The sequence below is a fragment of the Nocardiopsis flavescens genome (assembly GCF_900141985.1).
Taxonomy (GTDB): Bacteria; Actinomycetota; Actinomycetes; order Streptosporangiales; family Streptosporangiaceae; genus Nocardiopsis; species Nocardiopsis flavescens.
Genome location: NZ_FQZK01000001.1, coordinates 275,241 through 330,919, shown reverse-complemented (window position 1 = coordinate 330,919; position 55,679 = coordinate 275,241). Strand labels below are relative to the sequence as shown.

The window sequence follows — 55,679 nt, the reverse complement described above, 5'->3', positions numbered from 1 at the left end:
AAGACGGCGTTGCCCAGGGCGGCGGCCACGCCGACCGCGGACACCTCGCCCAGGCCGACCCCGCCGCCGGGCACGTGCTCGAACCCCTCCTGGTGGAAGTACACCTCGGTCTCGGGCACGTCCCCCATGCCCGGGAGGCGGTAGTCCTCCAGGTCGTCGCTGAGCACCGCCCCGGTGCGCGGGTCGTGGCGGCGCTCCTCGAACAGGGCGTAGCCCACGCCCTGCACCACGGCGCCCTCGCACTGGTTGCGGGCCGTGCGCTCGGAGTAGATCCGCCCGGCGGCGATCCCGGCCCAGCAGCGGGTGGGCCGCACCCGGCCCAGCAGGGTGTCGACCTCCACCTCCATGAGGTGCACGGCGCCGCTCATGCCGCGGCCCACGCCCAGGTCGTCGGGGGTGTCGGGGAACGGCGGCCCCCACCGGTCGCGGACGCGGCCCCCCACCACGCTCAGCCCCTCGGAGGTGGAGAGCACCTCCTTGAGCACGTGCTCGTCCACGGGCCCCCGCTCGGGCACCCGGGGGTCGCGCCCGCGCAGCGCGGCGCGCATCCGGTCCGCGGCGTCCGCGGCGGCCGGGCCCATCGACGGGGTGGTGCGGCTGCCGTAGGAGCCGGTGCCGAACACCGCGCCGGAGTCGCCGATCTCCACGCGCACCCCGCCGGGCAGGCCCAGCCGGTCCGCCACGGTCCCGGAGAGCACCGTGCGGATGCCGGTGCCCAGGTCCTGGGTGGCCGTGCGCACCACCAGCTCCCCGCCCTCGACCACCAGCTCCACCCGGGCCCGGGGGCCGAACAGGTACAGCCAGTTGGAGGCCGCGGCGCCCACCCCGCGCCGGAAGCGGCCGGTGCGCGGTCCGCGGGGGCGCCCCCGCCACAGGGCGGTGCGGGCGGCCCGCTCGTACAGCGCGCGGCGCTTGGGGTTGCCGTCCCAGCGCAGGCGCAGGGCGAGGGGGTCCTCGCCGAGACGGCAGGCCATCTCGTCCACGGCCTGCTCCAGCGCCCAGGCCATCGGCGGCCCGCCGGGCGCCCGCATGGGCATGCCGGGCGGCCGGTGCGTGACCACGTCGTAGTCGCGGACCCGGCGGGGCGCGCGCCCGTACATGAGCAGGGCCATGGTCGCGGTGGTGGAGCCCACCGAGACGCCGCCGTCGCCGTAGGAGTCCACGCTCATCGCCGCCAGGTCCCCGTCGCCGTCGGCCAGCAGCGCGACGCGGGTCCGGGTGCCGGGGCGGTGCCCGGCGTCGGTGAGCTCCTCGGCCCGGGTGAAGGACACCCGGACCGGGGCCCCGGCCAGCCGGGACAGGTCGACGGCGGCGCGGATGTCGGTGGAGATCCCGTTCTTGGCACCGAAGGCGCCGCCGACGTGCTCGGCCACGACGCGCACCCGGTCGCGGTCCAGCTCCCAGCGCTCGGCGACCCGGTCGGCGAGCCCGGAGACCGACTGGGTGGAGGCGAACAGGTCCAGGCCCCCGCCGTGCCAGTGCGCGACGCACACGTGGGGTTCCAGGGGGCTGTGCAGCTGGGCGGCGGTGGTGTACTCCTGCGCCACCAGCAGCGGGTTCCCGGACGCGGCGGCGGCGCGCAGGCGGCGCACGGCGGTGGGGCCGCGCCAGGTCACCGTGCCGGGCCCGCGCACGTTGCCGTCCCAGCGGGCCGGGGGAGAGGGGGCCTCGCCGTAGGAGGGGGCGCCGGCGCGCTCGTCCGTGGTGGCGTGGACCAGGGGCGCGCCGGGGGCGCGGGCGGTGGCGACCTCGGCCACGGCGGGGCGCAGGTCGTAGTCGACGGCCACGGCCTCGGCCGCCGCCCGGGCCCGCCCGGGGGTGGGCGCGGCGACGGCGGCGATCGGCTGGCCGACGTAGCGGACGGTGCGGTCCGCGGGGAGCAGGTCGACCAGCGGGGTGTCCGCGTCGGCGGCCCGCACGGAGCGGATCCGCGCGTGGGGGTGCACCGAGCGCACGACCACGCCCTCCCAGGTCCCGGGCGGGGCCTGGTCGGCGCTGTAGCGGGCGCGGCCGGTGACCTTGTCGACGGCGTCCACCCGGGGCGGGTCCCGGTCGGGCAGGGTGTCGAACTCCCCGGCGCAGGCGGCGGCGACGGCGGAGAAGATGCCCTCGTAGGCCCCGCAGCGGCACAGGTGCCCGGCCAGGGCGTCGGCGATCTCCTCCCGTCCGGGCGGGGTGTCGCCGTGCTCGGCCCGCCAGCCGTCGACGAACACCGAGGCCTCGACGACGAACCCGGGCGTGCAGTAGCCGCACTGGAGCCCGTCGTGGGCGGCGAAGGCGCGCTGGACGGGGTGTTCGCCGCCCAGGCCCTCCACGGTCGTGACGCTGCGTCCGGCGAGCCGGTCGGCGGGCAGCAGGCAGGAGGCGGCGGGGGAGCCGTCGACCAGGACGGTGCAGGCGCCGCACACGCCGGTGCCGCAGGCGACCTTGGTCCCGGTCAGGCCCAGGCCGTCGCGGAGGTGGGCGGCGGCGCTGGTGGCGGGGGAGTCGGGTACGGGTACGGGGGAGCCGTTGACGTGGGCTTCCATGGGCTGGTGCGCTCTTCCCGAAGGCAATGTTGTCAGTGACAACGTAGGGGCGGCTCCGGGGGCTGTCAACGGATTCCCGGTGCCATGCAAGGGATGTCCTGTTTTGATCTACATCATCAAGGTGGCGGATTCGGACATTCCACACCGTAAAGCGTCACGGAGCCTCCGCGTCCGCGCCCACGCCTTCCTCCGCCCCTTCGGTACCGGTGCCGTCTCCGACGCCGTCCTCCCCCTCGCCGGGCTCCGGCTCCGGGCAGGCCCCGGGGTCGGCCTCGCAGCCGCCCGGGTCGACGGCGGCGCAGTCCGGGTGGTGCGGGTCGGCGTGGCAGTCGGGCTCCGTGCCGCCCCCGGCGGGCCCGGTCTCCTGTGCGGGCGGGGTCCACCCCCCGGTCTCCCCGCCGGTGTCCGGCCCGGCCGGCGGCGCCTCCGGCGCAGAGGGGTCCTCCACCACCGCCTCGGAGGAGGGGGCGGTGCCGGCGGGCTCCACGGGCGGGGGCGTGCTCTGCGCGTAGGCCCACAGCAGCAGGCCGCCCAGGACGGCGAGCACCGCCAGCGCCCCGGCCGTCGCCCATCCGGCCCCGGGGCGCCCGCGGGACCGGCCGGACCGGCGGACGGGCGCGGGGGGAGCGCCCCCGCCGGTGCCGGGGGCGGGAGGCCCTTCGGGGCGTGGCGGGGTCCGCGGGACGCCGCGGGTGCGGCCGGGGCCCCCGCCGGGCGCGCCGGTTCCGGTGCTCCGGCGGGCGGGGGCGCCCGCTCCGTCCGGATCCACCGCGGCCAGGGTGCCGGTGGCCGGACCGCTGTCGGGCAGCGGGTGCCGGGGCGGGGCGGGCTCCGGCGGTACGGCGCGGATGCGCGCGGTGTCGGAGACGACCGCGGTGGCGGTCCGCTCCAGCAGCAGGGTGGCGGCGACCGCTCCGGGGAGCGGCCCGCCGCCGATGAGCGCGCCCAGCACCTCCAGGGCCGGCGGCCGCCGTTCGGGGTCCTTGTCCAGGCAGCGCTCCAGGACGGGGCGCAGGCGCGCGGGGACCCCGTCCAGGTCGGGCGGGGAGCCGAGCACGCGGTCGACGGTGGCCAGGGTCGTCCCGCCGGGGAAGGCGCGGTGGCCGGTGGCGGCGTAGACCATCACCGACGCCCAGGAGAACACGTCGGCGGCCGGGCCGCAGGGGCGTCCGCGGATCTGCTCGGGGGACATGTAGGCGGGCGTCCCGGCGACGGTGGTGGTCTGGCGGGTGGCGTCGACGACGCGGGCGATCCCGAAGTCGATGACGCGCGGCCCGTCGGGGCCCAGGATGACGTTGCCGGGCTTGAGGTCGCGGTGCACGACCCCGGCCCCGTGGACCGCGGCCAGGGCGGTGACCGTGGCGATGGCCAGCCGGTCGAGGTCGGGGCCGGTGCGCGGGCCGCCCTCCTCGACGGCGGAGCGCAGGGTGGGGCCGGGGACGTACTCGCTCGCGATGTAGGGCGGCTCGGCGTCCATGTCGGCGTCCAGGACGGCCGCCGTGCAGAAGGGGGAGACGCGGCGGGCGGCGTCCAGCTCCCGGGCGAAGCGCTCCCGCTGGCGGGAGTCTCCCTCCCAGGTGCCGCCCAGGACCTTGACCGCCGCCTCGGTGCCGTCGGCGGCCCGCGCGAGGTAGACGGTGCCCTGCCCGCCGCTGTCGATGCGGGCCAGGACGGTGTAGGGGCCGATGCTGGCCGGGTCGGTGGAAAGGAGCGGTGTGGTCATGGGGCGCGCCCTGTCGCAGGGGGGCCGCCCGCTGCGGCCTCCATCACCCACTGTGACGTGGTCCGCGGGGGGCGCGGGCCTTGCCCGGAGGTGATAGTCGCCTTCCTTTTTCCGGACGCGGGGGGAGACCGGCCCGCAAACCTCGCGAACCGGTCTCCTGGCATCCCGGCCGGATCAGAGGCCGAGGGCGTGCATGGAGAAGTCGAAGACGAAGACGGCGGTGAGGACCCACATGAGCCATCCGACGTCGCGGACGCGCCCCTGCGCGGTGCGCAGGACGGTGTGCGCGATGATCCCGATCCCGATCCCGCTCGCGATGTCGAACGCGAAGGGCATCATCGCGATGGTGAGGAAGGCGGGGACCGCCACGCCCGGGTCGGTCCAGTCGATGTCGGCGATGTGGGTCATCATCAGCGCCCCCACCAGGACCATGGCGACCGAGGCCGCCTGGGCGGGCACGATGGAGAAGACCGGGGCGAAGACGATCGCGGTCAGGAACAGGGCCCCGGTGACGACGCTGGACAGCCCGGTCCGGGCGCCCTCGCCGACCCCGGCGGTGGACTCGACGAAGACGAGGGTGGCCGAGGAGCTGGTCAGGCCCCCGACGACGGCGCCGGTGCCGTCGGTGACGAGGATCTGGTTGACGCGGGGCATGGCGCCGCGCTCGTCGGTGATGCCGGCCTTGGCGCCGATGGCCAGGATGGTGCCCACGGCGTCGAAGAACCCGGCCAGGACGAGGGTGAAGAGGATGACGCCGGCGGTGGTGGGGCCGGCGGTGGTCCAGGCGCCCAGGAGGTCGACCTGGAAGAGGAGGCCGAAGTCGGGGGCGGCGATCGGCGAGGCCGGCAGCTCGGGTGCGCTGCCGCCCCACTGCGCGGCGTCGAGCCCGAAGGCGTAGTGGACGGCGACGGCCAGGGCGGTGGCGCCGACGATGCCGTAGAAGATGGCGCCGGGGACGCCGCGGACCAGCAGGATCGAGGCGAGGGTGAGGCCGATGACGAAGATCAGCACGGGCCAGCCCAGCAGGTGTCCGCCGTCGGCCTCGGCCCCCATCTGCAGGAGGCTGCCGCCCTCGCCCCGGCTGACGAACCCGGCGTTCTTGAGGCCGATGAGGGTGACGAACAGGCCGATGCCGACGCCGATGGCGACCTTCAGGTCGCGGGGCAGGGCGTTCATGACGGCGGTGCGGACGCCGGTGAGGACCATGGCGATGATGACGACGCCCTGCCAGACCACCAGGCCCATGGCCTCGGGCCAGGTCATGGCGGGCGCGGCCTGGTAGGCGACGACCGCCATCACCCCGAGGGCGGCGGCGCAGGCGATGGGGGCGCGTCCGACCACGCCCATCATGACGGTGACCAGCCCGGCGGACAGGGCGGTCATGGTGGTGAGCTGGGCGGGGTCGAGGTGGTCGCCGTTGATGTCGGTGGCGCCGCCCAGGATGACGGGGTTGAGGACGATGATGTAGGCCATCGCCATGAAGGTGGTGAGTCCGCCGCGGAGTTCGCGGCCGGGGGTGGAGCCCCGGTGGGTGATGGAGAAGTAGCGGTCGAGCCAGGATCGACCTTCGCGGGGGGTGGACTGCGGGCGCTGGGCGCTGTCGCGTGGGGTCATGTCCCCTCCTGGAGGGAAACGGGGCGGCCGTGGGTCGCCTGTCGTGTTCGGAGTGTCACTCTGGGTGACTCTCCGTGGGCGTGCGGGGCCGTCGGCGGTCCCGCGGCCCGGGGCGGTGGCGCGCGCGTGCGCGGATGGGCGCGTGCGCCGGGGCCGCTCACCGGGTGGGTGAGGGAGGGGGGCGGTGCGGCGGGGTCGCCGCCGCACCGCCTGCGGGCTTACAGGGGGATGCCGACGATGTCCTCGGGGCGCACGGGCGCGTGGGTGAGCGCCCGGCCGGTGGCGGCGCGGACGGCGGCCACGACGGCGGGCGTGGAGGACAGCGTGGGCGGCTCCCCGGCGCCGCGCACGCCGTAGGGCGCGTGCGGGTCGGGGTGTTCGAGGACCTCGATCCGCATGGGCGGGGTGTCGAGGATGGTGGGGATGAGGTAGTCGGTGAAGGACGGGTTGCGGATCTGCCCCTCGCCGACCTGGACCTCCTCCATCAGGGCCAGGCCCAGGCCCTGGGTGGAGCCGCCCTGGATCTGGCCGATGAGCTGGAGCGGGTGCATGATCTTGCCGACGTCCTGGACCGCGTCCAGGGCGATGACCTTGACCAGGCCCAGGTCCACGTCCACGTCCACGACGGCGCGGTGGACGCACATCCCGAACTGGGTGTGGGAGGAGCCCTGCCCCAGGGTGGGGTCGAGCATCTCGGTGGGGCGGTGGTGGTACTCGCGGGTCTGCTCCACGACGGTGCCGTCGGCGAGCAGGTCGGCGAGGGAGACCAGGGCGCCCAGGGTGCGCGCGACGACCTTGCCCCCGGTGAGGGACAGCTCCTCGTCGCCCACGGAGTCGGGGACGTGGCCGCGCTCGCGGGCCAGGGCGAAGACCTCCCCGCGCACCGCCAGGCAGGCGGCGCGCACGGCGCCGCCGGTCATGTAGGTCTGGCGGGAGGCGGAGGAGGACCCGGCCGAGCCGACGCTGGTGTCGGCGGGGGCGATGACGACCTTCTCCACGCCCAGCTCGGTGCGGGCGATCTGGCCCTTGACGGTGACCAGGCCCTGGCCGACCTCTGCGGCGGCGGTGTGGACGAGGGCGACGGGCTCGCCGCCCGCCGACTCCAGGCGCACGCGCGCGGTCGAGTAGTCGTCGAAGCCCTCCGAGAAGCAGAGGTTCTTCAGGCCCACCCCGTAGCCGACGCCGCGGACGACGCCCTCGCCGTGGGTGGTCCCGGCGACGCCGCCGGGCAGGGTGCGCAGGTCCGCCGGGTCGGGCAGGGCCGCGCGCTCGGGGGGCATGGGCAGGTCGCGGGCGCGGGCGAGCATGTCGGCCATGGGCAGGGGCATGTCGACCTCCTGCCCGGTGATGACGCGTGACCCCTGGCTCATGGCGTTCCTGATGCGCAGCTCGACGGGGTGCATGTCCAGCTCCTGCGCCAGCCGGTCCATCTGGGACTCGTAGGCGAAGCAGGCCTGGACCGCGCCGAAGCCGCGCATGGCGCCGCAGGGCGGGTTGTTGGTGTAGACGCCGTAGGCGTCGACGCGGGCGTGGGGGATCTCGTAGGGGCCCAGGCCCAGGGAGGAGGCGACGCCGACCACGGCCGGGGTGGCCGAGGCATAGGCGCCGCCGTCGACGATGACCTCGGCGGTGGCGTAGAGCAGGGTGCCGTCGGCCAGGGCGCCGTGCTCGTAGCGCATCCTGGCGGGGTGGCGGTGGACGTGCCCGTAGAAGGACTCCTCGCGGTTGTAGACGAACTTGACGGGCTTGCGGGTGTGCAGGGCGAGCATGCAGGCGTGGATCTGCATGGACAGGTCCTCGCGGGCGCCGAAGGCGCCGCCGACGCCGGCCAGGGTGACGCGGACCTTCTCCTGGGGCAGGCCCAGGGCCGGGGCGATCTGGCGCTGGTCGACGTGGATCCACTGGGTGGCGACGTAGAGGTCGACGCCGCCGTCCTCGGCCGGGACGGCCATGCCGGACTCGGGGCCGAGGAAGGCCTGGTCCTGCATGCCGACCTCGTACTCGTCGGCGACGATCACGTCGGCGCGGGCGCGCAGGGCCTCCAGGGCCGCGTCGGCGTCGGGCCCGGTGAAGTCGCCGGTGCGGATGGGCTGGTGGCGCAGGCGGTTGCCGCGCTGGTTGTACTCGGGGTGGTCGGGGATCGACCCGGCCTCGTGGACCAGGGGGCAGTGCGGGTCCATGGCGGCCCGGCGCGGGTCGGTGACCGGCTCCAGGACCCGGTAGTCGACCCGGATGCGCTCCATGGCGCGGCGGGCGGTCTCGGGGTGGTCGGCGGCCACGACGGCGACGGGCTCGCCCTTGTAGCGGACCTTGCCGTAGGCGAGGACGGGCTGGTCCTCGAACTCCAGGCCGTATCGCTTGGCGCCGGGCACGTCCTCGTGGGTGAGGACGGCCTCGACGCCGGGAACCTTGAGGGCCCCGGTGATGTCGACGGAGAGGATCTCCGCGTGCGGGTGGGGGCTGCGCAGGGTGGCGCCCCAGAGCATGCCCTCCATCCACATGTCGGAGGAGTAGGCGAATTCGCCGGTGACCTTGAGTGTGCCGTCGGGGCGGAGCGGGCTGGCGCCGATGCCGTCCCTGGTGGTGCTGGTGAGGTCGGTGACGGTGGTCGCTGCCATCAGCGGTTCGCCTCCTGGATCAGTCGCGCGTGGGCGTTGCGGCCGCGGGCCGCGGCGGCCTCGCGGGTGACGGTGGTGAGTTCCCCGCCGCTGACGACGGGGCGGGCGCCGACCCACAGGCCGGCCAGCGGCGGGGTGGGGCCGAAGACGGCGGCGACGACGGGGTCGGCGATGACGTCGTAGCCGGGGCCGTCGACGCGCCACAGGGCGATGTCGGCCTGCTTGCCGACGGTCAGGGAGCCGAGTTCGGCGTCGCGGCCCAGGACGCGGGCGCCGCCCAGGGTGGCCATGTGCAGGGCCTGGCGGGCGCTGAGAGCCTGGGGGCCCCTGCGGGCGCGGGCCATGAGCAGCGCCTGGTGCATCTCCCCGGCCAGCGGGGTGAGCTCGCTGGAGGCGGGGCCGTCCACGCCCAGGCCCACGGGGACCCCGGCGGCCAGGAGTTCGGTGGTGCGGCAGATGCCGGCGCCCAGGCGGGCGTTGGAGGTGGGGCAGTGGGCGACGCCGGTGCCGGTCGCGGCCATCCGGGCGATGGCGTCGTCGGACAGGTGGACGGCGTGGGCGAACCAGACGTCGGGGCCGAGCCAGCCGAGCTTCTCCGCGTACTCGACGGGGGTGCAGCCGAACTCGGCGCGGCACTGCTCCTCCTCGTCGAGGGTCTCGGCGAGGTGGGTGTGCAGGCGCACCCCCCGGTCGCGGGCCAGGCGCGCGGACTCGACCATGAGGTCGCGGCTGACGGAGAAGGGGGAGCAGGGGGCGACCGCGACGCGCGTCATGGACGCGGGGGAGGGGTCGTGGTGGGCGTCGACGGCCTCGGCGGTGCCCGCCAGGGCCCCGTCGAGGGTCTCCACGACGCTGTCCGGGGGCAGGCCGCCCTGGCTGTGGCCGCGGTCCATGGAGCCGCGGGCCAGGTCCAGGCGCAGGCCCACCTCCAGGGCCGCGCCGACCTGGGCGTCGACGATGTCGCCGCGCCCGGCGGGGTGGATGTAGTGGTGGTCCGAGGCGGTGGTGCAGCCGGACAGGGCCAGGTGGGCGAGCCCGGCGGTGGTGGTGTCGGCGACGACCCGGGCGTCGAGGCGGTGCCAGATCTCGTAGGAGCCGACGAGCCATTCGAAGAGGGTGCCGTCGGTGAACAGCCCCTGGGTGGCCCACTGGTACAGGTGGTTGTGGGTGTTGACCAGGCCCGGGGTGGCGAGGTGGCCGCGGCCGTCGACGCGGGTCGCGTCGTCGGGGACCAGGTGGGCGGGGGCGGGGCCGGGGCCGACGGCGGTGATGGCCCCCGCGCGGGCGACGATGTGCCCGTCGGGGTGTTCGGCGCCGTCGACGGTGGCGACGTGGGCGCCCTCGATGACGAGGCTGCGGTGGTCGGTCACGCGTTGCTCCCCGCGTTGTCGGTGTCGGCGAGGCGGTCGGCGGCCAGGCGGACGGCGTCGAGGATCTTCTCGTAGCCGGTGCAGCGGCAGAGGTTGCCGGCCAGGGCCTCGCGGATCTCGGGGTCGGTGGGGGCGGGCAGCCCGGCGCCGACGGTCCGGTCGAGCAGGTCGTCGGTCTGCACGAGCAGGCCCGGGGTGCAGAAGCCGCACTGGACGGCTCCGGCGTCCAGGAAGGCCTGCTGCACGCTGTTCAGGGGGCGGTCGCCGCCCTTGCCCGCGCCCTGGGCCAGGCCCTCGACGGTGCGCACGGAGCGGCCCTCGGCCTGGCCCGCGGCCACCATGCACGAGCACACGGTGACGTCGTCGAGGTAGACGGTGCAGGAGCCGCACTCGCCCTGTTCGCAGGCGTTCTTGCTGCCGGGCAGGCCCAGGCGCTCGCGCAGGACGTAGAGCAGGCTCTCGCCGGCCCAGACGTCGTCGGCGGTGACGTTCTGGCCGTTGACGTTGATGTTCACGCGCATGCGGCTTCCTTGCGGTAGTCGGTGATGGACCAGGTCAGGGTGCGGCGGGCCATGACGGACAGGGCGTGGCGCCGGTAGGCGGCGCTGCCGCGCTGGTCGTCGATGGGGCGGGCCGCCGCGGCGACGAGCTCGCCGAAGCGGCGGACGGCGGCCTCGGGCAGCGGGGCGGGGGAGTCCCAGTCGATCTCCCCGGCGAGGAAGTCCTCGGCGGCCTCGGCGCGCAGCGGGGTGGGGCCGGCCGAGCCGATGCCGGTGCCGACGGTGCGGCCGCGGGTGTCCAGGGCCAGCGCGAAGGAGGTGACGGCGATGACCATGGCGTTGCGGGTGCCGATCTTGGCGAAGTGCTGGGGGCCGGCGGGCGCGGGCAGCACGACCGCGGTGATCAGCTCGTCGTCCCGGCGGGCGGTGGTGCGGAACGACAGGAAGTAGTCGCGGGCCCGGACGGTGCGGGTGCCCCGGACGGAGGCGAGTTCGACGAGGGCGTCGGTGGCCAGCAGCGGCGGGAGGGCGTCCCCGGCGGGGGAGGCGCCCCCGAGGTTGCCTCCGACGGTGCCGCGGTTGCGGATCTGCGGGGAGGCGACGGTCCGGGAGGCCTTGGCCAGGCCGGGCGCCAGGGCGGGCAGTTCGGCGATGATGCGGCTGTAGGGCACGGCGGCGCCCAGGCGCGTGCGGCCCTCGCCGTCGGCCTCCCAGCGGCCGAGTTCGGCGACGCGGGTGAGGTCGAGCAGGAGGTCGGGCCGGCGCTTGTCGAAGTTCAGCTCGACCATGACGTCGGTGCCGCCGGTGATCGGGACGGCTCCGGGGTGCTCGGCCTTGGCCTCAAGCGCCTCCTGCAGGGTGGAGGGGCTCAGGAATCGCATGTGAAGGGATCCTCGTGTGTCGTGTGCCCTGATGGTGATGTGAAGTACACCACTGGGGTGTCGTCGGTTCCAGGCGGCGATGACATGAAGTGGCGGCGGAACGAACGGTTCCCGTTGGTCGTTTCCTACAAGCGGGGTGCGCGGGTGCGTTCGTACGTCCCCACCATCGAAGTCCCGTATCGTCTCGGGCACCACCATCGACACTCGGACTCGGGGGACGTTCATGCGCCTTGGCGACTTGATCGCGGTCGAGCGGCTGCACCTGCGCTTCCTGGCGGGGGCCGAGCACGCCGACCGCGAGGTGGGGTGGGCCTACACCACCGACCTGCTCGAACCGGAGCGGTACCTGCGCGGGGGCGAGCTGGTGCTGACGGGGATGATGTGGCACGAGGGGCCGCAGGACTCGGACCGGTTCGTGGCCTCGGTGCAGGCGGCCGGCGCCGTGGCGGTCGCCGCGGGGACGGCGCTGGGCTCGGTGCCGGACGACCTGGTGCAGGCGTGCGCGCGGCGGGGCGTGCCGCTGGTGGAGGTTCCGGCGGAGACGTCGTTCGGCGCGGTGACCGAGGAGGTGCTGGGGTCGCACACCCGGCGCAGGTTCGCCGGGCTGGCGCGCCACCGGGACCGCCTGCGCCAGGCGGTGGCGGAGGTGGCCGCGGGCGCGGACTTCGCCGAGGTCTTCGCGCGGGCGTCGGCCCAGGTGGGGGTGCGCGCGTGGGTGGTCTCCCCGACGGGCCGGCTGGTCGCCGGGGACGGGGCGGGCCTGGGCCGGGCCGAGCGCGAGTGGCTGGCCGCCCGAACGCTGTCGTGGCCGCTGCTGCCGCACACCACCCGTCTCGCCGGCGCCGGCGAGGCGGTGGTGACGGTGCGGGAGGCGGCCACGTCCCGGTCGCACCCGCTGTCGCGGTGGCTGCTGGTGTGCGCCGGCGACGAGGCGGTGTGGTCGGAGGAGGAGCGCGAGACGGTCGCGGAGCTGGCGTCGGTGGCCGTGCTGGCCCGGGGCCGGCTGGAGGAGAGGTGGAGCACCGAGGCCCGGCACCTGGAGGGGGTGGCCCGGCTGCTGGCCGCGCAGCGGTTCGACGAGGTGTCGGCGCTGCTGCGGGGCACCCCGCAGGGCGGGGGCGAGGACCACGTGGTGGTCAGCGCCGTGATGCTGCCCGCGCCGCGTTCGGGCGAGCTGGCCCGGCACGTGGTGGCGGAGCTGGTGGCGGACCTGCCCGGCGCGGTGGTGACCGGTGACGGGGACGGCGACACGCTGGCGCTGGTCCCGGTGGCCGCCGGCGGAGACCCCCGGGAGGCGGCCGAGCGGGTGCGCACGGTGCTGGTGGCCGGGGCGCGGGTGCTGGAGGGGGGCCTGCTGGACCACCGGCTGGCGCTGGGGTCGTCCTCGGCCGCGCGCGGCGTCCCGGAGCTGCGGGGCGCGGCGGTGGAGGCCCGGCACGCCCGGCGGCTGGCCGAGCTGCGCGGCGGCCGGTGGCGGGTGATCGCGGGGGCGGAGATCGACTCCCACGAGCTGCTGCTGGCCTCGGTCCCGGAGGAGGTGCAGAGCTCCTACCGGGAGCGGCTGCTGGGGCCGCTGGTGGCCTACGACCGGGACCACCGGTCGGAGCTGGTCGAGACGCTGGAGCGGTTCCTGGAGCACTCGGGGTCCTGGCAGCGCTGCGCGGCCTCGATGCACGTCCACGTGAACACGCTGCGGTACCGGATCGGCCGGGTGGAGGAGCTGACCGGACGCGACCTGAGCAGCCTGGAGCACCGGGTGGACCTGTTCCTGGCGCTGAAGCTGCGCGACTGACGCGCTCGGGCCGCCGTGTGTCGGCGGGGCGCGGTAGGGTGCGCGCCCATGGGCACGGATGTTTCTGGGAAGTCGTTGCAGGGCGCGGATCTGGCGGGGGCCGATCTGCGGGAGGAGTGGGCGAGCGCGCAGGGCGCTCCCCGCGAGCTGGCGGGGTGCGACCTGACCGGGGCCGACCTGCGCGGGGTGGACCTGGCCGAGGCGCGGCTGCGGGACTGCCGGCTGGACGGGGCGCGCCTGGACGGCGCGGAGCTGGAGGGGACGCACTTCCTCGGCGGGAGCGCGGCGGGCGCGTCGTTCGGCGGGGCCGAGTGCGCCGAGGCGCGGTTCGAGCGGGTGGACCTGGCCAACACCCGGTGGCAGCGGGCGCTGCTGACCGACGCGGTGTTCTCCGGGTGCCGCATGACGGGGGCGGGGCTGACGTCCCTGCGCGGGGTGGGGTACTCCTTCGACCACTGCAACCTCATGCTGGCCCGCTGCAAGGGCATCGACCTGCGCGGCCGGGTCCTGGAGGGGCTGCGGCTGGACGAGGCCGACCTCTCGGCGGCGGACCTGCGCGAGACGGTGTGGGTGGAGTCGCGGCTGCGCGGCGCCTCGCTGGTGGGGGTGAGGCTCGCGGGGGCCGACCTGCGCGGTGCCGACCTGGGCGAGCCCTCCCTGGAGCAGGCGCAGTACCTGCGCGGGGCCACGATCGGACCCGCGCAGGCGCGGCTGCTGCTGGGCGCGCTGGGGATCACCCTGGCCGACTGAGGCCGCGGGTCCTCACCCGCCCAGGGTCCGGCGCAGCCAGGGCAGGCGCACGGCCGCCGCCCGGCGGGACAGGTCGGCTTCCGGGACGAGCGTGTCGAACCCGTGGTAGGCGCCGGGCCACACGTGCAGCTCCGCCTCGCCGCCCGCCCGCCAGATGCGGGCGGCGTAGTCGACCACCTCGTCGCGGAACGTCTCGGCCGAGCCCACGTCCAGGAACGCCGGGGGCAACCCGGACAGGTCCGCGGCGCGGGCGGGCGCGGCGTAGGGGGAGACGTCGGGGCCGCCCGCGTCCGCGCCCAGCAGGGCGCCCCACCCGGTGGCGTTGGAGGTGCGGTCCCACACGCCCAGGCCCGCCATCTGGTGGGCGGACCCGGAGTCGTTGCGGTCGTCCAGCATGGGGTAGAGGAGCAGCTGCGCGGCGGTCCGGGGCCCGCCGCGGTCGCGGGCCAGCAGGGTGGTGGCGGCGGCGAGCCCGCCGCCGGCGCTGGCGCCGCCCACCACGACGCGGGAGGCGTCCAGGCCGTGCCCGGCCGCGCCGGCGACCAGGTGGGCCAGCCCGGTGTAGCAGTCCTCCACCGGCGCGGGGTGCGGGTGCTCGGGGGCGAGCCGGTAGCCGACGGAGGCCACCGCCAGGCCCAGCTCGCGGGCCAGGGCCAGCAGGCCGGGGACCTCCCGGCCGCGGTGGGTGCCCACGATCATGCCGCCGCCGTGGATCCAGTACAGCAGCCCGGCGGGCGCCCCGGAGCCGACCGGCCGCCACAGCAGCAGCGGCACCCCGGTGCCGTCGCCGCGGGGCGCGCTGAGGGCGTGCTCGGTGAAGGCGCCGCCGCAGGTGAAGTCGCCCCCGATCGGCAGGGCGGCGCGGGCGGCGCGGACCTCCTGGATGCGGTCGGGCGTGATGGACGGGGTGACCCGGTCGCCGAGCCGCTCCAGGGCGGCGGCGAGTTCGGGGTCGAAGGGCGGCGGTGCGGTCACCGGTGTCTCCCGTCGGTTCGGTGGTGGCCCCAGTGTGCGCCCCGCTCCCCGGGGCGGTCCGCGGCGGGGCCGCCCTGGGGAGCGCGGGGCCGGCTCAGGAGCCCAGGGCACGGGCGATGGCGAGCATCTCCCCGGTGCGCGCGGGGTCCCCCTCCTCCAGCGACCAGACCGTGTTCTCCAGGACCCGGACCAGGGTCCAGGAGCGGGCCCGGTCGCGGTCCAGTCCCGCGGCGTCGGTGAGCAGGTCGAAGCGGCGGCGCAGCAGGCGCGCGGCCCCGGGGCCGCGGGGCGCGCGGTTCCACAGGGCGGGCAGCAGCTCGTACCCCGGGTCGCCGGCCAGGGGCTTGGGGTCGATGGCCAGCCAGGGGCCGCGCCCGGCGCCCGGGAGCGGGGCCAGCACGTTCTGGTAGTGCAGGTCCCAGTGGAGCAGGCGGTCCCCGGGCTCGGCGGCCACGTCGGCGGCGACGCCCGCCCAGCGGTCCAGGGCGGCGGCGGTGCCGGCGGGCGGGCCGGCGGCCTCCAGCGCCCGGGCGCGCTCGACCAGGCGCAGGGTCATGGGGCCCAGGCGGCGCAGCCCGGCCGGGCCGGGAACGGCGTTGAGGCAGGCCAGGAGTCCGCCGACGACCTCCGCCGCCCGGTCGATGCCGTGGGTCCCGACGGTGGAGTCCAGGTCGCGGGTGTGGTCCAGGGCCTCCAGGAGCAGGGCGCCCGAGGCGGGGTCGCGGTCGAGCAGGAGGACCGCGCCGCGGCCGTCCCAGGCGCGCAGGGCGTCGGGCTCGCCGCGGGTCTCCTCGTCGACGGGCTGGAGCTTGAGCACGGCCGGGCGGCCGTCGGAGCGGGTGACCGGCAGGACGAGGGCGACGACGCCGTGCATCGCCGCGCCGGCGGGGGTCAGGTTCCAGGCGTCCAGCCGCTCCGCGGCCCGGCGGGGCAGGTCCGCGACCCACGCGGGTCCGCAGGAGCGGGCCAGGGCGGCGGCGACCCGGTCGGGGACGAGGGCGCTCACGGGGCGGCCCCGGGCGGGCGGGGGCGGGCGCCGCGGGCGGGGCCGGGCCGCCGCCCGCGGCGGGAGAGCGCGTCGACCATGCCCGAGAGCGCGGGCTTGGGCCGGTAGGCGGTGTCGAAGGGCAGGGCGGCGTCGGTGCCGGGGAACCACTCGGGGATCCAGGAGTGGGCGTCGGTGACGCCCCAGACGGTGACGTTGACGCAGCCCTCGACCTCCAGGCAGGCGGCCAGGACGTCGTGGTACTCCTGGCGCTGTTCGCGCAGGTCCTCGTCGGTGACGGGCGCGTCGACGCGCACGTCCAGTTCGCTGACGGCCACCTCCAGGCCCAGGTCGGTGTAGCGGCGCATCTGCTCGGCGAGGTCGTCGGGGACGTTGCCGTGCACGAAGTGGGACTGGAAGCCGACGCCGTGCACGGGCACCCCGCGCTCGACCAGGCCGGCGACCAGGTCGTAGAGGGCGTCGGCCTTGGGGCCGGCGCTCTCGATGCCGAACTCGTTGATGTAGAGCGCGGCGTCGGGGTCGGCGGCGTGGGCGCTGTAGAGGGTCCGGGCGATGTAGTCGGGCCCCAGGACCTCGTACCAGAGGTTGCGGCGCATCTGCGGTCCGCCGTCCTCCAGGGGCTCGTTGATGACGTCCCAGGCGCCGATCCGGCCGCGGTAGCGCTCCATAACGGTGGTGACGTGCTCGTGGACGACCGCGCTGAGCTCCTCGGCGTCCCAGTCGCCCTCGGCGAGCCAGGCGGGCTGCTGGTTGTGCCAGAGCATGGTGTGGCCGCGCACGCCGAGGCCGTTGTCGGCGGCGAAGTCGACGACGGCGTCGGGGCCGCTCCAGTCGTACTCGCCCCGCTCGGGCTGGACGTGCTCCCACTTCATGGTGTTCTCGGCGGTCACGGAGGTGTAGTGGTCCTCGACGAGGCCGCGGTAGCGCCGGTCGCGGTCGAGGGGGTCCACGGCCACGGCGACGCCCAGGTCGATGCCGTGGGACCGGGCGAGCGCGGGCAGGCGGTGGCCCTCCTGCTCGGGCTCGGGCAGGACGGCGACCAGGACGCCGGTGACGGTGAGGATCACCGCGCACAGGGCGGCGGCCAGGAGCACCCCCTTGCCGTTGACGGGCCCGGTCCCCCCGCCGCCGGCGGTGCGCTGCGCGGCCACCCCTCACCCCTCTCCCGTGGTGACGGGGAAGGAGGCCAGGCCGCGCAGGGTCGTGGTGGGCCGGTGGGTCGGTGCCCCGGCGGGGCGCAGCCCCGGCGCCCGCTCGGCCAGCGCGCGCAGGGCGATCCGGCCCTCCAGCCGGGCCAGCGGCGCGCCCAGGCAGTAGTGGACGCCGCCGGAGAAGGCGAGGTGGTCGGAGGCGTCGGCGCGCGTGATGTCGAAGCGGTCCGGGTCGGTGAAGCGGTCGGGATCGCGTCCGGCGGACGCGATCGAGCACAGGAGGTAGCCGCCCCGCTGTAGCCCGTGTCCCATGACGGTCGTGTCCCCGTTCACCCAGCGGGAGGTCATCTGCACCGGCGGGTCGTAGCGCAGGACCTCCTCCACCGCGTTCTCCGCCCGGCCGGGGTCGGCGGTGAGCAGGTCCCACTGGTCGCGGTGGCGCAGCAGGGCGGCGGTGCCGTTGCCGATGAGGTTGACGGTGGTCTCGAACCCCGCCACGAGCAGCAGGCGGCACATCGCGGACATCTCGGCCGGGGTGAGGCCGCCCCCGTCGACGGCGGCGGTCAGGTCGGAGACGACGTCGTCGCGCGGGTCGGCGCGGCGCAGCCGCATCAGGCGGTCGAACAGGTCGTCCAGCCGCGCGGAGGCCTCCCGGATGCGCCGCAGGTGGCGTCCGGAGCGGGCGCCGTCCAGCGAGGAGCCGATGGCGGCGCCGATCTCCACGAACGCGGCGCGGTCGTCGTCGGGGACGCCCAGCAGCCGGGTGATGACCGCGATGGGCAGGGGGTGGGCGAAGTCGGCCATGAGGTCGAAGCGGCCCCGGGCCAGGGCGCGGTCGAGCAGGTCGTGGGCGATCTTCTCGATCTCGACCGCGTACCGCTCCAGGTGGCGCGGGCTGAACGCGGGCCGGGCCAGGGCGCGCAGCCGGGTGTGCTCGGGCGGGTTGCGGGTGAGGAAGGAGAGGTCGATGAGGTCGATCTCGGCCGGGACGGAGCCCGGATCCTCCGGACGCACCCCCAGGGCGCGCTCGCGCAGGACCTGCTGGACGAGGGCGTGGGTGGTGGCGGTGCGGAACCCGAAGCGGCCGGTGACGAGGTCGCCCTGGGCGCGCAGGCGGCGGTGGGTGGGGTAGGGGTTCGCCCGCCACGGGTGGTGCAGCAGCCGGGAGACGTGGTCCCCCCGTTGGGCGGCCACCCAGGTCATCGCCTGGAAGGCGCGCAGGCGGGCGTCGGTCCGCAGGGAGCTCAGGACCTGCATGGGCACTCCTCTCGACTGTCTACGACCCTAGGCGGACCGGGGCCGCGGCGCGGGCGGTACGGGGAGTTGGCCGATCCAGGACAGGGGGGAACTTCGGGCGGCGGCGGGGCGTTGCCCGCGCACCGCGGGCCGGGCGGGCGGTGCGGCGCGGCGAACGGGCCGGGGCGCGACGGGTCCGCCGTACCCGCGGGGTTGGCTACGATCGCTGGGGTCTGGTGCACGTGTGGTGTGCGAGGCCCTGTCAGGCTCGGCGAATGCGGAAGGACTGAGGACGTTGGGTCCCCTTGAGAGCACCGATCCCGATCGCATCGGCCGGTACCGGCTGATCGGACGCCTGGGGGCGGGCGGTATGGGCCAGGTGTTCTTCGGCCGCTCCGCGGGCGGGCGCGCCGTGGCGGTCAAGCGGATCCACCCGCACATGGCGACCGACCCGGCCTTTCGCGAGCGGTTCGCGCGGGAGGTGGCCGCGGCCCGCCAGGTGAGCGGCGCGTTCACGGCGCCGGTGATCGACGCGGGCCCCGACGACGAGGTCCCGTGGCTGGTGACCTCCTACGTGCCCTCGCTGCCGCTGGACGAGGCGGTGGCGGCCCACGGGCCGCTGCCGGAGGCGACCGTCCGGGTGCTGGCGGCCGGGCTCGCCGAGGCCCTGGGCGAGATCCACCGGGTGGGGCTGATCCACCGCGACCTCAAGCCGGGCAACGTGCTGCTGGCCGAGGACGGGCCGCGGGTGATCGACTTCGGCATCGCGCGGGCCACGGACGGCACGGCGGCGACGCAGTCGGTGATCGGCACGCCCGGGTTCATGAGCCCGGAGCAGGTGCAGGGGGAGGCGCTCGCCCCGGCCTCGGACCTGTTCGCCTACGGCGCGGTGCTCGCGTACGCGTCCGGGGGGACGGGGCCCTTCGGCGAGGGGTCGATGCCGACCATGGTCATGCGGATCATCAGCCGCGAGCCGGACCTGTCGCGGGTGCCCGAGTCGCTGCGCCACCTCGTCGCGGCGTGCCTGAGCAAGGACGCGCGCGGGCGCCCCACCCCGGGCGAGATCCTGGACTACCTGGGCGACGTGCACGCGGGCGCGACGTGGCTGCCGCCCGCGGTCATGACGGGCGTGCAGGAGCAGGTCGCCAAGGTGAACCGGGCGCTGGCCGCCTCGGCGGAGCAGACCGGCACCCACGCGCGCGGCGAGGGCGGCCAGGACCCGACGCGGGTGTGGGGCGCGGCGGCGGCCGGGGGCGCTGCCGGGGCGGCGGCGGGGGCCGCCGCGGGCGCCTGGGGCGACGACCAGGCCACCCGGACCACTCCGCCCCAGGGCACGGACCAGGGGGCGACCTCGGTGCTGGGCCAGGGGCAGGCGCCGGGGCAGGGCCACGCGCCCACGCAGCGGTTCGACGCGGGACGGCAGGGGCAGCCCGGGTACGACGCCACGCGGCAGTTCGGGGCGGCGCAGGGCCAGGGCCAGGGGTACGACTCCACCCGGGGGATCCCCGCCGCCGGGCAGGGCCGGGACCAGGGCGGGGACGACCCCTACGCCGACCTGTACGGCGGGCGGCGCGGGGAGCCCGCGGCCGACGCCGACGAGCTGCGCCGGCGCGAGTACGACCGGCACCAGGAGCAGCTGCGCGTCCAGCAGGAGCGCCAGGAGCAGGAGCGCCGCCGCCAGGAGGAGTACGCCGCCCAGCAGCGCCGCCGCCACGACGAGCAGGTGGAGCGCCAGCGCCGCCAGGAGGCCGACCGCGCCCACCGCGAGCGGGTGCGCGCCGAGCAGGACGCGGCCCGGCGGGCCCAGGCCGAGGCCCGCGAGGCGGGTCGGCCGAGCCTGTGGAGCTTCGCCAAGCTGCTGCCGCTGCTCGTCCTGCCGTTCATCCAGATCCCGCTGGGGTACGGCGCCGCGCTGGCGTGGGCGTGGTTCACGACCGAGACGGACGTGTGGACCGGTGCGGGCTTCGCGTTCGAGCCGCTGACGATGGACGGGTTCTGGCACGCCACGATGCTGGGCTACTTCCTGCTCAACAACCTGGTCTCGCTGGAGTTCCTGGTGCGGTCGCTGCGCACCTCGTTCGTGACCGGAGCGGTGCTGGCGCTGGGCGTGATCGCGGCGACGAACTTCCTGCTGTACGGCTTCGGCTTCTGGGGCTGAGGCGGACCGGCGTCGGCGCCGCGGCCCCGGCGCGCGCGGCAGGGGCGGGCGCGACCGCCGCGTCGTGGTCACCCCCACCGGCGTCCCCGCCGAGCGCGCCGCCGAGGTGTTCACCCCTCCTGCGCGAGCCGGGCGGGGTCCACGCCGACCACGGCGCGGACCGGCCCGCCCTCCTCGCCGGGTGCCCGGTCCGCGCCGCGCCCGCGCCGGACGCCTCAGGCCGGTAGCGTGCCGCGCTCGCGCAGCAGCGCGTGGGCGCGGCCGATCGCCTGCGGGGTGGTGTCCAGCACCAGCCCGCGGGCGTACAGGCCCTCGATCGCGGACCGGGAGCGCAGCGCCCGCTCGTGGTCGGGGCGCACCCCCGACAGCAGCACGGTGATGCCGCGCCGCTCCAGGCGGCGCACGGCGTCGTCCAGCACCATCGCGCCGGTGGCGTCCACGGTGCTCAGGTGGGACATGCGCAGGACCACCGCCGAGACGTCGGCGACCTCGGTCAGCTCTAGCAGGAACCGGTGGGCGGCGGCGAAGAACAGCGGGCCGTCCAGCCGGTAGGCGACGATGTGCTCGTCGAGCAGGGCGCGCTCCTGGGCCCCGTGGTCGCCGTGCAGGCCCTCGGCGAGTTCCACGCGGTCCAGGCGGGCGCCGCGCGCCACCGCGCGCAGGGCCAGCAGCGCGGTGACGGCCATGCCGACCAGGACCGCCGTGACCAGGTCCAGGGCCACGGTGGCCACCGCGGTCAGCACCAGGACGGCGGCGTCGCCGCGGGTGGAGCGCATCAGGACGCGCACCGAGCCGACCTCGACCATGCGCACGGCGGTGGCCAGCAGGACGCCGCCCAGGGCGGCCAGCGGCACCAGGGAGACCAGCGGCGCGAGGGCCAGGACCACCGCGGCCAGGACCACGGCGTGGGTCATCGCCGCCAGGCGGCTCACCGCGCCGGAGCGCACGTTGACCGCGGTGCGGGCGATGGCGGCAGTGGCGGGCACGCCCCCGAAGAACGGCACGACGAGGTTGGCCACGCCCTGCCCGAACAGCTCGCGGTCGGGGTCGTGGCGCTCGTCCACCCGCATGCCGTCGGCGACGGTGGCCGACAGCAGCGACTCCAGCGCCGCGAGAGCGGCCACGGCGACCGCCGCGCCCAGCAGCGGACCCGCCGCGGCCGGGTCGAGGAAGCCCGCCGACGGGGCGGGCAGGCCCGCGGGCAGCGCGCCGATGGCGGGCGCCGAGAGCGGGGTGAGGTGCACCAGGGCGGTCGCGGCGGCCACCGCCGGCAGGGAGAACGGGACGGCCGGCTTCCAGCGGGCGCCCAGGAGCATGGCCGCCGCCGTGCCCAGCGCGATCGCCGGGGGCGTCCAGTCGGGGTCGGCGGCGAAGTCGCGGACCAGCCGCCAGGCGCCCGCAGCCACGTTGTGGCCCCCGTCCTGGGGCAGGCCCAGCACGAAGGGCAGCTGCTGGAGGGCGATGACCGCGGCGATGCCCAGGGTGAAGCCCTCGATGACGGGGGCGGGCACGTAGCGCATGGCGCGCCCGCCGCGCGCCCAGGCCAGGGCCAGCAGGATCAGCCCGGCCATGAGGCCGACCATCAGGACGCCCGAGGGGCCGTGGGCGGCGACGATGGGGACCAGGACCACGGTCATGGCGCCGGTGGGGCCCGACACCTGGAGGTTGGAGCCGCCGAAGAGGGCGGCCAGGAACCCGGCGACGATCGCGGTGGCGATGCCGGCCTGGGCCCCCAGCCCCGAGGAGATGCCGAAGCCCAGGGCCAGGGGCAGGGCGACGAGGGCGACGGTGACCCCGGCGAGGAGGTCGCGGCCGGGGGCGCGGCGCATCGCGGCCAGGTCGGTGCGCCCGGGGAGCGGGGAGGGGAGGCGGAACGGGGGGCGCGTGCGCCCGGGGCGGCTCATCGCGCGGTGCCCCCCTCGTCGCCTCCGGTCAGCAGGTGGGCGCGCTCGTCGTTGAGGTCGGTGAGGATGCGCCGGGCGGTGCGCAGCAGGTCGGCGACGTCGGGGCCGGCCAGGGCGTATACGACTCCCGAGCCCTCGCGGCGGGAGGTGACGATGCCCGAGCGGCGCAGCACCGCGAGCTGCTGGGAGAGGTTGGAGGGCTCGACCTCGGTGTCGGCGAGCAGGTCCCGCACGGGGCGCGGGCCGTCCTGGAGGAGCTCCAGGACGCGGATGCGCACGGGGTGGCCGAGCATCCGGAAGAACTCGGCCTTGGCCTGGTACAGGGGACGGTGCACGGGCTGTCCTCGGGTGGGGTTCGGGATCGCCTTCAGCTTATGCCCATATGAAGAATTCTTCACATCATCATCCGGAGGCGCCGACCGGGCACGGGGAGCCCCCGGTCGGCGGGGGCCGCCGACCGGGGGAGCGCGGGCCCCGGGTTCAGACGCGGACGGGCAGGCCCTCGATCTCGGTGACCCGGTGGTGGACGGGGCGGCTGGGCTCCAGCGCCGAGCAGGTGGCGGGGCAGGCGTCCCCCTCCTCGCGGGCCACGGAGACGGTGTACAGGCCCCGGTCGTGGCCCAGGGTGACGCGGACGCCCTCGGGGGTGTCCTCCTCGCCCAGGTGGGTGACCTCGTCGGTGCCCACGGCGCCCAGGCGGGCGCGCAGCGCCGCCTCGGCGGCCTGGACGGCGGAGGAGTCGCTGCACCGGCCGCGGAAGTTGCCGGGCACGATGCGGCCGCGCTCGAACGCGGTGACGGTGTCCACCGCCGAGTCCGGGTCCAGGCGGCCGAAGTAGGCCCCCTGGGGCAAGGCGACGAGGTTGGCGGCGAACCGGTCGCCGCCCACGTGCGTGGTCTCCCACACCTCGGCCTCGCTGCCGGCCAGGGCGGCGGCCACCGGGCGGCCCAGGACGGCGCAGCAGGGGTCCTTCTTGGCGTGGGTGCACACCAGGTACAGCGTGTGGTCCACCGGGACGCCGAAGTCCGGCGGCTCGGGGCGCTCGGCGGCGGTGACGTCGATGCCGGCCAGCTCGGCCTGGTCGGTGAAGTCGATGCGGCGCACCCAGGGGGAGGTGCGGCTGACGTGGGCCAGGTAGGCGCGGCGCGGCCCGTCGCCGCCCCGCTGGGCGCCGGGGCGCTTGATCAGCTGGGGCCGCACGTCGTGGCCGGTGATCCGGGCGGCCAGGGCGGAGACGACGTCGCGGTCCAGGCCGGGGCTGGAGAAGGCGGGGTGGCGCCAGGGCCCGGGGTGCTCGATGAGCAGCCATCCGACGGTGCGTCCGGCCGTCCCGGCGATCTGCTCGCCGGTGTAGCGGGCCAGGGCCGAGCAGCCCCGGCTGCCGTCCGGGGCGGTGGGTAGGCGCACGGGTCGGTCCAATCGAGGGCGGGGAAGGCGAACGGGCGCGCGGGGGTCCGGTACGTACCCGGACGCGCTCACGCGACGAAGTTAGGTTAGCCTATCCAAGTCACTGCTGTTGTCATTGTGAACCGTGTCGAGTGCTGTGATCAGAGAGTCGCGTGAGGCGGCCACGTGCGCCTCGGCGTGGCGGGCGGCGCCCTCCGCGTCCCCCCGCGCCAACAGGTCCACCAGAGCCCGGTGCTCCGCCAGCGAGGCGCGCCGGTAGTACGGGCGGTGGCGCGCCCGGGCGAGCCGGAACAGCTGGACCGGGGAGCGCAGCCCCTCCCAGGCCCGCACCAGCCGGGCGTTGGCCGCCATCTCGTAGACCAGGTCGTGGAAGCCCAGGTCCAGGCGGAGCAGTTCGGCGGGGTCGGCGCCCCCGTCCAGCGCCCGCTCCAGGGCGTCGGCCAGGTCCGCCAGCGCGGCCAGCTGCGCCTCCGTGGCCCGGGTGGCGGCGCGGTGGGCGGCCAGCCGCTCCAGCGCGCCGCGCACGGTGTAGACCTCGTCGGCGTCCTCGGGGGTGAGCCCGATGACGCGGGCCCCGCGGTGCCACTCGCTGACCACCAGGCCGTCGCGCTCCAGCAGGGCCAGCCCCTCGCGGACGGACCCGCGGCTGACGTCCAGCAGCGCGGCCAGCTCGACCTCGCGCAGGGGCGAGCCCGGGGGCGGGGTGCCCTGGAGGATGGACTCGCGGATGCGGTCGGCCGCCTCGTGGGCGAGACCGCGCCGCCGGGCCCTGCGCATGCGTCTCCTCGGGTGGCGGGGTGCGGGGTGCTGGGAAAGTGTAGGGCGCACACAGTGGAAAGTCGGACCCGTTCGGGTCTCGGTCCGGTTGCGGGGGGTGGCGGCGTGCCCCCGTTTTGTTGACATTCGGACAAGTTCCGGCCGACTATGGGGCGCGCGGCCGTCGCGGTCCGGATACCGTCCTGATCCGGAACGCGGCGGTCGCGCCGCGCTCAGGACGGGGCCGAGATCCCGCCGTCGCTGCTCAGCAGGCGGCCGTTGATCCACCCCCCGCGCGGCGAGCACAGGAACTCGACCAGGTCGGCGGTGTCCTGCGGGGTCCCGAGGCGGCCCAGCGGGGTGTACCCGGCCGTCTCCTCGCGCACCTCGGGTGTCATCCAGCCGGTGTCGACCGGCCCGGGGTTCACCGCGTTGGCGCTCACGCCCAGGTGCGCCAGCTCGCGGGCCGCGGCGAGGACGATCCGGTCCAGCGCCCCCTTGCTGGCTCCATAGGGCAGGTTGCCCGCGGTGTGGTCGCTGGTCAGCGCGACGATCCTGCCCGCCCCGCGGGGGCCCTCGAACGCGCGGGCGAAGGCGCGCACCAGCAGCCAGGAGGCCCGGGCGTTGACCGCGAAGTGGCGGTCGAAGGACTCCACGCCGGTGTCCAGCAGCGAGGTGGCCACCGACTCGCAGTGGCACAGCACCAGGGCGGTGGGCGGTCCCATCTCGGCCGCGACCCGCTCCACGACCCGGTCGGGGACCGCGGGGTCGGCGAAGTCGGCCTCCAGTGCGAGGTGCGCGGCCCCGTGCCCGGCGAGGCCGTCGGCGACCGCGGCGGCGGCCCCGGGCTCGGCGCCCCAGGGCATGCGCGCGTCGTAGGGCGTCCAGTGGGTGAAGGCGATGTCCCACCCGGCCGCGGCCAGGCGCAGGGCGACGGCGGCGCCGATGCCGCGGGTGCGGCCCACCCCGGTCACCAGGGCCACGGGGCGGGCGGAGCGTTCGGCCTGTAGGCCGTGGTCTCGTGTCATGGGGGCCATGGTGGCGGCGGGCGGGCCCGCCCCGCAAAGGGTTTCCCGCTCAGCCGGTCAGGTCGGGGATCAGCCGCGGCCCGTGGCGGCGCACGTGCTCCAGGAACGTCGCCACGGCCGGCGGCGTGTACCCGCCGCCGGACCCCCGGGCCGGGTGGACCACGCCGATGGGGCGCACCGCGCCGGGGTCGGACAGGGCCAGCTCCACGGTGCCCGGCAGCGGTCCGCGCGGACGCGCGGGCAGCACCGTCACCCCCAGCCCGGCGCCGGCCAGCCCGCGCGCCGTCGCGATGTCGTCGGCCTCGAAGGCGACCTTCGGGGTCAGGGCGGCCCGGTCGGTGATCAGGTCCGTCAGGTGGCGCACCCCGCGCCCCGGCTTGAGGAGCACGAACTCCTCCCCGGCGACCTCGGCCAGGGCGACCGCGCGGCCGGCGGCGGCCAGCCGGTGGTGCTCGGGCACCACCAGGCGCAGCGCCTGGGTGTGCAGCACGGTGGACTCCAGGAGCGGGTCGGCGGGCAGCGGCGAGGTGAGCGCCAGGTCGGCGCCGCCCGCGGCCAGCCGGCGCAGGGAGTCAGCCCAGGGCTCCTGCACCAGGGTGAAGCGCACGTCGGGGCGGGCGCGGCGGAAGTCCCGCAGCAGGGCGGGCACCACCTCCACGCCCAGGGTGGGCAGGAAGGTCAGGCCGACGCGGCCGCGGTCGGCGTCGGTGAGCTCCCCCACACCGCGGGCGAGGTCGGCCAGGGCCCGCTCCACGTGCGGCAGCAGCAGGCGGCCCGCACGCGTCAGCCGCACCCCGCGCCCGGTGCGCTCGACCAGGGTGAGCCCGGTGTCCTCCTGGAGGCGGGCGATCGCCCTGCTCAGCGTGGGCTGGGGCATGCCCAGCACCTCGGCGGCGCGGGTGACGTGCTCGGTCCGCGCCAGGGCGGCCAGCATGTGCAGGCGGGGGGCGAGCAGGCGGGTGACGCGGTCGGCGTCCTCGGATTCCATGCGATCCAGTATGGGTCAGAGCGTGTTCATGCATTGGACGTATGGGTCCGCGGGTTCCTAGCGTGGGCGCATGGAGACGGCGCACCCCTTCGACGACCGGCCGCGGGCCGGGTCGCCCGAGTACCGGCGGACCGTGGTGGCCATGGTGGCCGTGGCGGTGGCGACCTTCGCCCAGCTCTGGTCCGTGCAGCCGGTCCTGCCGGAGATGGCCGCGGACCTGGGGGAGTCGGCCGCGCGCGTGTCCCTGACGGTGTCGGCGGCCACCGGCGCGCTGGCCGGGTTCGCCCTGGTGTGGAGCGGCCTGGGCGACCGGTTCGGCCGCACGCGCGTCATCGGGGCCTCCCTGGCGGTGGCCACCCTGGTCGGGTGCGCCGCGCCCTTCGCCGGTGACCTGTGGCTGCTCGTGGCCCTGCGCGCGGTGCAGGGGGCCGCCCTGGGCGGGGTGCCCGCGGCGGCGGTGGCCCACCTGTCCGAGGTGCTGCACCCGGCCGACGCCGCCCGGGCGATCGGCGTGTACATCGCCGGGAACCCGCTGGGCGGCATGGGCGGGCGCCTGGTCTCGGGGTGGGCGGCCGCCGCGGGCGGCTGGCAGTGGGGGGTGGCGGCGACCACGGCGGTGGGGGCGGCGGCCTGGCTGGTGTTCGTGTGCGCGCTGCCCCGCCGGTCCCGCGGCGCGCCCGCCGCCCGCTCCGGCGGTGGCGGCGGCCGGGCCCGGTGGCGGGCGGCGCTGGCCACTCCGGGCATGGCCGCGCTGTACGCCCAGGCGCTGCTGCTCATGGGGGCCTTCATGACGGTCTACAACCTGCTGGGCTTCCGGCTCACGGGGGAGCCCTTCGGCCTGTCGCAGGCGGTGGCGTCGTCGCTGTTCGTCGCCTACACCGCCGGGATGGCCGGGTCGGCGTGGTCGGGGCGGGCCGGGGCCCGGTGGGGCCCCTACCGGGTGCTGGCGGCCTCGGCCGCGGTGATGGGCGCCGCGGCGGCGGTGCTGGCCGCGCCCTGGCTGCCGGTGGTCGCGGCGGGCCTGGTGGTGTTCACGTTCGTGTTCTTCTGCGCGCACGCCACCGCCTCGGCCTGGGCGGCCCGCCGGGCCGGGAGCGGCCGGGCGCAGGCCTCGTCGGTGTACACGCTGGCCTACTACGTCGGGGCGAGCCTGCTGGGCTGGGTCGGCGGGGTGTTCTACGACCACTGGGGGTGGGGGGCGGCGCTGGCGTTCGCCGCGGCCCTGTGCGCGGCGGCGCCGCTGGCGGGGCTGGGCCTGCGCTCCCGGGGGCGCGCCCCGGCGACCGGTCCCGGGGGCTCCCCGGCCGCGCCGCGGGACGGCGCGGCGGCGCGGGAGGGGGAGAAGCCGCCCAAAGTGGTTTAAGATTCAACCACCTGGTCGCGAGAGAGGTGCCGAATGGACGTACGCCCGGCGGGGATCCACCATGTGACCGCCATCGCCACGGACCCGGCGGCCAACGCCGCCTTCTACCGCAACGTCCTGGGGATGCGCCTGGTCAAGCGCACCGTCAACTTCGACGACCCCACCACCTACCACCTCTACTACGGCGACCGGGCGGGCAGCCCTGGCACCATCATGACGTTCTTCCCCTGGCCCGGGGCCCCGCGCGGGCGCCTGGGCGCCGGGCAGGCCACCGTCACGACCTTCTCGGTGCCCGAGGGGTCCCTGGGCTGGTGGGCCGAGCACCTGAGGTCCCTGGACGTCGACTTCACCCGGCCCGCCGAGCGCGGCGCCGAGGACGTGCTCTCCCTGCGCGACCCCGACGGCCTGGTCATCGAGCTGGCCGCCTCCACCGACCACCACGACACCGACCCCTGGGACGGCGGCGGCATCCCCGCCGACCGCGCCGTGCGCGGCATCCGCGCGGTCACCTTCACCGAGAACCGGCTGGACGACACCGCCGCCCTGCTCGTCGACCGGCTGGGCTTCCGTCTGGAGGAGGAGACCGCCGACCGCGCGCGCTTTCGCACCGCCGCCGCGGGCGAGGCGGTCGGCACCATCGTCGACGTGGTCGCCCGCCCCGCGGCCGAGCGCGGCCACGTGGCCGCCGGGACCGTCCACCACGTCGCCTACCGCGCCCCCGACGGCCCCTCCCAGGCCGCCTGGCGCGAGGACCTCATCGCCCAAGGCGTGGGTGTGACCGAGGTCCGCGACCGCAACTACTTCACCTCCATCTACTTCCGCGAGCCCGGCGGCGTGCTGCTGGAGATCGCCACCGACGGGCCCGGGTTCGACTACGACGAGCCCCTGCTCGAACTGGGCCGCTCCCTGCGGCTCCCGCCGTGGCTGGAGCCCGACCGCGAGGCCATCGCCGCCGCCCTGCCGCCCCTGGAGGGGGACCGGTGAGCGGGGCCGCCGACTTCGTCCACCTCGTCGAGCCGGCCCGCCGGCCCCAGGCGCCCACCCTGCTGCTGCTCCACGGCACCGGCGCCGACGAGCACGACCTGCTCCCGCTGGGCCGCGTCCTGGCACCGGGCGCCGCCCTGCTCTCGCCGCGCGGCAAGGTGGACGAGAACGGGATGAACCGCTGGTTCCGGCGGCTGCGCGAGGGCGTCTTCGACGTCGACGACGTCGTCGCCCGCGCCGCCGAGCTGGCCGAGTGGCTGCCCGCGGCCCTGGAGCACCACGGCCTGGACGCCCCCGTCGTCGCGGCGGGCTTCTCCAACGGCGCCAACATCGCCGCCGCCCTGATGTTCCTGCACCCGGGCCTGCTGGACGGGGCGGTGCTGCTGGGCGCCGGGTACCCGCTCCAGGGGCGCGGACCCGGCGGGGCCGACCTGTCGGGCACGGCGGCGTTCCTGGGCGCGGGGGCGGCCGACCCGGTCAGCACCCCCGACCAGGCCCGGCTGCTGGCCGACCACCTGGCCGGCCGGGGCGCGCGGGTGGAGTTCCTGGAGCACCCCGGCGGCCACGGGGTGCCGCCCCGGGTGGTCGAGGGGGCCCGCGCCTGGTTCGACGGGCGCTACGGCTCCCCCTGAGACGTGGCGGCGCCCCCGGACCCGGGCGTCGCCGACGGGCGGGGTGCGGTGCGTCTGCTGACGCCCGCACCCCGCTACACTTCGTGGCGCATCCCCCTTTTCGCGTGTTTCCTCCTCTTCGTCCCGCCGCTGGGAAAGAACCCATGATCATCCCTCTCCTGCGGGGGCGGTGACCCGTGGACCCCGAGATCCTCGGCCTGCTGCTCCTGGCCGGCGTCGCCGCCGGATGGGTCGACGCCGTCGTCGGCGGCGGAGGTCTGCTCCTGCTGCCCGCCCTGCTGGTCGCCGCGCCCACCACGCCGCTGGCCACCCTGCTGGGCACCAACAAGCTCGGGGCGATCTTCGGCACCGCCTCCGCCGCGGTCGCCTACGCCCGCCGGGTGCCCGTGGACCGCGCCGTGGTGGTGCCCACCGCGGCCCTGGCCCTGCTGGGCGCCGGCGGCGGCGCCGCCCTGGCCACCGCGCTCACCACCGACGTCCTCAAACCCGTCATCATGGTCGTCCTGGCCGGAGTGGCGCTGCTGGTGTACCTGCGCCCGGCCATGGGGGCGGCGGCCGACCCCTCCCGGCGCACCCGCAACCGGATGCTGGCCGCCGTCGCGCTGGCCGGCCTGGGCGTGGGCTTCTACGACGGGCTCATCGGACCGGGCACCGGCGTCTTCCTCATCATCTCCCTCACCGCCGTGCTGGGCATGGACTTCGTCTCCGCCTCGGCCGCCGCCAAGATCGTCAACGTGTGCACCAACCTGGGCGCCCTCGCCGTGTTCTCCCTCGGCGGGCACGTGGACTGGCTGCTGGGCCTGGGGCTGGGGGTGTGCACCGTCATCGGCGCCCAGGTGGGGGCGCGCATGGCGCTGCGCCGCGGCTCGGGGTTCGTCCGGGCGGTGCTCCTGGTGGTCGTCGCCGCCCTGCTGCTGCGCATGGCCTGGGACATCTTCCTGTGACCGCCGCCGGCCGCAGGGCGCGTGCCCCGGCCGGGCGTCCGAGAGGTGAGGAGGAATCCCCCTCTTGAGACGGACGGTGTGCTCATGCCCTCACCCCGGACCCCCCTGACGAACCCCCGCCGGCCCCGCCGCCGGACCGCGGCGGCCCTGGCCGCCGCCGCGCTGGCGCTGACCGCCTGCTCGGCCAACGCCGGACCCGACCAGGCGGGCCTGGAGTACAACGCCGGGCCCTTCTCCTCCACGACCTTCGACACCTGCATCCAGCCGGGCAACCGCGAGTACCACGGCCCCGGCGACGAGGCCTACCTCTACCCCGCCGGACAGCGGACCTTCGAGTTCTCCGGCGCCGAGGCGGCCGAGATGGGCGCCTCCACGGTCGTGTCCGAGGACGACCTCGAACTCACCGTCACCGGGCTGGTGACGTTCAGCCTCAACATCGACTGCGACCAGCTCCGGGAGTTCCACGAGCGGCTGGGCCTGAAGTACACCGCCTACGAGGACGGCGGCTGGGTGGACCTGCTGCGCGACTACATCGGCCAGCCCCTCAACCGGGCCCTGGACGACGCCACCAAGGAGTACGCCTGGCGCGACCTGTACACCAGCGCCGAGGCCAAGGCCGAGTGGGAGCAGAAGGTCGGCGACCTGACCGCGGCCTACATCGACGAGCAGGGCGGCGGCGAGTTCTTCTGCTCGCCCGTCTACACCGGCGGCGAGGACGCCTGCGGGACCCCGCAGCTGACCATCCAGCAGCCCACCCCGCCCGAGGAGGTCCGCAACGCGCTCACCCTGGCCCAGGAGGCGGTGGAGATGACCACCGCCCAGGAGCAGGAGAACGAGCGGGTCGACAAGGAGCTGGAGGCGATCGAGGCGCTGGTCGAGGTGCTCGGCCCCGACGGCTACATCCTCTACCAGGCGCTCAAGGACGGGAAGGTCGACTTCCTGCCGATCCCCTACGGCAGCGGCGTCAACGTCAACCCGAGCCCGCGCGGCGGCAACTGACGCGACCGAATCTGGGACCCGCCTTGGCCGTGCGCGGACCCGCCGGCGGGAACACCCTTCCGATGACCCGGTCGCCGACGGAGGGGGAAGCGATGACCGAGCCGACGGCGGTGGAGGACAAGCGCGGGCCGCTGGCCTCGCCGAAGCTGTGGGTGGCCCTCGTCCTGCTGGTCGGGGTGATCGTGTTCATCGTCCAGAACCGCGAGCCCACCGATATCAACCTGCTGCTCATCACCGTGACCGCCCCGCTGTGGGCGACGCTGACGGCGGCCGTGGTGGCGGGCGGCGCCATCGGCTGGCTGCTGCGCCCCTCGGGGAGCACCCGCACCGGACGGGCCTCCCGCAAGGTCCGCTGACCGCCGCCGAACGCGTGGGCCCCGGGGGGATCCCCCCGGGGCCCACGCGGTTCCTACAGGGCTGGTTCGGCCTGCCCGGTCAGCGCCTCGGCCGCCTCCTCCACGACCCGGTGGGCGGCGTGCAGGTTGGCCGCGCCCCACACGTCGTGGTCGGCCCGGTAGACCCGCCCGGCGCGCACCGCGTCCAGGTCGGCCCACACCCCGTCGGAGAACGTGTCCGGGGCGTCGGGGAACCCGGACCCGGCCAGCACGAAGAGCACGTCGCCGTCGCCGCGGTCCAGGTTCTCGTACGACAGCGGGATGAAGTCGGTGTCGCCCTCGGGCTCCTCCTGCCCCTCGGGGCGGGCCAGCCCCAGGTCGGCGATCACCTGCCCCGGGAAGGACGCCGCCGTCTCCAGGCGGATCTCGGTGCCGCTCTGGAGCCGCACCAGGGACACCTCGGTGCCCGGGTCCACCCCGGCCTCCCCGATCGCCTCCGCGGCCCGGGCCACCGCCGCGTCGTACCCGGCGTCGGCCCGCTCGGCCTCGGCCTCCCGCCCCAGGACCGCGGCCACGTCGTGCAGGTGGGTGCGCCAGGAGCCGGTGCCCTCCCACTCCAGCAGGACGGTGGGCGCGATCGCCGACAGCTCGGCCGCGATCGCGTCCTGCGCCCCCGCGGGGGTGGACACCCCCAGGATGAGGTCGGGCTCGGCCAGGGCCAGCGCCTCCAGGTTGACGTCGTCCTCGGCGGGGGAGTTGGTGACCACGTTCAGCAGGGCGCCGTCGGCGTCCCCGGGCAGGAACGGCTCCAGCCCCTGCCCCGGCGCGCCGGGGGTGCCCATGGTGGCGACCGGGTGGTGGCCGAGCAGGGTCACGGCGGCCAGTGTCGGACGCCACAGGACGGCGATCCGCTCCGGCTCGGCGGGCACCTCCACGCTCCCGCCGACCCCCTCCACCGTCCGTGTCGCGGCCCCCTCGGGGGCCGGGGCGGGCCCGGAGGAGGCGCAACCGGCCACCCCCAGGGCGAGGACCAGCGCCGATGCCGTTAGGGTGACCGTTGCGCCGGGCACGCGCGCCCGGGTCGGACGCCGGTCGTGCCGGGGGCGGCGGGTGAGGAACATGAGGGACCCTTCCGTGCGAAGACGACCTAGGTAAGGCTAACCTGTCCTGGTCGCCCCGCGGTGGCGGGAACGGTCCCCACCGGCCCGGACACCCGGGCGACGCCCACGACCGCCTACACCACGAACGGGGAAGCCGTGGCCCTGCGCGCGCCCGCCCTCGCACCCCCCGGCCCCGCCCGGCGCATCGTCCGGCCCCTCGGCCTGCTCGCCGCGCTGGGCGCCCTGGGGGTGTGCGTCCTGCTCAGCATCACCGTCGGCGCCAAGCCCATCCCCGCCGCCGACGTCTGGGCGGCCCTGGTCCACTACGACGGGACCTACGACCACAACGTCATCCGCACCCTGCGCGTCCCGCGCACGGTCATCGGGGTGTTCGTCGGCGCGGCGCTGGGCCTGGCCGGCGCCCTCATGCAGGCGCTCACCCGCAACCCCCTGGCCGAGCCGGGCATCCTGGGGGTCAACTCCGGCGCCGCCGCCGCGGTCGTCGTCGCGGTGTTCGCGCTCGGCGCCTCCGGGTCGGCGCTCATCTGGCCCGCCTTCCTGGGCGCCGCGCTGGCCTCCGTCGCCGTGTACATGCTGGGCTCGCGCGGGCCCGCCAGCGCCACCCCGGTGCGCCTGGCGCTGGCCGGCACCGCCGTCGCCGCCGTCCTCCAGGGCCTGATCTTCGGCGTGATCGTCCTCAACGACTTCGTGTTCGACCGCATCCGGTTCTGGCAGGTCGGCTCCCTGGTCGGCCGCGACCTGGACATCTTCTGGCAGGTCGCCCCGTTCCTGGTCGGCGGCGTCGTGCTCACCCTCTTCCTGGGCCCCTCGCTCAACGCCGTCGCCCTGGGCGACGACCTGGCGGCCTCCCTGGGCGCGCGCATCCCGACCATCCGCACCCTGACCGCGATCGCGGTGATCCTGCTGTGCGGGTCGGCGACCGCCTCGGCCGGCCCCATCTGGTTCGTGGGGCTGATCATCCCGCACGTGGCCCGCCTGGTCACCGGCCCCGACCAGCGGTGGCTGCTGCCCTACTCCGCGGTGTTCGGCGCGATCCTGCTCACCGCCGCGGACACCGCGGGCCGGGTCGTGGTCCCCGGCGCCGAACTGGAGGTCGGCATCATCACCGCGTTCGTCGGCGCCCCCCTGTTCATCGCCCTGGTCCGCAGCAGAAAGATGGCCGCCCTGTGAGCACCCTGACCCCGCCGCGCCCCCGCACCGGGGGCCGGTCCACCCCGCGCGGCTCCTTCGTGCTGCGCCTGGGCGAGCGCTACTCGCTCCTGGTCCGCCCGCGCACGCTCCTCGTGGCGCTGGTGCTGCTCGTCGTCTCCGCCGCCGCCCTGGTCGTGTCGGTGTCGGTGGGCGACTACGAGATCCCCCTGGCCGCGGTGCCTGCCGCCATCGCCGGGGTCGGCGAGCGCCTCGACGTGTTCTTCGTCCAGGGCGTGCGCCTGCCGCGGGCGCTGACGGCCCTGGGGGTGGGCGCCGCCCTGGGCCTGGCCGGGGCGGTCTTCCAGAGCCTGTCCCGCAACGCCCTGGGCAGCCCCGACATCATCGGGTTCACCAGCGGCGCGGCCACCGGCGCCGTCGCGGTCATCCTGCTGGTGGGCGGCGGCCGGCTCATGGTGTCCCTGGGCGCCGTCGCGGGCGGCCTGCTCACCGCCGGCGTCGTCTACCTCCTCGCCATGAAGAACGGCGTCCACGGGTACCGGCTGGTCCTGGTCGGCATCGGCATCTCCGCGATGCTCACCGCCGTCCGCGACTACCTGCTGACCCGCGCCGACCTCACCGACGCCATGGGCGCCCAGATCTGGATGATCGGCAGCCTCAACGCCCGCGGCTGGCCCGAGGTGGTCGCGGTCGGGGTGTCCCTGGCCCTGCTGGGGCCCGTCCTGCTGTACCTGGGCGCGCGGCTCCGCTTCATGGAGCTGGGCGACGACACCGCCCGCGCCCTGGGCGTGGACACCCAGGCCGTCCAGGTGGGGGCGCTGGCCGCCGCCAGCGCCCTGACCGGCGCCGCGATCGCGGTCTCGGGCCCCATCGGGTTCGTCGCGCTGGCCGCCCCGCAGCTGGCCCGGCGCCTCACCCGCACCGGCGGCACCACCTTCGTCGGCGCGGCGCTCATGGGCGCGGCGCTGCTGGCGGTGGCCGACCTCGTGGCGCTGCGCGCCCTGGCCCCCACCCAGCTCCCCGTCGGCGTCGTCACCGCCGTCATCGGCGGCAGCTACCTCATCTGGCTCCTGTACACCGAGTGGCGGCGCGGCCGGGCCTGAGCCCGCCCGACCCGCGCACCATCCTCCGAGGAAGAACATGACCGTCCACCGCACCGACCGCCTCAGCGGACAGGAGCTGACGCTCGCCTACGAGCAGCGCGTCATCTCCCGCGACCTCGCCGTCGCCATCCCCGACAACTCGTTCACCGTCATCGTGGGGCCCAACGCCTGCGGCAAGTCCACGCTGCTGCGCGCCCTGTCGCGGACCCTCAAGCCCGCCGGGGGGCGGGTGCTGCTCGACGGCCAGGTGATCTCCTCCTACCCGGCCAAGGAGGTGGCGCGGCGGCTGGGCCTGCTGCCCCAGACCTCCATCGCCCCCGACGGGATCGGCGTGGCCGACCTGGTGGCCCGCGGGCGCTTCCCCCACCAGGGGTTCCTGCGCCAGTGGTCCAGGGACGACGAGCGGGTGGTGGCCGAGGCGATGGAGTCCACCGGCGTCGCCGAGCTGGCCGACCGGTCCGTGGACGAGCTGTCGGGCGGCCAGCGCCAGCGGGTCTGGCTGGCGATGGTGCTGGCCCAGCAGACGCCGCTGCTGCTCCTGGACGAGCCCACGACCTACCTGGACATCGCCCACCAGATGGACATGCTGGACCTGTGCGCGCAGCTGCACGACCGGGGAGGGCACACCCTGGTCGCGGTGCTGCACGACCTCAACCACGCCTGCCGCTACGCCTCCCACCTGATCGTGATGAAGGAGGGGGCGATCGTCGCCGAGGGCGAGCCCGCCGAGATCGTCACCGCCGAGCTGGTGGAGCACGTGTTCGGGCTGCCCGTGCGGATCATCCCCGACCCCGAGACGCACACGCCCCTGATCGTGCCGGTGGACCGGCGCCGTACCGGGTCCTGACCCCGGTCGGGGGCGCCTTGCGGAGCGCCCCCGACCGGCCGTTCAGGCGCCCGACAGCTCCAGGCGCAGCACCAGCTCGACCAGCTCCACCACGACCTCCTTGACGGAGTCGCGGTCGCGGGCGTCGCACAGCAGGACCGGGACCGGGTCGGCCACGTCCAGCGCCACCCGCACGTCCTCCGCGCGGTGGGAGCGGTGCCCGTCGAAGCAGTTCACCGCCACCACGAACGGCACCCGCCGCGCCTCGAAGAAGTCGATGACGTCGAAGCAGTCGGTGAGGCGGCGCGTGTCGGCCAGCACCACCGCGCCCAGCGCCCCCTCCACCAGCTCCTCCCACATGTGGGAGAAGCGCCGCTGCCCCGGGGTTCCGAAGAGGTACACCACCGTGGTGGGGTCCAGGGTGATGCGCCCGAAGTCCAGGGCGACCGTGGTGGTGGTCTTGCCCTCCACGCCCTCCAGATGGTCCACGCCGGTCCCGGCGATGGTCATCTCCTCCTCGGTGTGCAGCGCCTCGACCTCGCTCAGCGCCGACACCAGGGTGGTCTTGCCGGCGCCGAATCCCCCGGCCACCACGATCTTGAGCGTGTCGGGCGCAGGCCCGAACACTCCCGGTCCGTCCATCGTCGTCGTTCCGTTCACAGGGCCTCAAAGTTCCTTGACGCGCGCCAGCACGGCGCGCAGCGTCGCCTCGTCGGGACGGTCCCGCCTCCGCTCGGGAGTGCGGGTCAGCACGTGTCCGCGGTCCACCAGATCCGCCAGCAGGACCCGGACCACCCCCAGGGGCAGTCCCGACCGGGAGGCCACCTCGGCCACCGTCACCGGTCGGGCGCACAGGGCGTGGATCTCCAGGGCCTCCGGGTCCTCGTCGACCACCCCGGCCACCGCCACCACGGAGGTGGTCAGCGTCAGGTCCGACCGGGAGGGGCGGGTGCGGCCCCCGGTCAGCGCGTAGGGCCGGATCAGGTCCGGGTCCCCGGCGTGGCCGTGCGGGATCACCCGCGTCCGCCCCGGCGCGGCAGCGCGGCCAGGTGGGGGCCGACCCGGCGGACCAGCCGGTTGATCTCGAAGGCGGCCTGGCCCATGTCGCACTCGGTCCCGGCGGCCAGCGCCAGGGAGGCGCCCTGGCCGGCGTCGACCACGAAGAAGAACACGGTGTCCAGCTCGACCACCGTCTGGTGCACCCTGGAGGCGCCCAGCGGCGCGCGGGCGCCCCGGGCCAGGGAGGCGAACCCCGAGGCGATGGCGGCCAGCCGCTCGCCCTGCTCGCGGTCCACCCCGGGGGAGGCCGCCAGCGGCAGCCCGTCGGCGGACAGCAGCAGTGCGCTGCGGGCGTGCGCGATCTTCTCGACCAGGTCGGCCAGCAGCCAGTCCAGGGTGCCGGTCTCGTTCTCCTCGGCCTGCGCGGACATCGTCGTCATCCTTCCTCGGGGTCGCCGTCCGGTTCCGGACCGTCCGCGCGGGCGCGCAGGGTTCCGGACTGGAAGGCGCTCATCATCGAACGGATCCGTTCGGGGGAGCGGTGGTCCTCCTCGGTGGAGGCGGGACCGGGTGCCGGGTCGACGGCGCGCCGCCGGCGGCGGGGGAGTCCCATGTAGTGGTCGGCGTCGGTGTCCGGTCCGGGACCGGCGGCGACCGCGGCGGGGACGGGGGGAGCGGTGGCCGCGGGGAGGCTCACAGCCGGCACGGGAGTCGGCACGGGAGCGGGGAGGGCCGCTGCCGGCGGGGGAGCGGGGGCGGGCTCGGGGTCGGCCAGGGCGTCGGCGGGCACGCGCACCGCGGCGAGCACACCGCCGCCGGGGCCCGCGGACAGCTCCACCGCCAGCCCGTGGCGGGCGGCCAGCGTGGCGACCACGAACAGGCCCAGGGGGGAGTCCTCCACCAGCCCGCCCACGTCGAACCGGGGCGGGTCGGCCAGCAGTGCGTTGGCCTCCTCCAGGGCGGCCTCCCCCATGCCCAGGCCCAGGTCGGCGACCTCGATGCGGCAGCCCCCGCCGTCCGCGAAGGCCCGGACCGCGACCTCGGTGGTGGGCGGGGAGAACGCGGTGGCGTTCTCCAGCAGCTCGGCCAGCAGCCGGGCGGTGTCGGCGGCGACGTCGCCGCGCAGCGCCACCGCGGGCAGGTCGCGCGGCTGGACGCGGGTGTAGTCCTCGATCTCCCCGGCGGCGGCCCGGACCACCTCGTGCAGCCTCATGGGGGAGCGGGGGTACCGCGCCGGGGCGCCGCCGCTGAGCAGCATGAGGTTCTCGGCGTTGCGGCGCAGCCGGGCGCTGAAGTGGTCCACACGGAACAGCGAGGCCAGGGTGTCGGGGTCGGTCTCGTCGCGCTCCAGCCGGTCCAGGACGGCCAGCTGGCGGTGGACCAGGGACTGGGTGCGGCGGGCGATGGTGCCGAACATGGCGCGCACCCCGGCGCGCAGCCGCGCCTCCTGGACCGCCGCCGCCACGGCGGCGCGGCGGGCGTCGTCGAAGGCGTCGGCGACGTCGGTGATCTCGTCGCCGCCGGTGCGGGGCAGCGGCTCCGGCTCGGGCTCGACCTCCTCCCCGGCGCGCAGCCGGGCGGTGAGGCGGGGGAGGTGGACCCGGGCGTGCTCCAGGGTGGTGGTGCGCAGCAGGTGCAGGCGGCGGCCCATGCGGACGGCGCCGGCGATCGCGACCGCCGCGGAGGCCAGGGCGATGGCCAGGACGGGCAGGCTCGTCAGCAGGGCGGTGCGGGCCAGGTCGGCGGCGCGGGTGTCGCCGTAGGAGGCCAGCAGGCCGAGCTGCTCGTGCTCCACGGCGCGCATGCGCTGGTCGGAGGCCTCGGCGGCGCCCTGCCAGGCGGTGGTGTTGACCGGGGGGCGGGTGTGCTGGGGCGCGGCGATGACCTCGTCCTGGAGGTCGTGCACGCGCTGGAGGGAGTCGTAGGACTCCAGCAGGCGGTAGGTGCGGGCGTCCTCGGGGGCGAGTTCGGCGCCGATGCGGTCCCAGGCGTGCCGGTGGGCGCCGGCGGCGGCCACGAACTCGGTGTGGGCCGCGGGGGTGAAGGTGTCGGTGGCCACCGCGTGGGTGAAGACGGTGTTCTGCAGGGCCAGGAGCTCGCGGACGCGCATGAGGGAGGTCAGCGAGCGCAGGCGGGGGATCTGGGCGGGGTCGGCGTGCTCGACGCGGGCGTCCCAGAAGCGCAGGCCCTGCTCGACCATCTCGTCGTAGGCGGCGGTGGTCTGCTCCAGCTCGCGCCGGTGCGGCGGCAGGGCGTCGACGATGTCGCGGTGGTGGGCCAGTCCCTCGACGCCGCGCCGCAGGTCCAGGGCCTGGACGGGCAGGGCGTCGGGGTCGAAGCCGTCCAGGGCCTCGCCCAGGTCGGCGACGGCGGTCCCGGTGGCCTCACGGGCCCCCGCCAGGGCGCGCTCGGAGCTCTCGGCGCCGCCCGCGGACTCGGCGGTGGCCAGGCGCTCGCGCTGGAGGGAGTAGATGACCTGGGACACGGCCATGCCGACCTCGCGGCCCAGGTCGGCCTCGGTGCGCAGCTCGCGGATGTCGCCCACCAGGGGAGCGGTGAACAGCGACCACACCAGGAGCAGGACGCTACTGGGCAGGAGCACCAGGGTGATCATGCGGGCGCGGAGCGAACGGCGCTTCACAGGGGGCATGGGCTCGCTTCCGGGGCCGGTGGCAGGGGGATGGGTGCCGGATTCCCTGAGTGAAGCCGGTCGCCGGGGGAGAGTGCAAGGGGCGGGCGGCGGGATCAGGGCCGGGGAGGGGTGTCATGGCTGGTCAGGGGCAGGGGCTCAGGTTGGTAACAGAAGTGGGGGTTCTCGTGGCGCGTGCTCTCATAATCACGCAAAGTACAATAAATCTACGTCGTCAAGGTGGCGGTCTCGGATAAGAAAGACATCACAACACAATCCCAAAACACGAAGGAGTGCGGCTCCGCCGCACACTCATCACCTGGTTCCACCGGTCTTCCCCCGGGGTTCGGTGCGGTCCGCGCCGGGTAGGGGCGGCGTGCACCGCAGGACACGACCGTGGGAGAGACCGTGAAGCTCACCGAGGAACAGATCCGTGACGGCCTGACCCGCCTGGACGGGTGGGAACTGGACCCGGAGGGGCCCGTGCTGCGGCGCACCCTGCGCCTGGTCGGCTTCCCGGAGGCCGTCTCCCTGGTGAACACCGTCGCCCAGGCGGCGGAGCAGGCGGGGCACCACCCCGACATCGACATCCGCTACGACACCGTGCACCTGGCCCTGGCCACGCACTCCGAGGGCGCGGTGACGGAGAAGGACATGGCACTGGCGGCGCGGATCGACGAGCTGGTGCCGCAGGGCTGAGCGCGGGCCGGGGCCCGGGCGCCGGGAGCGCCCGGGCGGGTCAGCGCAGGCGCGAGCGGCGCATTTTGCCCGAGGCGGTGCGGGGCAGCTCGGCCACGAAGTCCACCACGTCGGGGGAGGCGTGGGTGGCGAACCGGGTGGCCACCCACTCCTTGAGCTCCGCGGCCAGGGCATCGGAGGCCTCGGTGCCGGGGGCGGGTACGACGCGGGCGCCGATCAGCTGTCCGGCGAGCTCGTCGGGGATGGAGTACACGCCGCACTCGTCCACCGCGGGGTGCTCGTTGAGGACGGCCTCGACCTCGGTGGGGCCGATCCGGTAGCCGCGGCTGAGGATGGCGGCGTCGTCGCGGGTGGAGAAGTAGAGCCGCTCGCCGCGGTCCAGGATGCCGGTGTCGCCGGTGAGGTAGAAGGCCTTGTCGGGGGTGAAGCGGACCTGGGAGGCGGAGTCGTCGTCGAGGTAGCCGGTGAACCAGGCCAGGGGGCTGTGGGCGAGGTCGACGGCGATGCGGCCGTAGGCGCCCAGCGGGGCGGGTTCGTCGGAGACGGCCTCCAGGACGGCGACCTTCCAGCCGGGCAGGGCGGGGCCGATGGAGCCGGGGGCGGGGTCGCCGGGGTCGGTGCCGGTGTCGCCGTTGGGGACGCCCACGCACCAGCCGAGTTCGGTCTGGCCGAAGTGGTCGCGGACGGGGACGCCGAAGACGTCGGTGACCCAGTCGATGACGTCGGGGGCGAGGGGTTCGCCGAAGCTGGTGAGGCGCTGGACGACGACCTCGGGGGGCAGGGTCTTGGTGGCGGCGCGCAGGGTGCGGTAGGTGGTGGGGTCGGCGGCGAGGTTGGTGACCTCGTACATGCCCAGGACGTCGAGGGTGAGTTCGGGGTCGAAGAACCCGGCGCGCAGGGCGAGGGAGGTGTGTCCGGCGAGCAGGGGTGAGATGAGGCCGTGGTAGAGGCCGAAGGCGGAGCCGGGGTCGGCGGTGTTCCAGTAGGTGTCGTCGTCTTCGACGCCCAGGCCGTAGTGGTGGTAGGCGTGCATGGCGGCGAGGGCGCGGACGGGGACGGGGACGCCGCGCGGGGGGCCGACGAGGCCGGAGACGTAGACGATGGCGAGGAGGCCGTCGCCGCCGGCGGGGGTCTGGGGGGCGGGGGGTGTGTCGGCGGCGGCGAGGGCGGTGAGGGTGGTGTCGTTCTCGCGCAGGGGGTGGGTGCCGGTGGTGGCGACGGTCCAGGGGGGTGTGTCGTCGGTGTCGAGTTTGGTGCGGTTGTGGTCGTCGACGACGACGAGTCGGGCGTGGGAGGAGGTGAGGCGTTCGCGGATGGCGGAGGGGGCGTAGGAGGAGAAGAGGGGGACGAGGACGGCGCCCAGGCGCCAGGCGGCGAGGGCGGTGACGGCGAGGTCGGTGCCCTTGGGGATGAGGGTGGCGATGCGGTCGCCGGGGCGGATGCCGTGGGCGGCGAGTCCGGCGGCGAGGGCGGTGGAGCGTTCGCGGAGTTCGCCGTAGGTGAGGGTGGTGGGGGCGAGGTCGGGGCCGATCTGGGTGATGGCGGTGCGGTCGGGGTGGTGTCGGTCGCACAGCACGTGGGGCACCGACGTGGTCGGGGAGTCGTAGGCGGTGAGCCACTCACGTACGCGGTGCGCCGGTTCGGGCATCGGTGGTCGTCCTCGTCTCGGTCGGGGCGGTGCTGGGCGGGACATGTCAAGACTATGCCCACTGTCCAGGCTTTCTTCGGGTGCTGGAGGGGGTTTTCCGGGTTTGGGATGCGTGGTGCGGGGGGCGTGGTTCCGTTGTGTTGCTTTTGTTCACGGTGGGGTGGTTCGGGCACTCGCGCGGGGGTGCCGGGTTCGGACATGATGTTCTGATGAACGCTGACATGGTGGCGGACCGGTTGGGTCTGGCGGAGGAAGACCGTCGTTGGTTGATCGCGGCCCGGGGGCTGCCGGCGCCGTTGGAGCCGTTGCGGGTGCCGCAGGGTGCGGACGCGGAGCGGGTGTGGGACGAGTTCGGGTTGGCGCCGCAGGACCGTGCGGAGGTGGCGGCGGTGTGGCCGGGGCCGGTGGGTGAGGGGTGGCCGGCGGAGGCGTGGTCGCTGGTGGAGGGGATGTACCGGCGTCTGGCGGCGGATGCGGGTCTGCCGGCGGGGACGTGGGTGGACTGGCCGTCGTTGGTGGCGTACGGGGATGTGCGGGTGCGGGTGGCGTCGTTGGTGGCGTTCGCGGCGCGGGTTCCGGCGCAGTATGCGGCGCACGGTGCGCTGGGGGTCGATCCGGCGGTGACGCGGGCGACGCTGGCGGATGTGGGTGTGCAGGTGGGGCGTTCGCGGCGGTTGTTCGGCCGGGTGGGGGTGGAGACGGCGTCGTGGGTGGCGGCGCAGTTCCGGGGCCGGTTGTTCTGGGTGGGCGGGTTGCAGTTGGAGCCGGGGGTGTTGGGTCCCCAGGGCGGGGTGGAGTGGTATCCGCGGGAGGAGGCGGCGCGGTTGGGTCCGGGTCTGGCGGCGGGTGATCCGGTGTTGCGGCTGCATATTCCGACGGGTGGGTTGGATCCGGTGTCGGTGTCGGATGCGTTGGGGCGGGCGCGGCCTTTCGCGCGGGCGCATCTGGGGATGGATCCGGTGGTGGCGACGTGTACGTCGTGGTTGTTGGATCCGGTGTGGGACGGGGTGTTGGGTGAGGGGTCCAACATCGTGGGGTTCCAGCGGCGGTTCACGTTGGTGGGTGAGGGTGTGCCGGGGGAGTCGGATGTGTTCCGGTTCGTGTTCGGGATGCCGGAGGTGGATGTGGCGGGGGCGCCGCGGGGGACGCGTTTGGAGCGTGCGGTGGTGGAGCGTTTGGAGGCCGGTGGGGGGTGGCAGGTGCGGACGGGGTGGTTGCGGTTGGAGGGGTGAGGTGTGGGGGCGCTGGTCGTGGGTGGTCGGCGCCCCTCGGGGGGTCAGGTGGGGAGGGGGGTTTCGGGGGGTTCTGAGCGGTTGGTGGAGTTTTGGGTGATGTGGCCGTTGGCGTCGCAGTCGGTGCAGGGGTGGGAGAGGAGGACCTGGGTGATGGTGTCGTCGTCTTCGAGGCGCGCGGTGACGACGGCGCGGTGGCCGGTGCCCAGGCAGGTGCGGCACAGGATGCGGATGTGCATGTGCGCAGGATAGGTTCCCGGTCCCGGTGCGGTCCGGGATGACACGGGATCTTTGCCCCCATGTCGGATATGGGGGCTTTCTGTTGTCCGCGGGGGTGCGGGGCGGGGCGGAATAGGGGCGGGGGGCGGACGGTTCCCACGGACGTCTGTCGAGAGAACGATTTGTCGGGCAACTCATCCGGGGTTGCGCTCGTCTTGGGAGGTTCGGTCATGCCCGACTACGGTCACGAACCCGTCTTCGGTTCCTTCATCACGCCCGCGGCAGCGGACCCGGCGGCCACGGTGGAGCTGGCCCGCGTCTCGGAGCGGGCGGGGCTGGACCTGGTCACGTTCCAGGACCACCCGTACCAGACCGCGTTCCTGGACACCTGGACGCTGCTGTCCTACGTGGCGGCCCGCACCGAGCGGGTGTCCCTGTCGGCCAACGTCATGAACCTGCCGCTGCGCACGCCGGCGGTGCTGGCGCGCGCCACCGCGTCCCTGGACCGCCTGAGCGGGGGCCGGTTCGAGCTGGGGCTGGGCGCGGGGGGCTTCTGGGACGCGATCGAGGCGATGGGCGGGCGGCGGCTGTCGCCGGGGCAGGCGGTGGACGCGCTGTCGGAGGGGATCGACGTGATCCGGGCGCTGTGGGACACCTCGGAGCGGGCGCGGCTGCGCTACGAGGGGGAGTACTACCGGCTGGCGGGTGCCAAGCGCGGGCCGGAGCCGGCGCACGGGATCGGGATCTGGCTGGGGGCGTACAAGCCGCGGATGCTGGGGCTGGTGGGGGAGAAGGCGGACGGGTGGCTGCCGTCGCTGGCGTACTTCTCCGACCCGGCGCAGCTGGGCGAGGGCAACGCCCGCATCGACGAGGCCGCCCGCGCCGCCGGGCGCGACCCCGGGCAGGTGCGCCGCCTGCTCAACGTGGGGCTGGGCGGGCGTGAGGGGCCGCTGGCCGGGCCGCTGGGGGACTGGCCCGAGCAGGTGGCCGCGCTGGCCCTGGAGCACGGCTTCTCCACGTTCATCCTGGCCTCGGACGACCCCGACCTGCTGCGTGTGTTCGGTGCCGAGGTGGCCCCGGCGGTGCGGGAGCTGATCGCCGCCGAACGCTCCTGACCGGTGGGAGGGAACCCGGGGGGATCCCCCGTGTCCATCGCGACCGCGGTCGCCTCCGTGCTCATCGGCGGTGTCCGGGGCGTCGTGGCGCCGGTCCTCCCGCCGGTGCCGTCGGCGCCGCGCCCGCTCACCGCCTGAGCGGCGGCCGTGAAGGCCCCGCCGTCCCTCTGTCCGGGGCGGCGGGGCCTTTTTCGGTGTGCCGGTCGTCGACGGGCGGGCGGGGCGGGTGTCAGGCGGGGTCGATGAGGTCAAGGGGTTTCGGGGAAGAGGGGGACGCCGTCGCGGACCAGGCGCCAGGTGACGGTGTGGAAGTCGGCGGGATCGATGGTCCGGGCACGGGTGGCGTGGTCGATGAGGGCCTGGCGGATCTCGGGCTGGGCGTTGTGGACGACGGGGGCGTCGGCGATGTGGGGGAAGGCGCCGCCGCCGGCCTGGCGGTGGTTGTTGACGGCGACGGCGAACCGCTGGTCGTCGGTGACCTCGGTGCCGTTGAGGGTCAGGGTGGTCAGGCGCCGCCCGGCGGGGCGGGCGAGGTCCAGGGTGTAGTCGACTCCGGCGATCTGGTCGCAGTTGTAGTCGGGGGTGCCCTCGGCGTTGGTGAGGTCGGCGGGGTCGACGGGGCCGGTGGCGGGGGCCTGTGCGTAATAGCGGGCGGAGTGTTCGAGGTAGTCGCGGAGCTGGGCGCCGGTGAGGACGGAGCCGATGAGGGTGTTGTCGTAGAGGTAGAGGGCGGCGATGTCGCGGATGCTGAGGTCGCCGGCGGGGAAGGCGGCGGAGCGGTTGAAGGGGGCGGCGATGGAGAGCACCGGCAGGTCGGCGCGGGGGGTGTGGGCGAGGGCGGCGGTCAGGGTGTCGGTCTGGACGCGGTGGACGAAGTCGACGATGGGGGTGTCGGTCCAGCAGGCGGTGGCGGCGCTGAGTTCGGTGGTGACGGTGGCGACGACCTGGTTGACGTAGTCGACGGTGGTGGCGTGCTGGTCGGCGACCAGGGCGCGGATGCGGGGGTGTTCTTCGACGGTGTTGGTGTTGAGGGTGAGGGCGTTCTTGGCGAGGACATGCCAGCGGCCGTGTTCGTGGCGCAGGGCCAGGTCGATGACGGACAGGCGGCGTCCCCAGTAGGAGGGCATGGTCATGAGGACCTGTTCGCCGGTCTGTTCGTTGGTGACGAGGCGTTCGGGGACTTCGCGGTGGGCGTGGCCGAAGAGGATGGCGTCGATGCCGGGGACGTGGCGGGCGACGAGGGCGGAGGCGTTCTCGACGGGGAGGTCGCCCCGGTAGGAGGAGGTGCCGTTGTCGCCGGCGTGGGCGCTGACGATGACGATGTCGGCGCCGTCGGCGCGCATGCGGGGTACCCAGCGGCGGGCGGTGGTGACGAGGTCGAGGAAGTCGAGGCGGCCCTGGACGTGGTGGCGGTCCCAGACGGCGGAGCCGGGGTTGGTCAGGCCCAGGATGCCGACGGTGAGGGGGCGGGTGCCGGGGCCGGTGGTGGTGACCTTGAGGCGTTTGAGGGTGTAGGGCGGGTAGGCGGGGTCGGTGGTGCCGTGGTGGACGGCGTTGGCGGCCAGGGCGGGCGCGTGCATCTGGGAGATCCAGGTGTGGAGGTGGTCCAGGCCGTAGTTGAACTCGTGGTTGCCCAGGGTGACGGCGTCGTAGTCGAGGGCGTTCATGGCGCGGGCCATGGGGTGGGTGGTGCCGGTTTCGGTGATGGGTTCGACGACGCTGTAGTAGGTGGCCAGGGGGGTGCCCTGGATGGTGTCGCCGGAGTCCAGGAGCAGGGTGTTGCCGCGGCCGCGTTCGGTGCGGATGCGTTCGATGAGGGCGGCGGCCTTGGCGATGCCGATGTGGTCGGCGCGGGTGTCGGTATAGGGGGTGTCCTTGTAGTAGTCCCAGTTGAGGCAGTTGCCGTGGAGGTCGGAGGTGCCCATCACGGTGATGAGGGCGTCGCGTGCGGGGGTGGCGGCGGCGGGGGTGGGCCAGCCGGCCTGGGCCAGGGCGCGGTCGGGGGTGTGGTCGTCCTGGGCCGTGCGTCGCGTGGTGGGCTCCTGGGGCATGGGGTGTGTTCTCCCGGGGGTGTGCGGGCGGGGCGGGGTCGCTCACGGTGGCGGTGGGGGCCGGTGGGGGCGGTCGGTGGAAACGATAAGAGACGGCGGGTGGCGGGGAGGAGGGCGGGGTCACAGGGTGCGGCGGTAGAGGAGGGCGGGTCGGCCGGTGGAGGCGAAGCGGCTCTCGCCGGCGGGGTGCCATCCGGTGGCCTCGTAGAGGGCGCGGGCGGCGGTGTTGGCGTGCAGGACCTGGAGGGTGACGGTGTCGGCGGTGCCGGTGAGGTGTTCCAGGGTGGTGTCCATGAGGCAGCGTCCCCAGCCGGTGCCCTGGAGGGCGGGGGTGACGGCGATGTGGGTGAGGTGGGCGGTGCGGGGGCCGTGGGCGGGCAGGCGGGTGAGGGTGTAGCCGTCCGGTGGGTGGCCGGGGGTGCGCAGGGTGAGCAGGAGGCGGGGGGTGTGGCGGAGTTCGCGGTGGGCGCGTGCGCGGACGGCGGGGTCGGGTGCGGTGCCGTCGCGGCGGGCCACGGCGGTGGTCCACAGGTCGGCGCAGGCGTCGTGGTCGGCGGTGGTGCCGGGGGTGATGGTGCGCGGTGTCATGGCAGCGGGACCGGTTCGGGGCTCAGCCGTCCCTCCTGGGCGAGTCGGCGGTCGAGCGCGTCGGCGAGGTCCGCGAGGAATTCCAGGGCTTCTTGTGGGTCGGCGTCCTCGGGGAGCGGCCGGCCGATCCAGACGTGGACGTTGGCTGAAGTGAAGGCGGCTTCGGCGCGGGGCGGGCCCTGGGGGGCGGGGTACACGGCGGCGTGGCCGCCGTCGGCGGTGGTCAGGTCGCGTCGGGCGGTGGCGCCGGTGTGCCCGGGTGCGGGGTCGGCGGTCCGGGCGTGCATGTGCTCGCGCAGGGCGCGGATGTCGGCGGCGGGGTCGCCGGTGTCGTTGAGTGCGGCTTGGACGCGGAGGAGGGGTGTGCCGTCGGTGTCGTGGACCGTGCAGTCCAGGAGTGCGGTGAACCCGGGGGGCCGGCCCAGGTGGCGGGGTTCGGTCTCGGTCGGTGCGGGTTCGTCGCCGTCGACGGTGTGGAGGGTGCCGTGGGTGCGGGGCCGGTCGGCGCGGGGGAGGGTGCGGGTGAGTTCGGTGGGCAGGAGTTCGTCGCAGTAGGGCAGGGAGGCGTAGGGGCGGACCTGGGACGCGGACAGGGCCGCCAGTCCTGCCGTGCCGGCCGCGAGCAGGGCGGCCAGGGCGGTGGCGGGCAGGAGTCTTCGGAGTCTTCGGGGTCGGGGGTGCGGGGGCATGGGTGTGGCGGCGCGTGTCCCGCGGGGGTGGCGCCGCTCCTCCTTCGGGGTGGTCGGGGCGGGTCAGGTGCGGGGGGTGGTGACGGCGTCGGCCAGGCGGGTGAGGCAGGCCAGGGCGGCGGTGACGGCGGGGTGGGTGCGTGAGCCCTGGCGGGTGCAGGTGAGGATCTTGCGGGCGGGGGCGGGTGTGCCCTGGAGGGGGATGCGGACGATGGGCAGGGCGGGCAGGTCGGCCAGGCGGGGGATGAGGGCGATGCCGAGTCCGTGGGCGACCAGGGCGGCGACGGCGGTCCATTCGCGGGCCTGGTGGGGGCCGTGGGGGGTGAATCCGGCGGCGCCGCAGGCGGAGAGGGTGTGGGCGCGGCAGGTGGTGTCGGGGGGTGGCAGGACCCAGGTCTGGTCGGCGGCGCGGGCGAGGGGGATCTCGGTGTGCGCGGCCAGGGGGTGGCCGGTGGGGACGACGAGGTCCAGGACGTCGTCGAGCAGGGGTGTCTGGTCGAAGCGGGTGTCGGTGGGGGGCGGTACTCCGGGGGAGGCTTCGATGACGGCGAGTTCGACCTCGCCCTGGAAGAGGAGGTCGAGGGCGTGTCCGGGTTCGGCTTCGGTGAGGCGTACGTCCAGGCGGGGGTGGGCGGCGGTGAGTTCGGCGGCCATGGGGGCGAGCAGGCGGGACAGGACAACGGGGAAGCAGGCGATGCGCAGGAGTCCGGCGGGTTCGGTGCCCAGGCCGCGGATCTGGATCTCGGCCTGTTCCCAGCGGGCGGTGATGTCGTCGGCGTGGGTGAGGAGTCCGTGGGCGGCGGGGGTGAGGCGGACGCCGCGGCCGCGGGGTTCCAGGAGGGGGATGCCGAGTTCGGCGGACAGCAGGCGGACCTGCTGGGAGGCGGCGGAGGTGGTCATGTGCAGGGCGTGGGCGGCGGCGGTGACGGTTCCGTAGTGGGCGACGGCGCGCAGGACGCGCAGTCGGCGCAGGTCGATCATGTAGTCCATGCTTCATGGTCTTGTCCAGGAATTCAACGTGGACATTGACGGTCGGCGGGTGGAGGCTGGGGGTGTCCGGTGCTGGAGGCGGGGAGTGGAGGGTGATGATGACGAGCATGTGCCCGCATTGCGGTTGGCCTGACGCGCAGCCGGTCCGGGTGGTGTCGCGGCATGCGACGGCGGCGGGGCTGACGGTGTGGGTGCGGTGTGCGTGCGGTTCGCTCCAGGTGCGGGAGGTGGGTGCGTCGGGGGTGCGGGTGGTGTCGCGGGGGCGTCCCGGCCTGGTGGCGGGCGGGGGCGCGCTTTGAGGGGTGCGGTGCGGTGTCGCCGCGGGGGCCGGGGGTGTGGCCCGCCGGGTTCCCCGTGCGGGGGCCGGCGGTCCGCGGCTGGAGGCGCCGGGGGAGCCGGCCTGGTTCGCCGCCGGGGGGCCGGAGGGGTCGGCCGTCCGGGTTTTCGTCCCGGGTCGGCCGCAGGGCGGTGCGCGCCCCGCCGGGGGCGGGGGCGGTCCCGGGACCCGGGGGTGGTGGGGGCGGTGCGGAAATCGTGGCGCGGGGGTGGTCCGCGATACGGTTACGCACATGAGTGACACCCCGACACGACCGTCCACGTCGGTTGAGGACTATGTGAAGGTCATCTACGACCTCCAGGAGCGCGGGACCGGTCCGGTGACGATCACCGGGATGGCCGAGCGCCTGTCGGTGTCCACCTCGTCGGTGTCGGGGATGCTGCGCAAGCTGGGCGACCTGGGTCTGGTGGAGCACCGCCGGTACGGGTCGGTGCGGTTGACCGAGCAGGGCGCCAAGGCGGCCCTGTCGGTGCTGCGCCGGCACCGGCTGCTGGAGACGTACCTGGTGGCGGCGCTGGAGTACTCGTGGGACGAGGTCCACGACGAGGCGGAAATCCTGGAGCACGTGGTCTCGGACAAGTTCGTCGACCGGATCGCGGCGTACCTGGGCGATCCGGTGGTGGATCCGCACGGGGACCCGATCCCGACGTCGGACGGGCGGATGGTGGAGCGCCCCTCGGTGCTTTTGTCGGAGGCCGAGGAGGGCGTGGTGGGCACGATCGTGCGGGTCAACGACACCGATCCGGACCTGTTGCGGTACCTGGCCGACGTCGAGATCGGTATCGGCATGTCGGTGCGGGTGGTGGAGCGCCAGCCGTTCGCGGGGTCGCTGCGCATCGCGGTGCGGGCCGAGCGCGAGGAGCGGGCGCGGGACCGGTCGCTGGGGCTGGTGGCGGCCGAGGCCCTGTGGATCTCCCCCGACGGTTCCTGAGCGGCCCGCCCCCGGTGCGGGTACGTCCCCCGGTGGGTTCGCCGGGAGGGGGCGGGGATGGGCGCGGTGAGACGGGTCGGCCTGGGCCGGGTGGAGACGACGCTGCTGTGGCCGCTGCACCACAAGGTCTTGGACTTTCGCAACCGGGAGCCGGTGCTGGGGGACGTGTGGGCGGTGGATGTCCTGGACCACCTGGAGGTGGACCGGCGCGATGTGCGGGGGACGTCCGGTGACCGGTACCTGACCCTGTTGCGGGCGGCGTGGATCGACGCGCGGGTGCGGGCGTGGGTGGCGGCGCACCCGGAGGGGACGGTGGTGCACCCGGGGTGCGGTCTGGACGCGCGTGCGCTGCGGGTGGGGGTGCCCGGGCGGGGGTTGTGGGTGGACCTGGACCTGCCGGAGGTGGTGGCGCTGCGGCGGGGCCTGCTGCCCGAGCCGCGGGGGTACCGGCTGGTGGCGGGGTCGGTGACCGATCCGGCGTGGTGGGGGCGGGTGCCCGCCGGGGCGCCGGTGCTGGTGGTGGCGGAGGGGTTGTTCGAGTACCTGGGCGCGGCGGGGGTGCGGGGGGTGCTGGAGCGGGTGGCGTCGCGTTTCACCGGGGGCGGCGAGGTGGTGTTCGACGTGGTGGCGCCGTGGGTGGGGCGTGCGGGGCGGGCGGCGGGGTGGCCGATGCACGGCCTGGGGGATGTGCGGCTGCCGGAGCGGTGGTGTCCGGGGCTGGAGCTGGTCGAGGCGTACTCGGTGGTGGGGGATTTCGGGTCGGTGCCGGAGCGGCCATTGCGGGTGCTGTACCGGGTGCTGTCGGTGTGGCCGGGCGGGCGCGATGCGATGCGGGTGCTGCGGTTCCGGTTGCGCGGGCGTGCGGGGGCCGGCCCGGGCGGGTGAGCGCCCCCCCCGGGGGCGCTGGCCGGTTGTGGCCGTTCGCCCGCCCCTGGGGCCGCGACGGTCCGGGCCGCGCGGCCCGGACCGTCGCGGCGGGTTGGCCTGGAGCGGGGCGCCGGGGCCGGTGCGTGCGCGGCGGGGGTGCCCGCCGGGCGCCCGGAGCAGGGCGTACGGGTGTGGCCGGGAGCGTGTCCGGGGCCGGCCGGCCCCGGTGCGAGGGGTGTTCGGAGTCCCCGGGGCTCGGGCGGCGGGGGTGCCCGCCGGGCCCTGCGGTGCGGGGCCGTGCGGCGTATGCTGGTGCCATGCGCAAGCGACATTAAGTCCTACGACGGTCTTCGGTCCGTGCCCGGGCCCCGCCCGGTGGCACCGCTTTCCGGTGTCCCTGCACGTTCGACCGAAAGACTTCCATGTTCTCTCTTTTCACGCGCGCCCGGCGGGCGCGCCTGGGGCGGCTGACCGGGCCGCTGTACGTGTACGCGGTGGCGGAGGAGTTCGTCCTGCTGTACGCGGTGTACGCGCTGCTGTTCGCCGACCACGGGTTGTCGGTGGCGCAGATCGCGTCCCTTTTCATGCTCTGGTCCGGGGTGGGCCTGGTGGTGTCGGTTCCGGCGGGGGCGCTGGCCGACGTGGTGCCGCGCCGGTACCTGCTGGCGGCGGCGCCGGTGTTCGCGGGGGCGGCGTTCTCCCTGTGGCTGCTGTTCCCGGGGTACGCGGTGTTCGCGCTGGGGTTCGTGCTGTGGGGTGCGGGCGGGGCGCTGTCCTCGGGTGCCCTGGAGGCGCTGGTGCACGACGACCTGTCGTGGCGGGGCGCGGCGGAGCGGTACGCGCGGGTGATGGGTGTGACCCGGGCGCTGGGTGTGGCCGCGGTGGGTGCGGCGACGCTGGCGGCGGTGCCGGTGATGGCCTGGGGCGGGTACGCGGCGGTGGGCGTTGTCAGCGTGGCGGTGTGCGGGGTGTGCGCGCTGGCGGGGCTGGCCCTGCCGGAGAACCGGCCGCCGGCTCCCGGGGCGGGGGCCGAGGCGTCCGGTGGTGCGGTGCCCGCGGGTGCGCACCGGCCGCACCACCCCTCGGCGCCGGGGGAGGCGGGCGCCGATCCCGAGGAGGAGCCGGCCACGCCCGCGGAGTACGTGGCGGCGCTGCGCGCGGGGGTGCGTGAGGCGCGGCGGGACCGGCGGGTGCGGGGTGCCATCGTGCTGCTGGTGGTGGTGACCTCGTTCTGGGGGATGCTGGACGAGTACGTGCCGCTGCTGGTGTCGGGCCACGGGGTGTCGGCGGCGGGGGTGCCGGCGGTGCTGGCGGTGGTGTGGGCGGGGGTGACGCTGGGCGGTCTGTCGGCGGGGGTGCTGGCGCGGTTGCCGGTGCGGGTGTTCGCGGTGCTGCTGGGTGCGGCGGGGGTGGCCGTGGCGGCCGGGGCGGTGCTGGGCGGTGTGCCGGGGTGGGTGCTGCTGGGTGCGGGGTTCGGGGTGTGCCAGGCGGCGTCCGTGGTGGCCGATGCCCGGTTGCAGGAGCGGATCACGGGGCGGAGCCGGGCGACGGTGACGTCGGTGGCGGGGCTGGGGACGGACCTGGTGACGACGGCGGCCTATCCGCTGTACGCGGTGGTGTTCGCGGTGAGCGGGCACGGGTGGGCGTTCGCGGTGTTCGCGGTGCCTTATCTGGTGGCGGCGTGCGTGGTGGGGCGCGGGGGGCGCCGGTCGGTGGCGGTGCCGGGGTAGGGGTGTGCCTTCCCGCGCCCCTGGGGGCGCGGGAAGGGGCGTGGCGGGGTGGCCGGGTCCGGGGGGTGTCCTTGCCGGTGTGCCGGGGTCCGGTCGGGGTGCGGTGGTGTTCGCCACGCGGGTGCGGTGCGCGGGGGGCGGGGTGCGGGGGTCTGCGGCGGTGGGTGCGGGGGTGTGGGCGGTACCCCGTGGATCGATGCTCTTGCGCAGGTGAATAGCATCGTTTCTTGTGGCACTTCAGACGAATCCGGAGAACGGTGACGGAACGGGCACTGCCCGCGTGCGCGGCATAGATGTCCACTATGTGGACCGCGGCGTGGGCTATCCGCTGCTGTTCGTGCACGGGCACCCCTTCGACCACACTCTGTGGGAGCCGCAGGTCCGGGCGCTGGCCGGGCGCGGCTTCCGGGTGATCGCCCCGGACCTGCGCGGCTACGGCCGCAGCTCGGTCGTGCCCGGTGCCACCACCATGGACGACTTCGCCCGCGACCAGGCGGCGCTGCTGGAGTACCTGGGGCTGGACGCGGTGGGCCTGGTGGGGGCGTCGCTGGGCGGCCAGGTCGCCCTGGAGCTGTGCCGCCTGTTCCCCGACCGGGTGGACTCGCTGATCCTGTCCGCGACCGACCCCCACGCCGAGACCGAGCAGGGGCGGGCCTCGCGGCGGGCGGTGGCCGCGCGGCTGTGCGCGCAGGGGATGCGCTCCTACGCCGACGAGATGCTGGTGGGCATGATGACGGCGGCCAACGTGCGGGCGCTGCCCGCGGTGGCCGACCACGTGCGCGCGATGATGTACGCGGCCCCGCCGGAGGGGGCGGCGGCGGCGCTGCGGGGCCGCGCCGAGCGGTTGGACCAGCTGCCGCTGCTGCGGCGGATCTCGGCGCCGACGCTGCTGGTGGCGGGGCGCGAGGACGTGTTCACCCCGCCGGGGCTGGCCGAGGCGATGCACGTGCGCATCCCCGACTCGACGGTGGAGATCGTGGAGGGGGCCGGGCACCTGCCCAACCTGGAGCGGCCCGAGCGGTTCAACGAGGTGCTGCGCCGGTTCCTGGAGCGTTCGCGTACGCGGCTGAGCCGCACCGGGACCTGAGGCCCCCGCCCGGCCCGCCCCGCGCTGGGGCGGGGCCCGCGCGTGCCCGGGGTGCCGCGGGGGCGGGGCGGGCGGGTCAGTGGTGCTGGGTGCGCAGGTCCAGGTCGCGCGGGACCAGGGCGAAGACGACCGCGGCGGCGGTGAGCATGACCAGGGCGCCGATGAGGCCGGTCCGGGTGAGGGAGTCGGTGAAGGCGGCTCCCGCGCGGGCGGCGAGCGCGGGGGCGTCGGTGCGTCCGGCGACCTCCAGGGCGGCTCCCAGGGACTGGCGGGCGGCGTCCAGGTCGGCGGTGGAGGGGCCGGTGATGCCGGTGGTGTCCAGGCGGGTGCGGTAGAGGACGGCGGCGACGGAGCCCAGGACGGCCACGCCCAGGACGTTGCCCAGGTCGTAGGCGGTCTCCTCGATGGCGGCGGCGTTGCCGGCCTTGGCCGCGGGGCTGCCGGACATGATGATGGCCGAGGCGATGGTGAGGGAGCCCGCGCCGCAGCCCAGCAGGAACAGGGCGGTCAGGACGACGGGGACGGCGGGCGGGGCGGCGTAGAGCAGGGCGAACCCGGAGCCGGCCACGGCCAGTCCGCCGGCCAGGGCGGCGCGTGCGCCGATGCGGTCGGCCAGCCAGGGGGCCAGGGGTGAGGCCAGGACGGCGCCGGCGGCCATGGGGGTGAGGTGGACGCCCGCCATGAACGGGGAGAGCATCAGGACGAGCTGGAGCCACTGGGCGACCAGGAGCAGCAGGGCGGCCATGGCGAGCATGGAGGTGAGTGCGGCCAGGACGCCGGCGGTGAAGGGGCGGCGGGCGAACAGGCGCACGTCCAGCAGCGGGTCGGGGCGGTGCAGGCAGCGCAGCACGAACCAGGTGAGGACGGCCAGCGAGGCGGCGAGCGCGATCCAGGCGGCGGGGTCGGCGGGGCCGTGCTTGGCGAAGTGCTTGACGGACCAGACCAGGCCGACCATGCCGGCGACGGCCTGGACGGTGGCCAGCGCGTCCCAGCGGCCGGGGGCGGGGTCGCGGACCTCGGGGAGCAGGAGCAGGCCGGCGGCCAGGGCGGCGGCCATGATGGGGACGTTGACCAGGAACGCGGCGTGCCAGGTGAAGTGCTCCAGGAGCAGGCCGCCCAGGATGGGGCCGATCGCCATGCCCAGGGAGGAGGTGGCGGCCCACACGCCCAGGGCGGTGGCGCGCTCGCGCGGGTCGGGGAAGAGGCTGCGGATCATGGACAGGGTGGTGGGCATGATCATGGCGCCGCCGGCGCCGAGCAGGGCGCGGACGGCGATGACGGCGGCGGGGGTGTCGGCGAGCAGGACCAGCAGGGAGGCGCCGCCGAAGACGGTGAAGCCGGCGAGCAGGACCAGGCGGCGGCCCCACCGGTCGGCCAGGGCGCTCATGGGGACCAGCAGGCCGGCCAGGACCAGGGAGTAGACGTCGATGATCCACAGCTGCTGGGCGGCGGTGGGGCGCAGGTGTGCGGCCAGGTCGGGCAGGGCGACGTTGAGGACGGTCATGTCCATGGCCACGACCAGGAGGCTGGCGGACAGGACGGCGAGTCCGGCCCAGCGGCGTCCGCGGGTCAGGGCGGGCGCGGTGGCGGGGTGGGGGGCGGTCATGCGGTTCTCCCGTGGGCCGGGCTCAGGAGCGCGGTGATGGAGCGGTACAGGGCGTGGGTGTCCAGGGGTGTGTCGTGCAGGAGGGCGTGCAGGAGGGCGCCGTCGGTGAACACGGCGACGGCGCGGGCGGTGTCGGGGTCGGTGTGGGCGCTCAGGGCGTCGGTGAGGCCGTCGGTCCAGGCCAGGGCGAGGGGGCGCAGGGTGGGGTCCTCGGCCGCGGCGGCGGTGAGGGCGAAGTCGGTGGCGACCTGGTCGCGGTCGGCGAGGTAGGCGGCCATGAGGTCGCACAGGCCGCGGGGGTCGCCGTGGTGTTGGGCCAGGGCGGTGCGTACGCGGTCGAGCCAGAGGGCGTTCTGGCGGGTGAGGTGGTGCAGGGCGGCGGTGGTGAGTTCGGCCAGGGAGGAGAAGTAGTAGGTGGTGG

General features: G+C 75.6%; 49 protein-coding genes (2 of these 49 cut by a window edge). 19 read left to right on the top strand and 30 right to left on the bottom strand.

Features of this window, described 5'->3' with window-relative positions:
* The 7 genes from BUE45_RS01635 to BUE45_RS01605 form a co-directional block, all read right to left on the bottom strand.
* Positions 1–2,528 carry the 5' portion of a molybdopterin-dependent oxidoreductase gene (locus BUE45_RS01635; RefSeq protein ID WP_073374156.1) on the bottom strand. The gene continues 70 nt to the left of window position 1, outside the view, so the window shows 2,528 of its 2,598 coding nt (coding positions 1–2,528); the start codon lies at positions 2,526–2,528; its stop codon lies off the left edge, out of view.
* A 154-nt stretch (positions 2,529–2,682) separates the two neighbouring features.
* Positions 2,683–4,251, bottom strand: a complete 1,569-nt coding sequence (locus BUE45_RS01630; RefSeq protein ID WP_073374154.1) for a serine/threonine-protein kinase — start codon at positions 4,249–4,251, stop codon at positions 2,683–2,685.
* Positions 4,252–4,425: 174 nt separating this feature from the next.
* Positions 4,426–5,865 (bottom strand): NCS2 family permease, encoded by a 1,440-nt coding sequence (locus BUE45_RS01625; RefSeq protein WP_073374152.1) that lies wholly within the window; start codon positions 5,863–5,865, stop codon positions 4,426–4,428.
* A 218-nt stretch (positions 5,866–6,083) separates the two neighbouring features.
* Positions 6,084–8,483, bottom strand: coding sequence for a xanthine dehydrogenase subunit D (gene pucD / locus BUE45_RS01620; protein WP_073374150.1), 2,400 nt, complete (start codon positions 8,481–8,483; stop codon positions 6,084–6,086).
* Complete coding sequence (locus tag BUE45_RS01615) at positions 8,483–9,853, bottom strand: 8-oxoguanine deaminase (protein ID WP_073374148.1); 1,371 nt, start codon at positions 9,851–9,853, stop codon at positions 8,483–8,485. The genes pucD and BUE45_RS01615 overlap by 1 nt, the downstream gene beginning before the upstream one ends.
* Positions 9,850–10,374: a (2Fe-2S)-binding protein gene (locus BUE45_RS01610; protein WP_073374146.1), complete on the bottom strand. Its 525-nt coding sequence runs from the start codon at positions 10,372–10,374 to the stop codon at positions 9,850–9,852. The genes BUE45_RS01615 and BUE45_RS01610 overlap by 4 nt, the downstream gene beginning before the upstream one ends.
* Positions 10,365–11,234 (bottom strand): FAD binding domain-containing protein, encoded by an 870-nt coding sequence (locus tag BUE45_RS01605; RefSeq protein WP_073374144.1) that lies wholly within the window; start codon positions 11,232–11,234, stop codon positions 10,365–10,367. Before BUE45_RS01605 ends, BUE45_RS01610 begins: the two co-directional genes overlap by 10 nt.
* A gap of 223 nt (positions 11,235–11,457) precedes the next feature.
* Here BUE45_RS01605 and BUE45_RS01600 point away from each other — a divergent pair, with 223 nt between their 5' ends.
* On the top strand, positions 11,458–13,026 hold the full coding sequence (locus tag BUE45_RS01600) for a PucR family transcriptional regulator (protein ID WP_073374142.1): 1,569 nt from the start codon (positions 11,458–11,460) through the stop codon (positions 13,024–13,026).
* 48 nt (positions 13,027–13,074) lie between these two features.
* Positions 13,075–13,776, top strand: coding sequence for a pentapeptide repeat-containing protein (locus tag BUE45_RS01595; protein ID WP_073374140.1), 702 nt, complete (start codon positions 13,075–13,077; stop codon positions 13,774–13,776).
* Between the two features lie 12 nt (positions 13,777–13,788).
* Here the strand turns inward: BUE45_RS01595 and BUE45_RS01590 are convergent, their stop codons facing one another.
* From BUE45_RS01590 to BUE45_RS01575, 4 genes are all read right to left on the bottom strand, one after another.
* A complete protein-coding gene (locus BUE45_RS01590) occupies positions 13,789–14,751 on the bottom strand; it encodes an alpha/beta hydrolase (protein ID WP_073374139.1) in 963 nt (320 codons plus the stop codon).
* 94 nt (positions 14,752–14,845) lie between these two features.
* Positions 14,846–15,757 carry an aminoglycoside phosphotransferase family protein gene (locus BUE45_RS01585; RefSeq protein ID WP_073374137.1) on the bottom strand — a complete coding sequence of 304 codons (912 nt, stop codon included), beginning with the start codon at positions 15,755–15,757 and terminating at the stop codon, positions 14,846–14,848.
* On the bottom strand, positions 15,754–16,908 hold the full coding sequence (locus tag BUE45_RS01580; protein WP_281256317.1) for an endo-1,4-beta-xylanase: 1,155 nt from the start codon (positions 16,906–16,908) through the stop codon (positions 15,754–15,756). The genes BUE45_RS01585 and BUE45_RS01580 overlap by 4 nt, the downstream gene beginning before the upstream one ends.
* Positions 16,909–16,911: 3 nt before the next feature.
* On the bottom strand, positions 16,912–18,165 hold the full coding sequence (locus tag BUE45_RS01575; protein WP_073374135.1) for a cytochrome P450: 1,254 nt from the start codon (positions 18,163–18,165) through the stop codon (positions 16,912–16,914).
* Between the two features lie 274 nt (positions 18,166–18,439).
* Here BUE45_RS01575 and BUE45_RS33715 point away from each other — a divergent pair, with 274 nt between their 5' ends.
* Positions 18,440–20,302, top strand: coding sequence for a serine/threonine protein kinase (locus BUE45_RS33715; RefSeq protein ID WP_073374133.1), 1,863 nt, complete (start codon positions 18,440–18,442; stop codon positions 20,300–20,302).
* 215 nt (positions 20,303–20,517) lie between these two features.
* Here BUE45_RS33715 and BUE45_RS01565 read toward each other — a convergent pair whose 3' ends face one another.
* The 6 genes from BUE45_RS01565 to BUE45_RS01540 form a co-directional block, all read right to left on the bottom strand.
* Positions 20,518–22,206 (bottom strand): SulP family inorganic anion transporter, encoded by a 1,689-nt coding sequence (locus BUE45_RS01565; RefSeq protein WP_073374131.1) that lies wholly within the window; start codon positions 22,204–22,206, stop codon positions 20,518–20,520.
* Entirely contained in the window at positions 22,203–22,541 is a 339-nt protein-coding gene (locus BUE45_RS01560; RefSeq protein ID WP_143173231.1) for an ArsR/SmtB family transcription factor, read from the bottom strand. Before BUE45_RS01560 ends, BUE45_RS01565 begins: the two co-directional genes overlap by 4 nt.
* Positions 22,542–22,686: 145 nt before the next feature.
* Positions 22,687–23,613: a sucrase ferredoxin gene (locus BUE45_RS01555; RefSeq protein WP_073374129.1), complete on the bottom strand. Its 927-nt coding sequence runs from the start codon at positions 23,611–23,613 to the stop codon at positions 22,687–22,689.
* 81 nt (positions 23,614–23,694) lie between these two features.
* On the bottom strand, positions 23,695–24,390 hold the full coding sequence (locus BUE45_RS01550) for a GntR family transcriptional regulator (RefSeq protein WP_073374127.1): 696 nt from the start codon (positions 24,388–24,390) through the stop codon (positions 23,695–23,697).
* A gap of 212 nt (positions 24,391–24,602) precedes the next feature.
* The gene (locus tag BUE45_RS01545; RefSeq protein WP_073375262.1) at positions 24,603–25,397 is read right to left on the bottom strand and encodes an SDR family oxidoreductase; all 795 of its coding nucleotides are present in this window, start codon (positions 25,395–25,397) and stop codon (positions 24,603–24,605) included.
* A 49-nt stretch (positions 25,398–25,446) separates the two neighbouring features.
* The gene (locus BUE45_RS01540; protein ID WP_073374125.1) at positions 25,447–26,385 is read right to left on the bottom strand and encodes a LysR family transcriptional regulator; all 939 of its coding nucleotides are present in this window, start codon (positions 26,383–26,385) and stop codon (positions 25,447–25,449) included.
* Between the two features lie 70 nt (positions 26,386–26,455).
* Between BUE45_RS01540 and BUE45_RS01535 the strand changes: the two genes are divergently transcribed.
* The 6 genes from BUE45_RS01535 to BUE45_RS01510 all read left to right on the top strand — a co-directional run bounded on the left by BUE45_RS01535 (position 26,456) and on the right by BUE45_RS01510 (position 31,663).
* Positions 26,456–27,748 carry an MFS transporter gene (locus BUE45_RS01535; protein ID WP_073374123.1) on the top strand — a complete coding sequence of 431 codons (1,293 nt, stop codon included), beginning with the start codon at positions 26,456–26,458 and terminating at the stop codon, positions 27,746–27,748.
* A 33-nt stretch (positions 27,749–27,781) separates the two neighbouring features.
* On the top strand, positions 27,782–28,732 hold the full coding sequence (locus tag BUE45_RS01530) for a ring-cleaving dioxygenase (protein ID WP_073374121.1): 951 nt from the start codon (positions 27,782–27,784) through the stop codon (positions 28,730–28,732).
* Entirely contained in the window at positions 28,729–29,364 is a 636-nt protein-coding gene (locus tag BUE45_RS01525; RefSeq protein WP_073374119.1) for an alpha/beta hydrolase, read from the top strand. Before BUE45_RS01530 ends, BUE45_RS01525 begins: the two co-directional genes overlap by 4 nt.
* A 176-nt stretch (positions 29,365–29,540) precedes the next feature.
* Positions 29,541–30,308 (top strand): sulfite exporter TauE/SafE family protein, encoded by a 768-nt coding sequence (locus tag BUE45_RS01520; RefSeq protein WP_073374117.1) that lies wholly within the window; start codon positions 29,541–29,543, stop codon positions 30,306–30,308.
* Positions 30,309–30,392: 84 nt separating this feature from the next.
* Positions 30,393–31,307, top strand: coding sequence for an SPFH domain-containing protein (locus BUE45_RS01515; RefSeq protein ID WP_073375259.1), 915 nt, complete (start codon positions 30,393–30,395; stop codon positions 31,305–31,307).
* A gap of 92 nt (positions 31,308–31,399) precedes the next feature.
* Positions 31,400–31,663 carry a LapA family protein gene (locus BUE45_RS01510; protein ID WP_073374115.1) on the top strand — a complete coding sequence of 88 codons (264 nt, stop codon included), beginning with the start codon at positions 31,400–31,402 and terminating at the stop codon, positions 31,661–31,663.
* Between the two features lie 53 nt (positions 31,664–31,716).
* Here the strand turns inward: BUE45_RS01510 and BUE45_RS01505 are convergent, their stop codons facing one another.
* Positions 31,717–32,763, bottom strand: coding sequence for an iron-siderophore ABC transporter substrate-binding protein (locus BUE45_RS01505; RefSeq protein ID WP_084736753.1), 1,047 nt, complete (start codon positions 32,761–32,763; stop codon positions 31,717–31,719).
* A gap of 135 nt (positions 32,764–32,898) precedes the next feature.
* Between BUE45_RS01505 and BUE45_RS01500 the strand changes: the two genes are divergently transcribed.
* Genes BUE45_RS01500 through BUE45_RS01490 form a run of 3 tightly spaced genes read left to right on the top strand, consistent with a single transcriptional unit; the run spans position 32,899 to position 35,862 of the window.
* A complete protein-coding gene (locus BUE45_RS01500; RefSeq protein WP_073375254.1) occupies positions 32,899–33,933 on the top strand; it encodes a FecCD family ABC transporter permease in 1,035 nt (344 codons plus the stop codon).
* On the top strand, positions 33,930–35,015 hold the full coding sequence (locus BUE45_RS01495) for a FecCD family ABC transporter permease (protein WP_073374113.1): 1,086 nt from the start codon (positions 33,930–33,932) through the stop codon (positions 35,013–35,015). Before BUE45_RS01500 ends, BUE45_RS01495 begins: the two co-directional genes overlap by 4 nt.
* Positions 35,016–35,052: 37 nt before the next feature.
* A complete protein-coding gene (locus BUE45_RS01490) occupies positions 35,053–35,862 on the top strand; it encodes an ABC transporter ATP-binding protein (RefSeq protein WP_073374111.1) in 810 nt (269 codons plus the stop codon).
* 42 nt (positions 35,863–35,904) lie between these two features.
* On the opposite strand, the gene BUE45_RS01485 is transcribed toward BUE45_RS01490, so the two are convergent.
* Genes BUE45_RS01485 through BUE45_RS01470 form a run of 4 tightly spaced genes read right to left on the bottom strand, consistent with a single transcriptional unit; the run spans position 35,905 to position 39,490 of the window.
* Positions 35,905–36,483, bottom strand: coding sequence for a GTP-binding protein (locus BUE45_RS01485; RefSeq protein WP_073374109.1), 579 nt, complete (start codon positions 36,481–36,483; stop codon positions 35,905–35,907).
* 24 nt (positions 36,484–36,507) lie between these two features.
* Positions 36,508–36,858: a DUF742 domain-containing protein gene (locus tag BUE45_RS01480; RefSeq protein WP_245832699.1), complete on the bottom strand. Its 351-nt coding sequence runs from the start codon at positions 36,856–36,858 to the stop codon at positions 36,508–36,510.
* A complete protein-coding gene (locus tag BUE45_RS01475) occupies positions 36,855–37,280 on the bottom strand; it encodes a roadblock/LC7 domain-containing protein (protein ID WP_073374107.1) in 426 nt (141 codons plus the stop codon). Before BUE45_RS01475 ends, BUE45_RS01480 begins: the two co-directional genes overlap by 4 nt.
* A complete protein-coding gene (locus BUE45_RS01470; RefSeq protein WP_073374105.1) occupies positions 37,277–39,490 on the bottom strand; it encodes a sensor histidine kinase in 2,214 nt (737 codons plus the stop codon). The genes BUE45_RS01475 and BUE45_RS01470 overlap by 4 nt, the downstream gene beginning before the upstream one ends.
* A gap of 387 nt (positions 39,491–39,877) precedes the next feature.
* On the opposite strand from BUE45_RS01470, the gene BUE45_RS01465 reads away from it, so the two are divergent.
* Positions 39,878–40,168 carry a 4a-hydroxytetrahydrobiopterin dehydratase gene (locus tag BUE45_RS01465; RefSeq protein WP_073375249.1) on the top strand — a complete coding sequence of 97 codons (291 nt, stop codon included), beginning with the start codon at positions 39,878–39,880 and terminating at the stop codon, positions 40,166–40,168.
* A 40-nt stretch (positions 40,169–40,208) separates the two neighbouring features.
* On the opposite strand, the gene BUE45_RS01460 is transcribed toward BUE45_RS01465, so the two are convergent.
* A complete protein-coding gene (locus BUE45_RS01460) occupies positions 40,209–41,816 on the bottom strand; it encodes an AMP-binding protein (protein WP_073374103.1) in 1,608 nt (535 codons plus the stop codon).
* Positions 41,817–42,025: 209 nt separating this feature from the next.
* Here BUE45_RS01460 and BUE45_RS01455 point away from each other — a divergent pair, with 209 nt between their 5' ends.
* Positions 42,026–43,048, top strand: a complete 1,023-nt coding sequence (locus BUE45_RS01455) for an acyltransferase domain-containing protein (RefSeq protein ID WP_073375246.1) — start codon at positions 42,026–42,028, stop codon at positions 43,046–43,048.
* A gap of 44 nt (positions 43,049–43,092) precedes the next feature.
* On the opposite strand, the gene BUE45_RS01450 is transcribed toward BUE45_RS01455, so the two are convergent.
* Complete coding sequence (locus tag BUE45_RS01450) at positions 43,093–43,287, bottom strand: hypothetical protein (RefSeq protein WP_073374101.1); 195 nt, start codon at positions 43,285–43,287, stop codon at positions 43,093–43,095.
* 210 nt (positions 43,288–43,497) lie between these two features.
* Here BUE45_RS01450 and BUE45_RS01445 point away from each other — a divergent pair, with 210 nt between their 5' ends.
* Entirely contained in the window at positions 43,498–44,382 is an 885-nt protein-coding gene (locus tag BUE45_RS01445) for an LLM class flavin-dependent oxidoreductase (protein ID WP_073374099.1), read from the top strand.
* Between the two features lie 248 nt (positions 44,383–44,630).
* Here BUE45_RS01445 and BUE45_RS01440 read toward each other — a convergent pair whose 3' ends face one another.
* From BUE45_RS01440 to BUE45_RS01425, 4 genes are all read right to left on the bottom strand, one after another.
* Positions 44,631–46,433, bottom strand: coding sequence for a bifunctional metallophosphatase/5'-nucleotidase (locus tag BUE45_RS01440; RefSeq protein WP_073374097.1), 1,803 nt, complete (start codon positions 46,431–46,433; stop codon positions 44,631–44,633).
* A gap of 120 nt (positions 46,434–46,553) precedes the next feature.
* Positions 46,554–47,021: a GNAT family N-acetyltransferase gene (locus BUE45_RS01435; protein WP_073374096.1), complete on the bottom strand. Its 468-nt coding sequence runs from the start codon at positions 47,019–47,021 to the stop codon at positions 46,554–46,556.
* Complete coding sequence (locus BUE45_RS01430; protein WP_073374094.1) at positions 47,018–47,710, bottom strand: hypothetical protein; 693 nt, start codon at positions 47,708–47,710, stop codon at positions 47,018–47,020. The genes BUE45_RS01435 and BUE45_RS01430 overlap by 4 nt, the downstream gene beginning before the upstream one ends.
* 63 nt (positions 47,711–47,773) lie before the next feature.
* Positions 47,774–48,700 (bottom strand): LysR family transcriptional regulator, encoded by a 927-nt coding sequence (locus tag BUE45_RS01425; RefSeq protein ID WP_073374092.1) that lies wholly within the window; start codon positions 48,698–48,700, stop codon positions 47,774–47,776.
* 569 nt (positions 48,701–49,269) lie between these two features.
* On the opposite strand from BUE45_RS01425, the gene BUE45_RS01415 reads away from it, so the two are divergent.
* The 4 genes from BUE45_RS01415 (at position 49,270) to BUE45_RS01400 (ending at position 53,652) form a co-directional block, all read left to right on the top strand.
* The gene (locus tag BUE45_RS01415; RefSeq protein ID WP_073374090.1) at positions 49,270–49,968 is read left to right on the top strand and encodes a metal-dependent transcriptional regulator; all 699 of its coding nucleotides are present in this window, start codon (positions 49,270–49,272) and stop codon (positions 49,966–49,968) included.
* Positions 49,969–50,025: 57 nt separating this feature from the next.
* Positions 50,026–50,853 carry a class I SAM-dependent methyltransferase gene (locus BUE45_RS01410; protein ID WP_073374088.1) on the top strand — a complete coding sequence of 276 codons (828 nt, stop codon included), beginning with the start codon at positions 50,026–50,028 and terminating at the stop codon, positions 50,851–50,853.
* Positions 50,854–51,257: 404 nt separating this feature from the next.
* Positions 51,258–52,565, top strand: a complete 1,308-nt coding sequence (locus BUE45_RS01405; RefSeq protein WP_073374086.1) for an MFS transporter — start codon at positions 51,258–51,260, stop codon at positions 52,563–52,565.
* A gap of 280 nt (positions 52,566–52,845) precedes the next feature.
* On the top strand, positions 52,846–53,652 hold the full coding sequence (locus BUE45_RS01400; RefSeq protein ID WP_073374084.1) for an alpha/beta fold hydrolase: 807 nt from the start codon (positions 52,846–52,848) through the stop codon (positions 53,650–53,652).
* A gap of 76 nt (positions 53,653–53,728) precedes the next feature.
* On the opposite strand, the gene BUE45_RS01395 is transcribed toward BUE45_RS01400, so the two are convergent.
* Positions 53,729–55,258 carry an MFS transporter gene (locus BUE45_RS01395; RefSeq protein ID WP_073374082.1) on the bottom strand — a complete coding sequence of 510 codons (1,530 nt, stop codon included), beginning with the start codon at positions 55,256–55,258 and terminating at the stop codon, positions 53,729–53,731.
* On the bottom strand, positions 55,255–55,679 hold the 3' portion of the coding sequence (locus tag BUE45_RS33710; protein WP_073374080.1) for a TetR/AcrR family transcriptional regulator. It continues 154 nt past the right edge of the window; the window shows 425 of its 579 coding nt (coding positions 155–579); its start codon lies beyond the right edge, outside the window — the gene reads right to left on this strand; it ends in the stop codon at positions 55,255–55,257. Before BUE45_RS33710 ends, BUE45_RS01395 begins: the two co-directional genes overlap by 4 nt.

Excerpts from the sequence above, each read along its gene's own strand:
- BUE45_RS01630 (WP_073374154.1), bottom strand. The coding sequence starts at position 4,251 with ATGACCACACCGCTCCTTTCCACCGACCCGGCCAGCATCGGCCCCTAC.
- BUE45_RS01625 (WP_073374152.1), bottom strand. The coding sequence starts at position 5,865 with ATGACCCCACGCGACAGCGCCCAGCGCCCGCAGTCCACCCCCCGCGAA.
- pucD (WP_073374150.1), bottom strand. The coding sequence starts at position 8,483 with ATGGCAGCGACCACCGTCACCGACCTCACCAGCACCACCAGGGACGGC.
- BUE45_RS01610 (WP_073374146.1), bottom strand. The coding sequence starts at position 10,374 with ATGCGCGTGAACATCAACGTCAACGGCCAGAACGTCACCGCCGACGAC.
- BUE45_RS01605 (WP_073374144.1), bottom strand. The coding sequence starts at position 11,234 with ATGCGATTCCTGAGCCCCTCCACCCTGCAGGAGGCGCTTGAGGCCAAG.
- BUE45_RS01600 (WP_073374142.1), top strand. The coding sequence starts at position 11,458 with ATGCGCCTTGGCGACTTGATCGCGGTCGAGCGGCTGCACCTGCGCTTC.
- BUE45_RS01595 (WP_073374140.1), top strand. The coding sequence starts at position 13,075 with ATGGGCACGGATGTTTCTGGGAAGTCGTTGCAGGGCGCGGATCTGGCG.
- BUE45_RS01575 (WP_073374135.1), bottom strand. The coding sequence starts at position 18,165 with ATGCAGGTCCTGAGCTCCCTGCGGACCGACGCCCGCCTGCGCGCCTTC.
- BUE45_RS01565 (WP_073374131.1), bottom strand. The coding sequence starts at position 22,206 with ATGAGCCGCCCCGGGCGCACGCGCCCCCCGTTCCGCCTCCCCTCCCCG.
- BUE45_RS01550 (WP_073374127.1), bottom strand. The coding sequence starts at position 24,390 with ATGCGCAGGGCCCGGCGGCGCGGTCTCGCCCACGAGGCGGCCGACCGC.
- BUE45_RS01545 (WP_073375262.1), bottom strand. The coding sequence starts at position 25,397 with ATGACACGAGACCACGGCCTACAGGCCGAACGCTCCGCCCGCCCCGTG.
- BUE45_RS01540 (WP_073374125.1), bottom strand. The coding sequence starts at position 26,385 with ATGGAATCCGAGGACGCCGACCGCGTCACCCGCCTGCTCGCCCCCCGC.
- BUE45_RS01535 (WP_073374123.1), top strand. The coding sequence starts at position 26,456 with ATGGAGACGGCGCACCCCTTCGACGACCGGCCGCGGGCCGGGTCGCCC.
- BUE45_RS01530 (WP_073374121.1), top strand. The coding sequence starts at position 27,782 with ATGGACGTACGCCCGGCGGGGATCCACCATGTGACCGCCATCGCCACG.
- BUE45_RS01515 (WP_073375259.1), top strand. The coding sequence starts at position 30,393 with ATGCCCTCACCCCGGACCCCCCTGACGAACCCCCGCCGGCCCCGCCGC.
- BUE45_RS01510 (WP_073374115.1), top strand. The coding sequence starts at position 31,400 with ATGACCGAGCCGACGGCGGTGGAGGACAAGCGCGGGCCGCTGGCCTCG.
- BUE45_RS01505 (WP_084736753.1), bottom strand. The coding sequence starts at position 32,763 with ATGTTCCTCACCCGCCGCCCCCGGCACGACCGGCGTCCGACCCGGGCG.
- BUE45_RS01490 (WP_073374111.1), top strand. The coding sequence starts at position 35,053 with ATGACCGTCCACCGCACCGACCGCCTCAGCGGACAGGAGCTGACGCTC.
- BUE45_RS01485 (WP_073374109.1), bottom strand. The coding sequence starts at position 36,483 with ATGGACGGACCGGGAGTGTTCGGGCCTGCGCCCGACACGCTCAAGATC.
- BUE45_RS01475 (WP_073374107.1), bottom strand. The coding sequence starts at position 37,280 with ATGACGACGATGTCCGCGCAGGCCGAGGAGAACGAGACCGGCACCCTG.
- BUE45_RS01470 (WP_073374105.1), bottom strand. The coding sequence starts at position 39,490 with ATGCCCCCTGTGAAGCGCCGTTCGCTCCGCGCCCGCATGATCACCCTG.
- BUE45_RS01460 (WP_073374103.1), bottom strand. The coding sequence starts at position 41,816 with ATGCCCGAACCGGCGCACCGCGTACGTGAGTGGCTCACCGCCTACGAC.
- BUE45_RS01455 (WP_073375246.1), top strand. The coding sequence starts at position 42,026 with ATGAACGCTGACATGGTGGCGGACCGGTTGGGTCTGGCGGAGGAAGAC.
- BUE45_RS01450 (WP_073374101.1), bottom strand. The coding sequence starts at position 43,287 with ATGCACATCCGCATCCTGTGCCGCACCTGCCTGGGCACCGGCCACCGC.
- BUE45_RS01445 (WP_073374099.1), top strand. The coding sequence starts at position 43,498 with ATGCCCGACTACGGTCACGAACCCGTCTTCGGTTCCTTCATCACGCCC.
- BUE45_RS01440 (WP_073374097.1), bottom strand. The coding sequence starts at position 46,433 with ATGCCCCAGGAGCCCACCACGCGACGCACGGCCCAGGACGACCACACC.
- BUE45_RS01435 (WP_073374096.1), bottom strand. The coding sequence starts at position 47,021 with ATGACACCGCGCACCATCACCCCCGGCACCACCGCCGACCACGACGCC.
- BUE45_RS01430 (WP_073374094.1), bottom strand. The coding sequence starts at position 47,710 with ATGCCCCCGCACCCCCGACCCCGAAGACTCCGAAGACTCCTGCCCGCC.
- BUE45_RS01425 (WP_073374092.1), bottom strand. The coding sequence starts at position 48,700 with ATGGACTACATGATCGACCTGCGCCGACTGCGCGTCCTGCGCGCCGTC.
- BUE45_RS01415 (WP_073374090.1), top strand. The coding sequence starts at position 49,270 with ATGAGTGACACCCCGACACGACCGTCCACGTCGGTTGAGGACTATGTG.
- BUE45_RS01410 (WP_073374088.1), top strand. The coding sequence starts at position 50,026 with ATGGGCGCGGTGAGACGGGTCGGCCTGGGCCGGGTGGAGACGACGCTG.
- BUE45_RS01405 (WP_073374086.1), top strand. The coding sequence starts at position 51,258 with ATGTTCTCTCTTTTCACGCGCGCCCGGCGGGCGCGCCTGGGGCGGCTG.
- BUE45_RS01395 (WP_073374082.1), bottom strand. The coding sequence starts at position 55,258 with ATGACCGCCCCCCACCCCGCCACCGCGCCCGCCCTGACCCGCGGACGC.